Below are 57671 nucleotides of genomic sequence, written 5' to 3'. Positions count from 1 at the left end.
TTCCTAAAAATAAACAACGGCGAATCTGTTCACCCCAGTTTACAAATAAGTTCATATATACCATAAATAATGCAAATCCAATGAGCATGCATCTAACAATTATCTTAGGGATACCCTCAAAATGGCGGGTATTCGCTTCTCTATCATATTTTTTCATAACAGCTTCCAGGTCGGCACCTTTGACTTCCTCGTGGAACGCAGCTATTTCTTCCAAAGATATTTTCTCTTTCTTCTTAAACACTTTTTTACCTCCTCTTTTATTTCAGCATGCTTAAGCAACCGATATAAGGCTCTTTGGCACTGCTCAATCATTAGCCGTTGCCATAATAATAATCAGTTCTTTGCAATTTGCTTTTTTGTTCCTCTTTCATAGATAAAAGAAACTGTTCTATCTTTGCCACAGAGCCGACGTAGACTGATTTCCTCCCCATTTATCAGTAAAATGTGGTCATACACAGGGCTAACGTTATAGGAAAGATCGGCGATGGGCTTATCAATCCCAGAAATAATCATAGAGCCATCTTTTCCATATGTTAATGACTGCCCTTCTTCCAACTCTGTTTGTACCCCTGCACCGAAATTATAGTATACCGTTTCAAATACAACAATTCCGCCATTCTCAATACGATACCGATCCTCTACCGGCGACTTATTCACAGAATGTTTGAATCGCACAGAAAATTCCCCGCCTTCTTCCATGGGGTAACTTGCGAGAATTTTGCCTGTTTTCCCGTTCCGCAATATCAGGCAATCTTCTGTATGGTTCACATGAAAAATAGCAGTTGCAATAATAACAGCTATTATTGCAACCACTATACCAACAATCTGCTTGAAACTGAATTTGCAGCCCTTTAACAATTAGTTTTTAACACCAATTTCTTTAAAGTATTTCTCAGCACCGGGATGGAAAGGAACGGAAATGCCCTGTACTGCTAAAGCTGGATCCAATTCTGCAAATTTAGCATTGCTGCTTGCCAGTGCATCTTTATTTTCAAAGAGCGCTTTTGTCAGTTCATAAATGGTATCTTCAGATGTATCATTTGAAGCAATCAAGGTTGCACGAACACTTAATGTCTGAACATCGTCTTTTACACCATTATAAGTTCCACCTGGAATAACTGTTTTTGTATAGAAAGGATATTGTTCAATTAATGCCGTAGCGTGCTCATCATCAATGGTTAATAAGTTGATGCTCTTAGAAATTGCCAAATCAACTACAGCTGTGGTAGGTGCACCTGCTGTAATGAATGCCGCATCAATTTTACCATCTTTAATAGAGTCAGCGGCATCACCAAAGCTGCCGTTTACTTTATTGATGTCCTTGTTAATGTCAAGGCCATAAGCTGCTAAAATCTGTGTTGCATTAAACTCAACACCGCTGCCTGCGTCACCAACGTTTACTGTTTTTCCCTTTAAATCAGCAATGCTGGTAATATTGGAACCTGCGATAATTTGGCAAGTCTCATCATAAATACCTGCAACTGCAGAAAATGTTTCGAATTTTCCTTCTGCTGCAAAAAGATCTGTACCATTGAAGGCATAGTACATTACATCATTCTGAACGATTGCAACATCAGAAACCTTATCGTCGATATCTAAAATATTGGCTTTGGATGCACCTGTGGAAACAACCTTCAGATTAACGTTTTCCATGGCATTATTCAATACAGTAGACATTGTTCCGCCAACTGCATAATAAGTGCCGGTAGTACCACCAGTGCCTAATGTCAATTCAACTGCACCGCCTGCGGGCTTGTCAGTACCGGTCTCCTCAGCAGGCTTATTATTGCCGCCGCCACAGCCTGTGAATGCCATCATTGCAGTTACAGCCAAAGCTGTTAAAGTTGCCAATCTTTTTTTCATTTACCCATCTCCTTATCCCTTTTTTCGCTTTATGCAATATTTTTCATTTATATACAATTTACATTTTATCATATATAGATATATACTTCAATGCAAAATTCATAGTTTTCCTTTATATTTCTGGCATTCAATTAATTTTTTTAATATTTTCTATAAAAAAACATAGTATTCCATTCATATAATTTATTAATTTTCATACAAAACTTAATTAATTATACTTAATTTCAATACTTACCCATGTGCTTCCTTTCTTCTAATTTATTATCTTTTTCTATCGTTTTAATGAATTTTTATAATTTTTTAATGAAAAGGTGTATATATAAGAACAATTCGTATATATACCTTCATTTTCCAGGTATGGACAATCTGATTCTATGTGTGTAAAATAGATATGTAACATCGCTTAAACAAAAGGAGAATTCCAATGTATACACACACAGTGCAATATGGAAGCATAAAAATAGAATTTGAGCTAATTCGTAAGGAAGTCAGATATATTAACCTTCGTGTAAACAAGCATGGAAAGGTTGTTGTTTCTGCTGCAAAAAATGTCCCCCTTGCAATTATAAAAGAATTTGTTGAATCAAAATCAGACTGGATCATCACCCATCTTGCAGAAATAGAAAAACTACGTCAAAGTATACCCCCTATCGGTTTTTATGAGGGAAAAACCCTTTATTATCTTGGTAAGGCCTATAGCTTGGAATTAGCAGAAGGTCCTGCAAAAATAGAGTTACTTGGGGAGACCATTTCTATGACTTCCCAGCACATCACAGAAAATGCTTTGTGGGAGGAGTATCTGCATTGGTTGAAGGAACAAGCAAAAGTTAAATTTGAGGAAATTATGTCTCGCATTTATCCTTTGGTAGAGCCCTATGGCATTTCTCGCCCTGTGATTCAAATTAGAAATATGAAGACACTTTGGGGAAGTTGCACCACAACGGGAAAAACCATTCGCCTGAATTTACAATTGATGAAAGCACCGGAAGAATGCATTGAACAGGTTATCCTCCATGAGCTGATACATTTCCTTTATCGCAATCATGGAAATGATTTTTATGCTATGTTAAGTACCTTAATGCCCGATTGGAAAGACAGAAAAAAAGCACTGGAGTCGAAATATAAAGATTATGTGTGAAATTTGTTTGAAAGGTTTTGTTGACAAACTCTTTCAATAGGCATATAATGAACGAGATGGTTTCAAATCCATATTTTGCCGCGGAGTGGAGCAGTCCGGTAGCTCGTCGGGCTCATAACCCGAAGGTCGTCAGTTCAAATCTGGCCTCCGCAATGATAACCCCCTAGAATGCAAGGTTCTAGGGGTGTTTTTTTGCATTGATTTTTTTATGTTTTCTTTAAAATATGTAAATTATTTCAAAATTCATTGACGCATCCTTGCTTGGCTGATAATCTAATATGAAAAGACTCTATAAATTAAGAATAAGATAGAACGTATAAGATAACAAGATAAGGGCTTTTGAGAAAGAAGTATGAACTTAGCTTCATCCTCATTCAGCTTACAAAACAGATAATTAGGAGGTTCGTCATTTGACATTTCTACATATACTTTGTGTCATTCTGTCCATTTTCGTTTTCCCCATATATGTTCACATGCTAAGACAAATAAAGGACGATAAACCGGTAGCAGGCCATATTTTTATCCTTACAGTTTTCTTGTTTTCCTTTGTATCAATTGTCCTTAGAAATATGGATTAGCTTCGCCCCTGATTCTCCAATCTCGACAAGATGGAAAGCTTGGCAAACAAAAGATGCAACAGCCTTCTATTTCCATAAAAAAATCCCCATAAATCAGCTTTCGCATTTTAGGGGATAGTCTTTTTATCTTTTATAAATTTCTAGATACAAATTCTTCAATAAATAACTCTTCACTTTTTTGCACTTCTTTGTTATATTGTTCCAGCTTTTTTTCTTTCAATTTCTCTAAAGTAGAGGTCTCTATCTTCACTTCAACTACCTCTGCCCTTTTTTCCTCTTCTCTTCTCTGTAAAACCTCAAGGTGCCTCTTTTCCTTTTGTATTTCCACCTCAAGCTTGTACAAAAACCCCGAATATTCCATGGCCTCAATAATAGAAATTCCCGCCATCTTTTTTTGATTAAACTCTAGATTTATACCCTGAAATTTACCCAAAAGTGAATCGATTTTTACAGTTTGCTCATTCACCATTGCAATGATATTGGCATGTTCTGCTTTCTTGTTTTCCAGCCGCTGGTTTTTAAAATTCATAACAGACTCAAGCTGAAAACTAAACTTTTTCATTTTAATCCTCCATATCAAAAAACAGCCTAGGTTTATTTTAAAATATCTTCCATTTGTTTTACCGTATCCTCTAGGGTAAATTTCTCATTTACTCCCTGTTTCAAAAATGCATTGATTTTATCAATCTTCGAAATAGCAAAATCCAGCTTATGGTTTGTTCCATGCTTATAAGCACCAATAGAAATTAAGTCACTGTTCTTCTCATAAATACTAAGAATATCTCTTAGTTTTGAAGCCAGTTCTAAATGACCCTGATCGGCTATGGCACTCATAAGTCTTGAAATGCTTGCATTCACATCAATAGCTGGGAAATGATTTCCGTTTGCCAATTTTCTTGACAGAACAATATGACCATCAATAATACCTCTTACCGTATCGGCGATGGGGTCATTAGTGTCATCCCCTTCCACCAGTACCGTATAAATTCCTGTGATGGAGCCTTCCTTGAAGTTGCCTGTTCGCTCCAGCAGCTTTGGCATTTCTGCATAGATGGAAGGAGTATATCCTCTGGCAATGGGTGGTTCTCCAATGGCCAAACCTATTTCTCTTTGTGCCATAGCAAAACGAGTAAGGGAGTCCATCATAAGCAATACATCTTTACCTTGATTTTTGAAGTATTCTGCAATTGCAGTGGCAACCATTGGGCACTTCATACGAAGCATAGCAGATTGGTCTGAGGTAGCAACAACCAAAACAGAGCGTTTCAGTCCCTCTTCTCCTAAGTCTCTTTCGATGAATTCTCGAACTTCTCTTCCACGCTCTCCCACTAATGCAATTACGTTTATATCTGTCTTTACATTTTTTGCAAGCATACCCAAAAGGGTACTTTTACCTACGCCACTTCCTGCAAAGATACCCATTCTTTGCCCCTTGCCGATGGTAAGCAGTCCGTCAATGGCCCGTACTCCAAACTCCATCTTTTCCTGAATAGGGGGTCTGGTCAACGGATTCGTTGCGATGCTGTCCACAGGGAAATACTGATTTGTTTTAATTTCACCTAAGTCATCCATGGGTCTTCCCAAGGCATCTATAATCCGCCCCTGCAAAAACTCCCCTACGGGTATTTTTAAACACTCATTTGTATTTTTAACAAAGGTTCCCGCAGAAACTCCTTTCATGCTTTCGTAGGGCATCAGCAAAATACGATCATCCCGAAAGCCAACGGTTTCAGCCATAATCTGTCTTTTCTCGCTTTCGTTATAAATCATACTGATTTCACCAATGCTGGCTTTTCTGCCGGAGGCCTCAATTGCCATACCCACAATATTTTCAATTTTCCCAATATGGCTTATGGTATTAGAGCGTTTTATGACATCCACCAATTCGTTAAACAATATCATTCCCTCCGAGCTTTCCGGCACTCTTCATAATCGCCCTGATATTCTCAATTTGGGTACTTGCACTGGCATCAATAATTTGATCCGGCAGTTCAATAATACAAGTACCTGGGGCAGAGTCTTCCATTACCACAATTTTAATATGCTCTGACAAATGGGATATGGCTTCTAGCAAGTCCGCGTTTGACTCAATAATTAATGCCGAATCATTTTTAGAAATATAAATCTTCGCCCATTCTTTCAGTTTCATTTTATTTGTTGCGGTTATAATCATCTTTTTAATAATCTCCCCGCTGGTTTTTAAACTAATTTGTATTACCTTTTCTGCAATGGAAATTGCCAACTCTTTCAGCTCATCAATATTTTGGGAAATCAGCTGATTTTTTTCCATTTCAAAGGTCTGAATCAGATCTCTTAGTTGAAGAAGAAAAACTGCCGCTTCCTCATCCATTTTTTCCTTATGCTCTTGATATGCCTTTTCATAGCCCTCTTGATAGCCCTCCTGAGAGGCTTGCTCAAAAACATCTTCTTTGATTCTTTCTGCCTCAATCTGAGCTTGTCCTATGATTTCCTCTGCCTGTTGGTTGGCCTCTTTGATGATTTTATTTTCTTTTTCCAGAAGCTGGGCCTCTCTCTTTTGAAGTTCTTTTAAAAGAAGTGCGTTTTCTTCTGATTTGTCGTTGTTCTCGCCTTCCCCATCTTGCATTCCTCCGACGTTCATTGTATGCTCTACGAGCTCTTTTTCAAAATTTGGTAATACAATCTCAGCTCCAGCTTTGTTTGAAGGCTTTACTTCTTGGGTATCATTTCCAAACTGGTCAAATTGAAAGGAGTTTATTGATTTCTCATTATGCAATAATATCATCCTTTCCGCCCTTAGAAATTACAATCTGGCCTGCATCTTCAAGTTTTCTGACCACAGCAACAATTCTCTGCTGTGCATCTTCAACATCCTTCACACGCACATTGGTTGTAATTTCAAGTTCAGATTTAATGGTTTCTGTCATACGAGCAGACATATTCGCAAACATAACATTTGCAACCTCGCCTTGAGCACCCTTAAGTGCATAAACAAGGTCTTTCTGATCAACCTCACGAATAACTCTTTGAATAGAGAGGTTGTCCATACCAACGATATCTTCGAATACGAACATTTTCTTGCGAATTTCCTCAACAAGTTCAACATCTTTCTTGCTCAGCTCATCAAAGATATATTTTTCATCGCCTCTGTCCACATAATTCATAACTTCTGCAATATAATCAATACCACCAATTTTGGTATAGTCTGTGGTCATTACGGATGATAGTTTTTTCTCAATTTCTTGTTCAACAATTTTCATGGCCTCAGGGGCCGCGCTGTCCATTTTTGCAATAGCCTCTACTACGCTGATTTTTCTTTGCTCAGGCAAGCCTGCAATGATATTTGCCGCTCTGCCCGAATCCATATAGGAAAGTACCAAAGCAATGGTTTGTGGTCTTTCATTGTTCAGTATTGAAAAAATGGATAAATCATCATATTTACTTAGGAAAGAGAAAACCTTGCTTTTCAAGGTCTTCTCCACCTTACCCAATAATGCATGGGCTACATCCTCACCAAAGGCTTTCTCTAAAACACTTCTGGCATAATCAATACCACCCTCTGTAACCACCTTGTGAAGCATGCAGTTTTTATAAAATTCATCCAAAATCCCTTCCGTGGTTTCTGCCGGCAAAAAGCCTAATTTCGCCACTTCAATGGTTAATCTTTGCACTTCATCCTCTGTTAAATATTTATAAACCTGCGCCGCTTTTTCTGCTCCAAGGGAGATAACAACCGCAGCAGCCTTTTGTTCCGGAGTTATTGCATTATCCTTCGCCACCTTATTCTCCCCCTTTTAACCAGTTTCTAATAAGTTGAGCCGAAATTTCCGGATTTTCTCCGGCAAGCTCCCGCACCTTATTTTTCAGTTCCAAACCTTTCTCATTGGACAGATTCAGTATTTTGTTTTCAGCATCTTCTTGTTGCTTCTGTTTCATTTGTTTCAAATATGCATCAGGAGAAATGCTAGGCGTTAAAGGTATATCTGCAGCGCCCATCAATTTCTTCTTCTTTCTTCTCTTGCTCATGATTACAAGAATCGTAACCAAAATGATTAAAAATACACCTGATGCTATTGCTCCAATAATAATCCAGTTATTCCGTCCCAAAGTATCAGGGGTTACCGGAGCTTCCTTGCTGCCAAAAAATGGTGCAGCAACAATGGCTATTTTATCATCCTGATTTGCTTTTTCGATACCTGCTGCATTACCAATCAGACCCTTTAACTCTCTTTGAGAGATGTTCCCCAAAGATTCACTGTTAATGGTTATGGAAACAGAAATATCTTTAATGCTTCCCGAGTCAATTTGTACCTGCTCTTTCAGCTGATTTACTAAATAATCAATGTTGTTTTCCTGTTTATAATAGGTTTCGGAGCCATCTGCCTTTGCTTGTGAATAAGTGGGTACTTCCGCATTGGAATCTGTTCCGGGAACCCCTCCTGCGGCTGTTCCATCCTTCACCATTTCAACTCCGGTGGATTCCTTACCTGGAATGCCTTTTTCGGCACCCTCTGTTGGTGTAGCATGATTTATAATTTCCTGTATCTTTTTATCCACATCAACGGTTGTTCTTACGGAAACCTTCACGTTATCCGAACCATAAATCGGTGCCAAAACGTTCAGTATTTTGGCACGAATGGAATCGTCCATATGCTTTTCAAATTCAAGCTTCAGCTTGTTTGCACCGCCGTCAATACTGTCTCCCGTTGGTGACACATCATTGCCGTTGCCGTCTAATACTACCACGTCTGCCAGTTCCATGGAAGGAATACTCTTCGCGACTAATCTTTGAATGCCCTTCACCTGTTCACTGGTGGGAGAACCGCCATCGTTCATAATTACAACAACCGATGCCTGTGCTTTTTTCACACTATTTTCATTCAAAACATACTTCTGATCCTCAGCTAAAGCAATGGTTACTTTGGCATCTTTCACCCCTTGGAACAGACGAATGGTAGCGCCCATTCTGTTTTGCAGCTCAAACAATAAATAGCTGTTTTTTTCAAAATCAGTGGTTGTCATACTGATATTATTTTTAAATATATCATATGTAAAACCACTTTTAGGATAGCCTTCGTATACAAGTTGTGCCTTTAGTTTTTCCTCTTGATCCTTTGGCACATAAATCACGCCATCATTACCATATTTGTAATCAACGCCCAAGCCTTGTAACTTCTCCATAATTTCGCTGGCTTCCTGCTGGTTTAACCCGCTAAAAAGAGTCTCATAAGGCTTATTATTCAGAAATAAAGCAATTCCCACAGAAAAAAGTATTACCAAAACTCCCCCGATCAGTATCCATTTTCTGATTTTGGGGTTTATTTTTCCCAAAAAATACTTGCCCTTTTCAAGCAATTCTTTCACTTTTTCATTCAAAACTGTACCCCTCTTACTATTCTATATTCTTCCCCTCAAGGCAACATCTTCCTTGCCCCTGTACCATAATATCAAAGATTAATTCTCATGAGTTCATTATAAGATTCCAACGCTTTATTTCTCAAGGTTACCAATAAATCCACAGAAATTTGTGCCTTGGTGGATGCAATTCCCAAAGTATGGGTATCCTCAGACTGCCCTGTGGCAAATAAATACTGTTCCCTTGCCAAATCCGTTTCGCTATCAACCACATTGGATACCGCTTCTGAAAATATACTTCTGAAATCAGATTGGGTGCTCTTTGTTTTATTATCAGTATTTAATTGGTCCAAAAATTGCATTGGTTCCAATCTATTAATCGGTGTTATAGACATAAATTAACCTCCACTTTTTACTTGCCAACCTCAAGTCCCTTAGACGCCATTGCTTTTATTGCATTGAAAGCTGTAACATTTGCATCATATACTCTTGATGCTTCCATGCCATCAAGGGTTTCCTTTAAAAGGTCTACATTAGGCATCATAACATACCCACTCTCATCTGCATCAGGATGGGTTGGGTCATAAACGGATTTCAGAGGACTTTCATCTTCTTTAATTTCACTCACAATAACTCCCCCCTGATTGGAAGCTACCCCACGGGAAGTTTTGCTGAAAATTTCTTGAAAGCTGCTTTTGCCCCTTGGTTCAAAAACCACCGTCCTTCTGCGGTAGGGCTCTCCACCTTCTGTTCTTGTTGTACTCACGTTGGAAATATTCTCAGAAATTACATCCAGCCTCGCTCGCTGAGCCGTTAAGCCTGATGCACTAATATTCATAGCATTTAAGAAAGCCACCTAAATTCCTCCTAATTCTTACTTCATCGCGCTGCGAAGTCTATTAAATTCACCGTTGATATCATTAATTGCCATCTGGAATTGGATATAAGAACTGGCAAGCTCCACTTGTTCAACGTCCATATTCACATTATTACCATCTAATCGGCTGGATTCTTCTGCCTTTGTATGCACACGATAGGAAGTCCCTTCAATAGCAGCCTTCTTCTTACTTGCACCTGCCTGATTATAAAAATCCAATTTACTTTTTAATTCGTCTTGAAACGTAACATATTGTGCTTTATAGCCGGGAGTAGAAACATTTGCAATGTTATTTAAAGTAACCTGCTGTTTCTGCCATAAATAATCAGCCATTTTTTGCGACATTAATACTGAATTATTAAACAATGTTGCACACCTCTCTTTGTGTCATTTTCTTACCGATTTAATAAACAAAAATATCTCTACTGTTTTACATAATCCTTTTCGAATGAGCCTGTTTCTTTGACCTTTGGACAATTCTCATTTTTTGAAAATAGTACTTTACAATCTTAAAACCAGTTACATTTCAATCTGTGCCAGAACAAAAATGCACTTTAGAGCACTGAATTTTATACATCAATATTTACAAAAGTAAAAATAATACAAAAGTACAAATTTATACCTTTTGAGAAAAGCATTATTTCTAGGTATTAGATTCGTACTTAAACTATAACATCTTAAATTTTCATATATTTTATTATAGAGAAGTCCTTCGTAAAAATCAACAATTATCACCCAATTTTTATATTAAATGACAAAATTTAATCTTCACACCAGCAAATTATACCAATAAAATGTATTTTATTACAAAGTTACAAAAAGGAATTTTGAGACAAAACTATTTATGCATTTTGTTCATGATTTGTGTTGTTTTTATAAGAAATTTAAAATTCTTCACATTACTTCTGTGACACATAATCTTCACCAACTAATCATTTATACATGAAATCTAAACTTTGCATTATAATCCATTGATTTTTTTTCCTCATAATGAATCTAATAATCTAAAATAAAAAAGAGCAAAAGCCACCAACACTTTTGCCCTTTTCATATTTTATTCCTTTAATACGCTACTCTTTTCCCAAGCACCTCTTACGCTTCCATGCCCTCTTTGATAAATGTAACTGCATTCTTGCCAGCCATACGACCGGAATTAACAGCAAAGCCCAGTGTATTACCAGGAAGAATAAACACATAATCAGGGTTGCAAATAGAATTTGCATCTGTACCACATGCATAAAGACCAGGAATAACCTTAGCCTGTGTATCAAGAACCTGTGTCATATCATTGATTTTAATGCCACCCAGAGAACCATATGCGCTTGGCATAAATTTCAATGCATAGTATTTGCCGCCGGTAAATGGTACAAGATATTTTGCCTGTTTATTAAAATCTGTGTCCATCCCTTTTTCACACATTGCATTGTATTCTTTGATGGTTTGTGCAAGACCCTCTGCATCGATTCCCGATTTTTCTGCAAGCTCTTCTAAGGATTCTGCTTCAAAAAACACATCGCTTCCGTTCTTTTGCGCTTCTTCCATCTCTTTCATGAAATAAGACATATCCATGGAGGATGTAACAACATTCACTAAGTCGAGACCTTCCTCGTTATATCTATCCAGCATTTTCTGGTCAATAATAGAAAATGCCACTCTGTCTTTCTGCCGTGCAATTGCGTTTACTGAGAAAACAGGATTTTCTACAACAGACTCATCATAAAAACGCTTGCCTCCAAGGTTTACAAAAAGATTGGGCTGACGGAAAGGAAGCTCAATCGGTGCATATCCCCCAGTATTTGGTGCAAAAAACACAAGCTCCATATCCATAAAGTCTTTTTGTGCGCCTGCATCCCAAGCCATTTGAATGCCATCGCCTGTCAAACCGGGAATACGATAGGAATATAAGTCCTCTCCCCATGTATAAGGTGTATATTTGTTGATAAATTCAGGACTGTCGCCAAATCCTCCTGTTGCAACAATTACAGCACCACTATAAATTTCCATCTCGCCATCTTTGTCTGATGCAACAACACCTATAATTTCGCCGTTGTCCTTAATCAGCTCTTTCACTGGTGTCTCTAATTTAATTTCAACACCTAACTCTTGTGCACGTTCTGTCATAAATTTAATCATTGTCGCTGCTGCACGCAAACCAATCTTTCCTGTCTGAGGCTTAATAATATGCCATGTTGCTTCAGATCCGGGGAAATATTTGGATGGCACCGCAATTTCTACACCCATATCCATCAACCAATCAATTGTAGATGCTGAAAGATCGATATATTTCTTTACAAGCTTTGCATCAGCTCTCCAGTGTGTATAGTCCATAAATTTTGCGAATGCCTTTTCTCTTGTGATGTCAACAAGCAATTCTTTTTGTGGCTTAGTTTCTACACCCAAAAGACCCATTGCCATGTTTGCGCAACCACCTGTTGTGTTTGCTTTCTCTAAAACAATAACCTTCGCTCCGCCCTCTGCCGCAGAAATTGCTGCTGCCAAGCCTGATGCGCCACCACCGATTACTACTACGTCTGTTTCTAACTCTCTCATTTTAAAATCCTCCTTAATATTTGTTGTATATTATTTTAAGAACTTCTTCTTCGACGTTGTTTACCACCAAGCAAACCACCCTCATTGATTTCCACTGTTGGTGTATTTACAATCAGTTTTTCGCAGACTCCCGCATCACAGCGTTTTCTCTTATAGTGCTTTGCAAAAATCTCAGCATTAGACTCTATTAATTCATAAAAGCGTTTTCCAACTTCCTTGCCATAACTACAGCATGAACCAAGGATCATATCCTCAACAATATCATTCACAATAAGGAAGTCGTCATCGTTTCCTTTACCGTTTGTCATACTCTGTGCCTGTATCATAATCTGATATGTTCCTTCTCGACAGATTACACACTCACCACAACTGCCTTTCATTGCTTCTTCGCTAAAAACAGAAAGTCGGTTCACCGGACAGCTGTTTGATTGACTTTGCTCAAATACATCTGATACCCATTGACAAATCTCTGTTTCACTTTTCTCTTTCCATCGAATTCTCTCTTGCATATCCACACCTCCTTTATTTCACTGCATAGCTTGCCCAAAGTCTTGGTTTTTCTATTTGCAATCTTAAATCACATTGTAGGCAACGGCTGGATTCCTGACAGGCATTTTGACTTTCACTGCAATCGTAAATGCGCTCCATATCAGCGAAGCCTTTGCTTACACCAATGAAGGGACTGGGATTGGAAGCTTCCGCAAGTTTTTCCTCTATGTTCCCATCTCCGCCTAAATCAATGTCTATCAAATGGGCGGCTTTTCTTGCCTCAGCAATTGCCTTTATCACCGAATGTGTTCCATAAGTGGCATCACCCACAGCATAAACATGCTCGGCATTTACCCTTACACCGTCAACGGTCATAATGGTGTTTCCACGACCCAAAGGCATATCAAATCCCTCTTGAATTTCCGGACGCTGTCCTGCTGCAAAAATCACAGTATCTGCCGCAACGATATGTTCCGAATCAGGTTGTATTTGTAATTGCAATCTTTTATTTTCATCAAAGGAAAAAGAATCAACAATCTGGCATTTTACCCCAGTTGCTTTATTCTCTTCTGTTGTAACAGCAAGGAATGTTCTAGAATTGAAGATTTGAACACCTCTCTGTTCCCCTTCCTCAATTTCATCTTTGCTGGCTGTCATTTTCTCTCGACTTTCCAAGCAAGCCAGACTTACTTCTTTTGCACCAAGATTCAGTGCAGTTAACGCACAATCAAACGCTACATTTCCGCCACCCAAGACAACGACCTTATCGCCAATTGGCAGGGGTGTGCCTAAAGCTGCTTTTTGTAGGAAGTCAATATTTGTATACACATTTTCCGCTTCAGCACCATCAATGGGCAAACGCACACCCATACCTGTACCGATTGCAAACAGAACAGCATCAAAACCTTGTGCCTTTAGTTCGTTAACGGAGTTTACTGTCACATTGGTTTTGATTTTTACACCAATACGTTCAATCTCCCCTACTTCCCTTGCCACAACCTCTCTTGGCAAACGATATTCAGGAATACCGTAAGCCAACATCCCTCCCGGGGTGGGTAGCTTTTCAAAAACGGTTACATCATGACCAGCTTTTCTCAAATAAAAAGCAGAAGTCAGTCCCGCTGGACCTGCGCCTACGATTGCAATACGTTTACCAGTATCTTGCTTTTGCAGAGATTTCTCTCTCCATAGGCCTTCGTCTTGGCTTGAAGCAAAACGTTTTAACTCACGAATAGATAACGCTTCGTTAACGCCACCCCTACGACATCCCTTTTCACAAAACGCCATGCAAATATGTCCTAAGGAATGTGGGAACGGTGCTTTTTCACGAATAACCGCTACTGCATCTTGATATTTTTCTTCTTTGATATAACGAACATATCTGGGAACATCAATATTCGCTGGACATTCTGCTTGACAAGGAACCATGCTCAAATCACGTTTCAAGTCTTTTCGGAATACACCTTCCTTGTCCTGCAATGCACCAGTTGGACAAACTTCTACGCAGGCACCGCAAAAACGACAATCCGCATCTTTTAACAAATCGTGCTTCTTAACATCAACCTGTACACGACCGGACTCTGTCTTCTCATAATCCAATGCACCAACACCACGAACGTCTTTGCACACACGTACACAACGCCCACAGGACACACAACGGTTTAAATCCCTTACAAACAACGGATTTTCTGTGTTCACAGGTACACTATGCAACGTAGGTTTCAATCTACCCACTGTAACACCTAGGTATTGATATAGTGATTGTAATTCACAGTTGCTATATTTGGGACAAGTTGTACAGTCCTCTATGTGATTTGAAAGCATTAGCTCCATGTTTAAGCGACGCATTTTATTTAACTTTTCTGTCTTGGATCGAATCACCATGCCGTTCTCAGCCTTTGTTGTACAAGAGGTATGCACACCGTCCTTACCATCAATTTCAACGATGCATAAACGACAAGCGCCAATATCCGGCAAAAGTGGATGGTGACAAAGGTGAGGTATATAAATGTCCGCTTCTTCCGCAGCCTGCATAAGTGTTTTCCCTTCGTCAACTGCCAAAGCAATTCCATCAATTGTTATATGAACTTTGTTCATTGTCTTTCCTCCTTTTTGTAATTGTGTTATTATAATAACGATAAGGCTTGCCCTTAGGGCAAGGTCAATAGGGAGGTTCTGGTTTTTTGAAAAAACATTATACAATTGGCGAAATGGCAAAAATCATGAATATTTCTGTTAAAGCATTGCGTAATTATGAGCGAATAGATTTGCTTAATCCATCCTATCAAGATCCAATCACAAATTATCGGTACTATACCTATAACCAATGCTTCACAATCGACATCATTCGTTATATGAATAAAATCTTGAATATTCCACTGGAGGATATTAAACAACTCTTACAGGCTTCGGGTGACTCTACTGAATTACGTAAAATTCTTGCATCACAACGTCTATATTTGCGTCAGCAAATCGCAAAGTATGAATATTCCATTCAACTAATTGACAATATGGTTGCAGACATGGTTTATCGTGACACCATGATTAGTTACGAAAAACAATATGAGCTATATATGATGCCACGTAATTTTTATTATCTTGAAATTAATGCGCCATTGGAAGAGATTGATAAGTATGTCAACCGCAGTCTCTCTCAGCTTATTCATACCAAAAATATTGACAACGATACCATTTGCTTAATGTTTTCTAAGTCAGATTTTGAAAAAACAGGAAAACTAATGCTAATGGGATTTGGTTTGTTTTCTGAGCAACGACTTAACGGACTTCAGATGAAGAAGTTTGAAGAAGGGAGATACCTAGTGCAACGATTTAAGTATTCTGAAGAAAATTGTGTCTGTGCATTAGAGGATCTTCTTGATTCGGCAAAACAACAAAATTTTTGCTTGGATGATTATGGATTGCTGGTGTCAAAAGCAGTTGACTTGACAGCGAAAAACAAATATGACTATGATATGGAGCTACAAATCTTTAGATTCATGAAGTGAATGTCTTAAAAACCTTAACAAATAATCAATTAAATTGGGGAAGAAATAAATCTTATATTACAAATGATTGGGCTGGAGGCTTATAAAAAAGCCGACAGCCCCATTTAGATATACTCAATATAGATTACTCCTTCATTAAATGCTATAAATGAGTATCTAAGCTCCACTACAAAAAACAAGGTGCTATTTCGCTTTTAAGAAATAGCACCTTGCATTTATTTTAGTTTCTATATCTGAAACCTTCTATTAAGATTTACACTTATCTCGGTTGGCGTGGGTAATTAATCGCCGCCTGTGCCGCCGCCAATCTTGCGATAGGCACACGGAAAGGAGAGCAGGATACATAATCCAAACCAATCAAATGGCAGAATTCAACGGAGGAAGGGTCACCACCGTGCTCACCACAGATTCCCAAATGGATGTCAGGGCGAACAGGCAATGCCTTTTCAACTGCCCATTTCATCAACATACCAACACCGGTTCTATCCAATCTTGCAGTAGGGTCACATTCATAAATATTTTTATCAATGTAATCCGCCAAGATTTTACCTGCATCGTCACGAGATAAACCATAGGTCATCTGTGTCAAGTCATTGGTACCAAAGGAGAAGAACTCAGCCTCTGTAGCAATTTCATCCGCTGTCAAAGCCGCTCTGGGGATTTCAATCATGGTACCAACCAGATAATCCAGCTCCTTGCCCTTTGCATCCATAACTGCTTTTGCAGTTTCAACAACAATATTCTTTACATATTTCAATTCCTTAATTTCGCCAATCAAAGGAATCATAATTTCAGGCTTAATTTTGATGCCCAATTCTACAGAAACCTCAATTGCAGCCTCAATGATTGCTCTTGTCTGCATCTCAGCGATTTCAGGGTAGCTTACTGCCAAACGGCAGCCTCTATGACCCATCATAGGGTTCAATTCGTGCAGACCTTTTGCCTTTACCTTCAACTCTTCCACAGTTTTACCTGTTTCTTTCGAAAGAATTGCAAATTCCTCTTCTGTGTTTGGCATGAACTCATGGAGAGGAGGATCCAGCAGACGGATTGTAACAGGTCTTTCCTGCATCGCCTTATAAATGCCCTTAAAATCCTCTTTCTGGAAAGGTTCAATTCCCTTTAATGCCGCTACTCTTTCTTCAACGGTGTCAGAAAGGATCATCTTTCTAAATTTCATGATTCTGTCGCCTTCAAAGAACATGTGCTCTGTTCTTGTTAAGCCAATGCCTTCTGCACCAAAATCAATGGCTGTTTGAGCATCATGGGGTGTATCTGCATTGGTTCTAACCTTAAGAGTTCTCTTCTCATCTGCCCAAGCCATGAAGGTTGAGAAATCACCGCTGATTTCAGGGTCAACTGTAGGAATATCCTCACCATAAATATTACCGGTGGAACCATCCAATGAAATATAGTCACCTTCCTTGAATGTTCTACCACCCAAAGAGAAGGTCTTTGCTTCTTCATTCATTTTAATTTCTTCACAGCCGGATACACAACATGTACCCATACCACGGGCTACTACTGCCGCATGGGAAGTCATACCACCACGTACTGTTAAGATACCCTGAGCTGCTGCCATACCTTCAATATCCTCAGGAGAGGTTTCCAAACGAACCAGAATTACTCTGTCGCCGCCTTCTGCCTGGTTCTTTGCATCTTCTGCGGTAAAGCAAACCTTACCTGCTGCTGCACCGGGGGAAGCAGGCAGACCTTTACCAAGGGGCTTTGCCGCTTTTAATGCCTTTTGATCAAAAGCCGGATGCAAAATCTGATCCAACTGCTTAGGATCAACCTTCATCAATGCTTCTTCTTTTGTAATAAGGCCTTCCTGTACCATATCAACAGCAATACGGAGTGCCGCATTGGCAGTTCTCTTGCCGTTTCTTGTTTGCAAGAAGTATAGCTTGCCCTCTTCCACGGTAAACTCCATATCCTGCATATCTTTATAGTGATTTTCTAATTTATTTGCAATTTCCATAAACTCCTTGTAAACTTCCGGCATATCCTCTGCCAGCTTTGCAATGGGGTTTGGTGTACGAACACCAGCAACAACGTCCTCGCCCTGAGCGTTTACCAAATATTCGCCAAGCATAGCTTTTTCCCCTGTTGCGGCATTTCTTGTAAAAGCAACACCTGTACCGGAGGTATCACCCATATTGCCGAATACCATCATCTGTACGTTTACCGCTGTGCCCCAGCTATAAGGAATATCGTTCATTCTTCTATATACAAAGGCACGGGGGTTATCCCAACTGCGGAATACTGCCATTGCTGCCTCAAGCAACTGCTCTTTTGGATTTTGAGGGAACTCCTTACCCTGATCATCCAAATAAATCTGCTTGAACATTGCAGTCACCTTTTTCAGATCTTCTGCTGTCAATTCTGTATCGTAACGCACGCCTGCTTCTTCTTTATATTCATCCAGCTTTCTTTCGAACTTAGATTTGGAAACGCCAATTACAACGTCTGCAAACATCATGATAAATCTTCTGTAAGAATCATAAGCAAATCTGGGATTGCCTGTTTTCTTAGCCAAGCTTTCAACGGAAACATCGTTTAAACCAAGGTTCAAAACCGTATCCATCATACCCGGCATAGATGCTCTCGCACCGGAACGTACGGAAACCAGAAGGGGGTTCTCAGGATCACCCAGCTTTTTGCCGGCAATCTCTTCAAGCTTGCTCAGTGCCACATCAATCTGGGCAATCATTTCTTCAGTCAGTTTCTTACCACCTTCGTTATAATCTGTGCAGGCTTCTGTTGAAATGGTAAAGCCTTGGGGAATCGGCAGACCTAACATTGTCATTTCTGCGAGGTTTGCACCTTTTCCACCTAAAAGGTTTTTCATGGATGCGTTGCCTTCGCTGAACATGTAAACATACTTCTTGCTCATACACATTACCTCCTGTTTTCCATCTGGATGTCAGACGTGGAATTTTATATCTGGAATTTTTTGAAAAACTGATCTTAACAGAATTATACCATTTCCCCTGAAAAATCACAACGCTATTCCGAGGAGGCAGCTACGCATTCTACGCTATTGCACCTAAATAAAACCAACCCCTTGTGATTATGCAATAATTTTTGAAGTTTTATTGCAATTTTTACTTCATGTTGCCAAAAAAAATATGCTGACCAAGGAAGCTGGTCAGCATATTGCATTATGGGACGTATTATGTCCCAATAAAATTTTTGCTCTTAGAACTTATCTCATAAGCACTTTAATGTACAAGTGATAAGTATACAGCACTTTTACTCATTGTGCAACAAAAAAGTTCAGTCATTTTTGTAGGATATCATTATCTATGATAAAAAATTATGGTTAAAAAAGTGAGTCAAATGGAAAAGAAAGTTGTACCTTTTATTGAATTAGCTGTGTTTTTATAAATAGTTATAAAATGGAAAGACAATCCCAATGGAGCAAAATTAGAAACCCCTCTCGTCTTTTCCACATAACTACTGGTTTCATAGTGCTTCTATCTCCATGAAAGCATACGGAATACAATAAAAGTTTTATTTCTCTTTTTTAATAGCAAATATCTATAATAACCACTTATCGCAATTGATTGCCATCTCCCGCAATGCTTCTACGAATTTTCCAACATGATAGCCATCACAAACCGCATGATGGCATTGGATAGCAAGAGGCATCATGATTTTGTCGTCTTTTTTTCTATATTTTCCGATGGTGAAAATTGGCAAAAGATAATTTCCATCTGAAAAAACATTAATATTAAACGCTGTAAAATCTAGCCAAGGAACACTGGAGATATTAAAAGTATTGGGCGGTATATGCTCCTGGGGAAACAGACTTCCATCACCATACCGTGCCGTATCTTGCAAAAATGCGCTGTAGAATGTACTATAACAGCTATCATACTTAGTCCATACGGCTGAAAACGTTTCCGTAATAGAATCAAAAACAGTATACATGGGGTCCATGACCTCCCAATATCCCAAGCGATGGTCGTCACTCATTGTCATTCGAAACTCTGGTAACTGATTCACCACCGATGAAAGCATATAGACTTGCGCAGCGTAGGATTTCATTCCACGCTCTTTTAGCCCAGTCAGCAAATTGGAAATATCAATGTCTACCGTTATGCTATAGGAGCATGGAATGTTATTTTTATAATGTTCATAGTGAGCTTTTCTTGACCATTGCTCCATTTGTATTTCAATAAAGTTCATTGTATTAGCCTCCTAAAAAATAATAGTAATAAATTTTAAGAGGCGTCATTGCTGGTATTTACCATGTTCACGCACCTTCTTTACCATTGTAATCATCAGAAATATATAAACGAATGAATGACCTCATTCAATTTAGATTATTGTTCCATATCTTTCTAAGAGGATACTCCGGAAAGGCTTTGCATCTTAAAACTCCATTTTTTCTTTCAAATAAGCACTCAACTGTGAAATGGGCATTCTAACCTGCTCCATAGTATCTCTGTCACGCACGGTAACACTCTGATCTTCTTCGGATTCAAAATCATAAGTGATGCAGAAGGGTGTACCAATTTCATCCTGTCTGCGGTAACGTTTACCGATAGAGCCAGATTCATCAAATTCACAGTTAAACTCTTTAGAAAGCATAGCAAATACTTCTGTAGCCTTTTCACTCAACTTTTTGGAAAGAGGGAAAACCGCCGCCTTAACCGGCGCAAGGGCAGGATGGAAACGCAATACTGTTCTTACGTCGCCTTCGCTAACCTCTTCTTCGTCATACGCCTCACATAAAAACGCCAAAGTAACACGGTCAGCACCTAAAGAAGGCTCAATGCAGAAAGGAATATATTTCTCGTTCTTATCCTGATCATAATAGGTCATATCCTGACCACTAACCTCTTGATGGCATCTTAAATCAAAATTGGTTCTATCGGCAATACCCCAAAGCTCACCCCAGCCAAAGGGAAATTTAAACTCAATGTCTGTGGTTGCGTTGCTATAATGGCTTAGTTCCTCTTGCTCATGGTCACGCAGTCTGATGCTTTCTGCATCCATATTAAGCTTTAATAACCAATCCCTGCAAAAGCTTCTCCAATATTCAAACCACTGTAAGTCTGATCCGGGTTCGCAGAAAAACTCTAATTCCATCTGTTCAAATTCTCTGGTACGGAAAGTAAAGTTACCTGGTGTAATTTCGTTACGGAAAGACTTACCAATCTGTCCAATACCAAAAGGCAGCTTCTTTCTGCTGGTACGCTGAACATTTTTAAAGTTTACGAAAATACCCTGGGCTGTTTCAGGACGAAGATAAACTACGTTTTTCGCATCCTCAGTCACACCCTGAAAGGTTTTAAACATCAAGTTAAACTGACGAATATCTGTAAAGTTATGACTGCCACAGGAAGGGCAGGCAACCTGATGCTCATCGATAAATTGCTTCATTTCATCATTGCTCCAGCCATCAACTGCCGCCTCGGGCATATTGTGCTGTGCAATATAATCCTCAATTAATTTATCTGCACGGAAACGCTCTTTGCATTCCTTACAATCCATCAACGGGTCACTAAAACCACCAACGTGACCGGATGCCACCCAAGTCTGAGGGTTCATCAAGATTGCGCAATCCACACCAACATTATAAGGGCTTTCTTGAATAAATTTCTTCCACCAAGCTTTTTTTACGTTGTTTTTCAACTCAACACCAATAGGGCCGTAGTCCCATGTGTTCGCTAAACCGCCGTAAATTTCAGATCCGGGGTAAACGAAACCTCTATTTTTTGCCAATGCAACTACTTTTTCCATACTTTTCTCTGTCATAAAGCATTCCTCCTTCAAAAAAGTTAATAAGTTTTTTACCGAGGAAAGGCAATAAAAAAACTCCCCTCCCTCGCTGTAAAAGCAAGGGACGAAAGTATATCTTCCGCGGTTCCACCCTTATTGATCTACGCAAAGCGTAAATCCACTCTTGTGAAGTCCTGCTCCAAAGTGCCCTTCACCGTACTCTGCTGTCTTCTTTTCACCCACCGAAGACTCTCTGAAAACATACTACGGATACTCCTCTTTTTCATTGCAGTTATTCAATTTAGCCATTATGCTAACACTTTCACGTATTTCTGTCAATACCTATTTTCATAAACTATAATTCTTTGCTAAATTCCCGGCTTTTTAGCCGTACCCCCATATGTACCTCCAAATAGCGCCGTAAAATAACGTCCAATTGGTTCGTTGCCTCCTCAGAAAGGGTAAACGCAAAAATTTGCTTCCCTTCCCTTTCTGTAATGAAAGCGATGGCCTTTTGCACAGCCCCTAGAAGAGGGATCTCTCCACCGAAGCAATGATCTTTACAAAGGAACTCCCCTGCTGTCGCATTAAAGAAAAGAGGAGCATCGTCCTTACTGCAGACCATACAACCTTCATTGGACAATACCCCGGATAGCTGGGCATATTTCACCTCAAAAATACGGGAAATAAGTCTTGGCGGCACTTGACTTTTCTCCAGCATAGTCAAGGAATAAAGTAAGAGTTTTAAGGTTTCGTCCTGCTCCATTCCCACAGGGCAAGTTCGCTCCACCAGCTCCGTCAAATAAACGGCTTCCGCAAGACGATCCATATCCATTCGTATACCATAAAAGCTTTCAATCAAGTCCGCTTGAGTTAAAGAATAAAAGCCTTTTCCCTCATAAGCCATAAAATCGCAATAGGCAAACAGCTGTGTACCAGAAAGAAGCTTACTTTTGGTGTTTTTTGCACCACGAGCATTGAGCATAACCCGACCGATGCCCTTGGCCAAAACCAAAATCCGTTTACCGCTCTCACCCACTTGATTCTCCTGAATTACAACACCTCTAAAATGAACAACGCCCACTTTTTTCCCTCTTTTTCTAATAAGACCTCAGGATGCTGTCCCAGACCCTGCAAGCTTTTAAAACCTCTGGAGGTTGCCGGTGCAAGCTGTTTAAGCACCTTTCCTTCGCAAAAGTGGCTTCGCCCCCTGCCCTAACTTGGGACTGTGCAGTTCTGAAAAGGCTTGATCTAAACTTCTATAACACAAAATTACATTTCTTGCTATAATGTTAATTCCCCCCAAGCAGGGGGGATGACGAAAGTTTTGCTCTCGCTTTTTTCAAAAAGCAAGTGGGTGTGGGTGATACCCACGGTCTTAAGGTCTTATATACTTAATAAAAATTTTTATTTTTTGAACTATCGGCAATCCTCCGTCGGGGATTTGGTCTATCTCCCAAATCGGATTTGTAACGCAAATAATCTTCAACCTGACCTGTTTGTAAAAACTTTTGCCAGTATGCCTTTTTATTCTGCTCGTCCATAAAACCGTCCCCTTTCTTTCATTATGTTATGGAGCAATAACGAAAGCATACAGGTAAATTAATACCAATGTCGCCTAAAACAGAAAGGGTTCTTGATTTTATCATACATTGCGTCTATCATATCCAAAATTTTTCAGCAAAAAGTCACTGTCTCGCCAATCCTTTTTCACCTTTACCCATAGCTCTAAATAAATTGGTGAACCCAACAACCTCTCCATATCTCTTCTGGCCAAAGAGCCAATTTTTTTCAACATAGCTCCTTGCTTGCCAATAATAATCCCTTTATGGGAATCTTTTTCACAATAAATGGTTGCTTCTACATCAACCATATTTTGCCCTTCACGCTTTTTCATAGACATAATTTCCACTGCGATACCATGGGGTATTTCATCTTGAAGAAGATAAAGAGCCTTTTCACGGACAATTTCTGATGCAATTTGGCGCTCAGGCTGATCGGTAACCATATCCTCAGGAAAATACTGAGGACCCTCAGGCAAATATTTTTTAATTACATCCATCAACGCGTCTGTATTACTTCCCTTCATTGCGGAGATGGGAACAACCTCCGCAAAAGTATATAGCTTACGATACGCCTCAATCACCTGCAAAAGCTTCTCCCGTTCAATGGTATCAATTTTATTAATGACCAAAACCACCGGCGTCTTTACGTTTTCCAGTCGGTCGATTACATATTGATCCATTTCCACAACCTTTTCCGTGGGCTCGATGAGCATTAAAACCAAGTCCACTTCATTAAAGGTATTCTCCGCAGAACGCACCATAAATTCACCTAGCTTATGCTTGGGCTTATGAATGCCAGGTGTATCCAAAAATACACATTGGAAATCTTCCTTAGTCAATATACTGGTTATTTTATTTCGTGTTGTTTGAGGTTTATGGGAAGTAATGGCAATTTTTTCCCCGATAAGGCAATTCATCAATGTGGATTTTCCAACATTGGGTCTGCCAATCAAAGTAACAAAGCCGGAATGAAATTTTTTCATGCTTGTCCCTCCGCATTTTCTGCTGCAATGTAAGCTTTATAATCTGCTTCCTTCACATCCCAATCCTTCTGCATATCCAATAAAATCATATATTGCAGCCAACGGTCATTTTTGGTGTCAATATCTTCTTGGGTTAAGCCCTTAATCAATGTTAATGCCTGATAATATTTCATGCCTGCTTCTGCAGTCATATACTCGGATTGCATACCCAGCACAACACAAATTTTGTTGGGCAGTGCATATCTTCTGATTTCTTCCTGCACTCCCTCTGTGCTTTTACCCATTTGGCGCATAAACTCCAGTGCATTTTTATAATGAATCATATATTCGCTTTCCTTGATTTTAACACGCTGTGCCTTCCAATTTTCCTCAATATACGCCACCACTTCTTCCATGGTTTTTGCGTTTGGTTTTAATGCCACATGGGCAAATTTATCTTTTAATGTATCCATTTTGCTTCCTCCTATTTTCTAAATAAATCGATTGCTTAAAATTAACGGGTAATATCCCTCAAAATCCTCAAAATATCTAGGGCTTGAACACGCAGTCTCATGCCCTGCTAGCAAAATAACTCTTGCGCAACACAAGCGGACAAGTTTCCAGCTCCTTGAAAAAGTGCATTTCCCCACATACTAAATTGATAAAAGGTGTAATGATAGCTTATGCTTCTACTTTTTTCGTTTCTATTATATACGGATTACCCATTTTCCACAAGCAAACAAAAGAAGACGGCTTGCACCCTAAGGTGAATCACATCACTTACTTCTAACAATTCCTCAGCTCGTCCCATCTTTTTCGGATTGCCTTCATATCCTCCCAAGCTGGGCGTTTCTTCTCTTCATCCCGCAAAAGTGCTGAGGGATGATAGGTGGCAATAAACTCGTAGCCCATTTTAGGGATCCATATTCCCCTTTGGCGTGTAATGCGAAAAGCAGGGTCAATGATTGTTGTTGCCGCAATTCTACCTAGGCAAACAACAATTTTCGGCTCAATTAATTTAAGCTGATACCTCAAATAATTTAAACAAGCTTCTTTTTCGTCATCATAGGGGTCTCGGTTCCCCGGTGGGCGGCATTTCACAATATTGGTGATATACACATCCTCCAAGGAAAGCCCAACGCTTGACAGCATTTTATCCAAAAGCTGTCCCGCAGGGCCAACAAAGGGCTGACCTTGTAAATCCTCCTGTTGACCCGGGCCCTCCCCGATGAACATAATATCCGCCTTTGGGTTACCCTTGCCAATCACCACATGACTGCGCAGTTCCCACAGTCTGCATTTTTTGCAATTATAACAAGCACCCTCTAATGTCTCCCAGCTCTTTTGAGCCATAACTCTCCCCCGCTTACTTTATGTCCTCACCACGAAAACCCATAGGCAATAATTCCTTAAGGCTCATTACCTTCATTCCCTCATGGTCACTATCCAAAATTACTTCTCCATCAGGCAAAAATTCATATAGTACTTGTCTGCAAATGCCGCAAGGCGCCGCATAGTCTCCCGAGCTGGCGACTATAGCTATTTTCTGGAATTCCTTCACACCTTCAGAAATCGCTTTTGTTATGGCTGTTCTTTCTGCACAAATGGTAGCACCATAGGATGCATTCTCCACATTACATCCCAGAAAAACCTCGCCGTTTTTCGCCAATAATGCCGCTCCGACTTTAAATTTCGAATAAGGCGCATAAGCCTTTTCCATTGCTTCCTTTGCCAATAAAACCAGTTCCCGATTTTCCATAAAAATCATCTCCTTATTCTCTTGGTATTCCTGCCTGATTCAGTATTTCCCTCTGCTTTGCAAACATTTCCTTCTCTTCTTCTTCCTCCATATGGTCGTAACCCAATAGATGGAGCATACTATGGGCGGTCAAAAAAGCAATCTCTCTTTTTAAAGAATGACCGTATTCCTCTGCCTGTTCACGGGCACGCTCTAAGGATATAATAATATCCCCCAAAAGCACCTCTTCCTTTTCATTCATATCTGGTGTTTCTCCCTCTTCAAATGTCAAAAGAGGGAAACTCAGAACGTCAGTGGCACGGTCAATGTCCCGAAACTGCCTGTTAATCTGATGAATTTCTTCATTATCCACTATGGATACACTGACCTCGCAAGGCATTTGAAACCCTTCATAAGCCAAAGAATCTATAATTATTTTTTCTATAGTTTGAGAAAGCTCTAAGGAAAAAGCCTCCTCTGTTCGATTATCAATCAGTATTGTCACGATCTTTCTCCTCTTTTTCCAAATCCGCCTTGCGGGAAGCCGCTTCGATTTCTTCTTTTTTCGGGTAGCTGACCCTCTCATGATACATCCCATGGAACACCTTCAAAAAAGCTTTTTGTATTTTAGCCAATTCATGAATGGCTAAACCACTGCGGTTTAATTGTCCATCATCCAGCTTGTCCTTAATCAGACCATAAATAGCCCCTTCTACTTCCTCTAAGGTCTTTCCACTGCCCAACATAGCACGAACAGCCGCTTCCACCGTATCCGCAAGCATTACCACTGCAGATTCTCTGCTTGTAGGAATAGGCCCATCATAGCGATAATCTGCTTCGTTTACATTTTCTGACCCATAAACCTTTAAAGCCTTAAAATAAAAATATTTTACCACCGTGGTACCATGGTGTTCCTTCATAATATCTAAAATAACCTTAGGCAGACCAAATTCCATTCCCATCTCCACGCCTGCCTTTGTATGCTGGGTGATGATGCGGGCACTGGATTTTGGTTCAATATCATCATGGGGATTATGTCCCGTCTGATTTTCCGCAAAAAACATGGGATATTTCAGTTTTCCCACATCATGATAGTATGCCCCAGCTCTGGCTAAAGCCGTATTTCCACCAATTTCATAAACCGCCGTCTCCGCCAAGTTCGCCACAATCAGACTATGGTGATATGTACCCGGCGCTTCAATCATTAGCTTACGCAAAAGCTCATTGTTGGGATTGGTCAATTCCAAAAGTCGTAAGGGGGTGTTTGCTTCAAACACACTCTCCCAAAAGGGTAAACTGCCCACAGCAACCACAACAGATATCAACCCTACCAAAGCACCAAAACCGCAAGCTATGATAAGCTGTGTTGTATACCCATCTCTGAAAAAAAGACCAACGGCAAACATTGTTACCAGGTTCACCACTGCCATACCCACAGCAACGGGCACAACAAAAGTGCGCTTCTCTGTTTTTTGAATCAGCAATGCACCGAAGGAACCACTGATTAAAGCATAGGATAAAAATTCCACATCGCCACTCACAATCATGCAGGCGACGATAGAAAAAAAGCAATTCATCAAAAGAGCCATGCGCCGTCCGATTAAAATACTGACAAGCATAGCAAACAAAGATAATGGAATTAAAGAATAGTAGGGAAGTAACGCCATAGCCTTGCTTAGAAGAATCATAATCACATATACACAAAATAGCATTCTAATTTCATTCTTCTTTAAAATAACAGTACCCTTATGCCATAGGAAAAATAGCCCCACTGCGCCAAAAAGCAATGCAACAATGGCACTGCTGCCTAAAAAAGGAAGAAGCCTTCCACCATTTTGTGAATGTCCAATGAGCTTTAAAGCAACCAATCTGTCGTAAATGTCTTGGGTAATAATTTCACCTTCATCAACAATCTTCTGATTTTTACGAATGCGAACCTCATTTACCTCTTTGCGCTTTTCATCCTTAATTGCCTCCATTGCCTCTTCATCCAAAACCAAGTTTGGATCCAATGCAGTGGAGACAATGGCATATGCCATGCCCTTTAAATCTTCACTCCAGGGGGTTGCACCAACCCCTTCTCTTACCTGTTCCTTTGCCTGCTCCAGCTCATCCGCGGAAAGCCCACCACTATAAATTTGGTTTAGCACTCCAACGCAGTCCTCTGCAAATAAAATACGGTTTGATAAAGGCATTATCTGATAGGCAGACAATTGACGATTGCTTAACACCACAGGCAACTTTAGGGATGCATCCTTTACCTTATGATAAAAGTCATCCCCATCCTTCATGTCCAATATTACTTCGTTTAGCTCTTGAAAAACATCATTGACTTGTTTTGTGCTATTCGCCTCAACTGTAATGTCATTTTTGTAAATTGGGCCGACACTATTTGCCGCCGCAGTTTGCAGTTTTTTTGTCGTTACCTCATCCACCGTATCCCTGGGTGCAACGTAGCGCTTTGTCGCCACATCCCCAACCTGAACAATTTCTTCGTATTTCCCATAGGGACTCATGCCAATGCAAAGCACAGTCAATACAAAAGCAAGCCCCAGCAAAACCCACTGGGGATATCGCTTAATATCTACCTCTTTTGTCCTTTTTGCCATCCAGATCACTCCGCTTCTTGGTCTCTAATTTCTCATATGCCAGAATGATTTTTTGTACCAACGGATGCCGCACAACGTCTTTATTGGTCAATGTTATCATACCAATTCCATCAATACCCGTTAGAATTTTGGTTGCTTCCATCAGCCCCGAACGCTTCCCTTCGGTTAGATCTATCTGTGTCAAATCCCCTGTGATAACCGCTTTTGAGCCATATCCAATACGGGTTAAAAACATCTTCATTTGCTCCGGAGTAGTATTTTGAGCCTCATCCAAAACAATAAAAGCATTGTCCAACGTACGGCCACGCATATAAGCCAAGGGGGCAACCTCAATGAGGCCTCGCTCCATATTTTTCAAAAAATTTTCTGAACCCATGATTTCATAAAGAGCATCATAAAGGGGTCTTAAATAGGGGTCTACCTTCTGCTGTAAATCTCCGGGCAAAAAGCCTAGCTTCTCCCCTGCTTCAATGGCAGGACGGGTCAAAATAATCCTGTTAACTTCATTGTTTTTGAATGCGGTAATCGCCATGGCCATAGCAAGATATGTCTTGCCTGTTCCTGCAGGACCCACGCCAAACACAACAGTATTATTTTTAATCAAATCTACATATTTTTTCTGTCCCAAGGTTTTTGGTTTTAAAGGCCTTCCATTTGCAGTAATACAAACCAAATCGTTGTAAACCTTTTCCACCTCTTCCAAGTTCATTTCCTCAGCGGCAGAAATAAAATAATTCAAATTTTGTTCAGTAATCTCTTCCCCTTTTCTTGCCAAGGCCGCAATGGAATTCATTACACTCCAAGCTTTATGGACGCTGCCTTCTTCCCCGCTGATTTTAATATCATCTCCACGGTTTACGATTTTAACGTCCCACTCTTTCTCTATTTTTCTTATATTTGCATCAAACTGCCCAAAAACAGGCAGCATCACCCTATTGTCCATTTGTATCGTTCGTTCCGTCTGTGCCATCTACGGCATCCCGCCCTTTCTCTGCTTTTCGTTTTTCATCAATTCTCTCTGTCAGCTCCGCTTGCCCCGTTGCCCGAACGCAATCGGTATACTCATCGTACTGCGCACTTATTTTTTCTATTTTACCATATACACTGACGCTTTGCTCCGTCTTTTTTCTTAGTATATCCTCGAGCTCCGCCTTTGCTTCATCAACAGTGCGGCTTCTTTTTTCAAGGGTGTATAGATTATATTGCTCTTTTTTTAAAGAAATAGGTATTTTAAAATCACCTAATGCTAAATCTTTTTCAAAAAGCACATCCACATCAGCTTCGCTATCTCCCAAAGTTGGACGAATAAAATCTGCATCTTGACCAAAAAAGCTTAAAACATGGTTGGTTTTAATGGCTCCGGTGTAAACCTTCTCATCATAAGAAAGAGGAAGCTCTTCCGTCAATTGCTGCCAAATTTTGGCCATAACCACGCCTTCCGCAGCCACATATTCCGTATGCTGTGCCTCACCTTCCAGCCCAATTAAAACCTCAGAGGAGATTAAAACATCCCCTTTTTTAACCACATCGCCCTCTTTCACTTTAGGTGTTCCTCTTTCTGCTGTAATTTTCAGTATAACACCATCGGTGTTTGCAATGATATCGCAAGGTGTTTCCTTATCCACCACTTCTGCTTTCTGAATGGTTTCTGCCACCTTAATGGTCACATCTGTGCCCTTTATTCCCACACTGACCCAAGAAATATCCGGAAACTGAATTAAAATGTCTTTTGTGATTTTCTCAGTATTAATGCCTCTCTTCCACGCAGCAGGCTTCAAACCCAACTCCTGACAATAGGTCAAAATATCTTCCTTCGCCACTCTTTCATTTCCTTCCACTTTAATAACCCAAATAAAGGATGAAAGAAAATATAACCCAATGGCAAATAGCAGTATCCCTGCTGTCAAAACCTGTCGACCATGAAAGCGTCGGATTTTTGCAGGAAACCCGCCGTATCCTTGCACCTCAAGCCTGCAACCGGTTTTTTCCGCACACATGGAAAGAGTATCCATACTTCCCATAGGTGCTTTTAAACGCACCCCAGCGCCTTTGGTTTCCACATCCCATAAATATACTCCACGATAAGAAAGCATATTCATAAACCGCTCTGCGGCAAAACCGTTTACTTTTATGATAACATATCCACGGAAATAATACCATAATGCCAGAAACAAAATCCTCACCCCATCAGGTCAAAAATTCCAAAGCAACCACCTTCCCCGTAATCACCAATACATCTGTGGTTAGCTGCTTTAGGCCCAAATCCTCCCCACGGATACATAAAGTGCCCGCCTTTGTACCAATGCGGATGCTTTCCTCCCCGTAAGTTAAAATCCCTTTATGATTTTCAATCGTGATTTCCTCTCGACCCATTAAGGAAATCAACGGTAAATCCAGCATGATTTCCTTTGGCAAGTCTAAAGCCTCAGACACGCCCCTTCGTAAATCCATAACTTATCACCATCCGAAAAACCGTTTGTTTACATTATGCTTAAAAACCCAAAGAAATACCTTGTCTGCCAATGTTGCAAGGCTTTCGTTATATTCCTGGATATAGATAACGACTCCACAATTATAAAATTTTACTAAATTATTAACACAAAAAAATAAAAAAGCACGACCTCTTTGGGAAAGAAATCGTACTTTATAAATAACCCTTGCTTGCCTTTGACTAAGACGTTTTGAAGCATAAACCATTGTCTCTATAGCTTCCCTCCATCCCACGAATGATTCACAAAAGCTTTTGCTCTTGCTTTTTCAAAAAAAGTGAGATTGGGCAAAATCCATGTATTCAACCATTTTATATAATTAGCCTAACAGTGCTCTATCACTAACAAATTCACTGCCGCTTGCCGCAGAGAATTTCTGCAATAAATCCTCCACCGTCAGCTTTTTCTTTTCCTCACCTTTAATATCCAGAATAATACGTCCATCACTCATCATAATCAAACGATTGCCATGGGCAATGGCATCCTTCATGTTATGGGTAACCATTAAGGCAGTTAAACCATGCTCCGCAATAATACGGTCAGAAAGCTCTAAAACCTTTGCCGCTGTTTTGGGGTCCAAAGCCGCTGTATGCTCATCCAATAAAAGCAGCTTGGGTTTTTTCAGCGTTGCCATCAATAACGTAAGCGCCTGTCTTTGCCCGCCGGAAAGCAGACCAACCTTTGCTCTGAGGCGTGTTTCCAAGCCCAAATCCAAGGTTTTTAAAAGCTCCTTGTATTCGCCTCTCTCCTTTTGGGTAATCCCCCAACGCAAACCTCTGGATTGACCTCTGCGGTAAGCTAAAGCAAGGTTCTCTTCAATTTCCATATCTGCCGCTGTTCCCGTCATGGGGTCTTGAAATACACGACCTAAATACAACGCCCGCTTATGCTCGGGAAGCTTTGTCACATTCACACCATCAATAATAATTTCACCACTGTCAATTGGCCACACACCGGAAATCGCATTTAGCATAGTGGACTTCCCCGCACCATTGCCACCGATAATTGTCACAAAATCCCCTTGTTCCAGTGTAAGATTCAGACCATTTAAGGCTTTTTTCTCGCTGGGCGAATTGGGATTGAAGGTTTTATAAATTTCCTTTAATTCAAGCATTTGCCTTCCCTCCCTTTTTTCCGTTCTTCACAAAATGCTGTCCTTTTAGATATGGCACTGCCAAGAATGCCGCTACAATCAAAGCGCTCACTAATTTTAAATCCGTTGTTTCCAAACCAAGCTGTAGCACAATGGTGATAACAACAAAATATAGAATTGCGCCAAAAATAACTCCCACCAAACGGAATGCAAAGTTATGAAAAATCTTACCGAATAAGACACCACCAATAATTACCGCCGCCAAACCGATTACAATGGCACCACGGCCCATGTTAACGTCAGCATTGCCTTGATACTGGGCATATAATGCACCTGCAACGCCCACTAAGCCGTTGGAAATCATCAGCCCGATTACCTTCATTACTTTTGTATTAATACCCTGGGCTCTGGACATGTTTTCATTATTTCCAGTAGCACGAATGCCTCGCCCCAGCTCTGTTCCAAAAAACCAATATAAGATTATGATTACAACGGCACAACAAATAGCTGATACCATAACTGCCTTGGGAATATCCCGCAAGCTCAAAATCAGGTTATATTTATCTACACTGATTGCCTGATTTGACTTCCCCATAATGCGCATGTTCACAGAATATAGACCCAGTTGGGTTAAAATACCCGATAAAATAGCAGGAATGCCGAACGCCACATGGAAAACCCCTGTCACCAATCCTGCCAGCATACCGGCCACCGCCGCACAGATTAACGCTATATAAGGATTATATCCTCCAAGCATCATCATTACCGCCACAGCACCACCGGTACAAAGACTTCCATCCACAGTCAAATCTGCATAATCCAAAACTTTATATGTAATATAAACCCCTATGGCCAAAAGCCCCCAAATAAGCCCTTGTGCCACTGAACCGGGCAATGCCTTCATCAAAGCCATCACATTCATCTCAATTCCCCCATTCCTTTTTTTCTCTTTGGCATGCTTTAGTAGAAAAAAGGGAGCGGTCAGTAATCTGCCCCGCTCTGCCTTTTATAATTTCAAATATTCTATTACTGAATTGCCTCAAAACCTTCAGGCATTGTGATGTTCAAAGCTTTTGCAATTTCTGCATTATATTTTGGAACAATATTATCGGATACAAATCCGATAGGTGTTGTTGCAGGGTCTCCACCATTTACCAAAATATCATATGCCATTTGACCAGCCTTCTGACCCAACTCATAGAAGCTAATGCTCAATGTTGCCAAGCCGCCAGATTTACACATGCCTTCTTCTCCTGCAAAAACAGGAATTCCGGCAGGTACCGTCACGTTTTTAACGATTTCCATATTGCTAGCCATGGTATTGTCTGTAGGAATAAATACAGTATCACATTCGCCGACTGCATTTGTGATAACAGCCTGAATTTCATTGGAATCTGCCGCTGTATATTCTTTAAATGCAATACCCGCTTCTGTCAATGCCTTTTGTGCCAATTCCGATTGGAAAATAGAGTTTGGCTCCGCACTGCAATACACAATTGCAACCTTCTTTGCATCGGGGCAAACCTTTTGCAATAATTTGATCTGTTCATCAATGGGTGTCAGATCAGAAACACCTGTAACATTTCTACCAGGTGCATCATTGGAATCAACAACCCCAGCTGTTTTAAAGTCTGTAACAGAGGTACCCACAATGGGAATCTCTGATGTAGCCGCTGCTGCAGCCTGAACTGCGCCTGTTGCATTTGCCATAATCAAATCAACATCATCAGAAACAAACTTTGTTGCAATGGTAGTACAGTTTGTGCTCTCTCCCTGGGCATTTTGCACATCAAAGGTTACGGAGTCCCCTAACAGCTCTTTCAGCTTATCCTGAAAGCCTTGGGTAGCCGCATCCAGCGCAGGGTGCTCCACCAACTGCATAATTCCCACTTTATAGGTTTTTCCTTCTGCACTTTCTTCTGCAGGCTTTTCAGCTTTATTTCCGCCACTACAGCCTGTCATAGAGATTACCATTGCGGCCATTGCAGTCGCAGCAACCAAACGCATTTTATTCTTTTTCATTATACCACTCCCCCAGAAAATGAACCGCTTGCTTTAATACACATATGCGGTTATGCATTAATTAATTAAAGCAATTATAACACGCTTAGGTTCAAAGTCAAGTAAAAACGTATTATTTTTCGTACAAAAAACTGGTTATTTCTAAAACATTTTTGACAAAAAGAAAAAGACCTGTCGGTATAAACCAACAGGTCTTTCAAATTATGCCTTGATTATTGATTGCCCTGGAGCATTTTCTTTACAAAACTGCCAACGATTTTGTTATCGGCCCGCCCAATTATCTTCGGTGTAATCACCGACATAACCTTACCCATTTCTTTAATGGAGGAGGCACCGGTTTCTTTTATGGCTTCTTCAACGATCGTCTGGATTTCGGTTTCGCTCAATTGCTCTGGAAGGTAACCCAACAAAATGTCAATCTCTTGATTGAGTTTTTCAAGTAGATCTGTTCTTCCGCTCTTCTCGAATTCGGGAAGGGAATCTCTTCTACTTTTCAGCTGCTTAGTGATTACTTCAATCACGCCGTCATCATCCAACTCGACTTTATTGTCCTTTTCGATCTGAAGGATGCCCGAACGGATCAGCTGAACTGTATCCTTTCGCACAGAATCCTTTTCTTTCATCGCAGTTTTTAAATCTGCAAAAAGTTGCTCTTTTAATGACATATCATCATCCCTCTTCGCCGTATAGAATTATTTGAATTTACGTTTTCTTGCGGCTTCGGATTTCTTTTTGCGCTTAACGCTGGGCTTGTCATAATGCTCTCTTTTGCGAACTTCGCCCATGATGCCATCTCTGGCACACGTTCTCTTAAAACGACGCAGTGCGCTGTCTAAGGATTCATTTTCTTTAACTTTTACCTCCGACATGAATTTCCCTCCCTCCAGATGCGAGATTCGGTTGTTGCCTATGATAAATGGGCGCCAGATTCGCCTTTCTACCATACATTTTAGAATTATACACAAAAAAGCAACACCCGTCAATATAAAGACCTTTATTTTTCTAAGAAAATATACAAGCCCTCTATATCTTCTGCAACGGTTTTAGGGAAACCTACTATATATTGATATCCGAAGCTATTTTTTTACTTTATTTGCTGTTTTTTCCTTTTCCGCCTCCAAAGGTGCTAAAATAACAATTCCCAAAGGAGGTATCTGAATTGAGACACTTTGGCTGTAATGATTCCATGGTACATCCTCAGAAAGAATTTCCCCATCATTTACTACACCACTGCCTCCAAACGCAAGCTTGTCACTGTTGAAAACTTCTTGAACCTTGCCCTTATTCGGTACACCCAAACGGAACTGGTTATGCAGATTGGGGGTGAAATTGCAAATGCAATAAACCTCTTTGTCCTCACTGCGACGTATGAAAGATACAACAGAAGCATCTTTGTCATCACAATCAATCCATTTAAACCCATGGGGGTCAAAATCCTCTTTCCAAAAAACCTCATTCTCTAAATAAAACTGATTCAGCTCACGTACATAGGTCTGCATATGCTGATGGTCTGCAAATTGCAATAAATGCCAATCCAAGCTTTTTGCTTCGCACCATTCATGATACTGACCGAATTCCCCGCCCATAAATAGTAGCTTCTTCCCGGGATGCCCGTACATAAAACCATAGGCAAGACGGAGATTTGCAAACCTCTGCCAATCATCCCCTGGCATTTTTCCAACCATGGAGCTTTTCTCATGAACAACCTCATCATGGGAAAGTACCAGCATGAAATTTTCAGAATAATGGTAAGCCATGCCAAAGGTCAGTCGATTATGATGATTTTTACGAAATAATGGGTCATTTTTAATATAAAACAGAAAATCATTCATCCAGCCCATATTCCACTTTAGTGTAAAGCCCAAACCGCCCTCTCTAGGATCCTTAGTAACGCCGGGCCATGAAGTAGACTCCTCTGCAATCATAAGTGCGCTGGGCTCTTTTTCCTTAATGATGGAATTCATGTGCTTAATAAATTCAATGGCCTCCAAATTTTCAGTCCCGCCATATTGATTTGGCGTCCATTCCCCCGCTTCCTTGCCAAAATCAAGGTAAAGCATAGAAGCCACAGCATCCACCCTTAATCCATCAATATGATATTCCTTCAGCCAAAACAAGGCATTGCTGATTAGAAAGTTACTGACCTCTTTTCTGCCATAGTTGAACATATAGGTTCCCCATTGCCTATGCTCTCCTCGACGGGGGTCTGCATGTTCATACAGTGCCGTTCCATCAAAACGTCCCAAACCAAAGGAATCCTTGGGGAAATGGGCAGGTACCCAGTCTAACAGCACCCCTATTCCGTTGCTATGGCAAGCATCCACAAAATACTTAAATTCATCTGGGGTTCCAAAGCGGCTGGTGGGCGCGAAATATCCTGTAACCTGATAGCCCCAGCTTCCATCAAAGGGATGCTCCTGCACAGGTAAAAGCTCAATATGAGTGTAGCCCATGTCCTTCACATAGCTGATTAGTTTATCTGCAAGTTCCGTATAGCTAAGAAACCGGTCGCCTTCCTCCGGTACTCTCATCCATGAGCCCAAATGCACCTCATACACATTCATGGGAATGGCATAAAGGTTTTTCTTGCTTCTGGCAGTCAGCCACCGTTTATCACGCCATTTATATTTTTTGGGGTTAAAAAGGATAGATGCTGTTTCGGGTCGAACCTGAGCGTATCTGCCATAGGGGTCAGCCTTATCCACAGGGGTTCCATCGCATTGTATAACATGAAACTTATACTGGTCATTTTCCATCAGCCCGGGTATAAAAAGCTCCCAAACCCCTGAAACCCCCAAACGACGCATGGGGTGGCGACGACTATCCCATTGATTAAAATTGCCAATGACACTTACACTTTTTGCACTGGGCGCCCAAACCGTGAAGGCGGCGCCCCTTGTCCCACCGTGGGTGATGAGCCGCCCCCCCATTTTATCATAAATTTCATAATGACTTCCCGCTCCAAATAAGTACCTGTCATATTCAGAAATGGTGGGCAAAAAGGAATAGGGGTCATAGCTTTGCCATGTAATGCCGCTGTTATTGGTATACTCCAGCATATAGCGAAACCATTCCTTGCGATCCCAAAGCAACACCTCGAAGAATCCATCCTCATGAATTTTTGTCATTGGGTACTGTTTCTTCTTATTTTTCATATCAATAACGGTAATTTTCTGTGCATCAGGTAAAAAGGCTCTTACGCCAACGGCAGTCTCCCCGTCAAGTTCAATTACGTGCATCCCCAGCACTCTATGAGGGTCGTAATGTTCGCCATTCACGATTTGAAATATATCATATAGCTCAGTTATTTCCATAAAATCAGCCCCCTTCTTTCTGTGCACCGTCATTTTATCCACCCAATTAGTCCACTTTATTATATACCACTTGTCCATTTGTTTCCATACAAAAATGCAGGCGTTTTCGACACCCCCAATAGAAATCTGACAAAAAAGAACCGTCTTGTCATTGTGAATAAATGGGGATATACTAAAAAAGAAAAAAAGTAATGCAAAAACTTGTACGCTTAAGGAGGAATCACATGAAATTAATGTTTTTAGGCGCCGCCCATGAAGTAACCGGCAGTTGCCATTATATCGAAGCCTGCGGCAAAAGCATTCTTTTGGATTGCGGTATGGAGCAGGGACGAGATACTTATGAAAATCAAGAAATTCCCGTGCCCGCCTCTGCAATTGATTACGTTTTTCTTTCCCATGCTCATATTGACCATTCGGGGCTTTTGCCCCTTCTCTACAAAAACGGGTTTCGCGGTGAAATTCATGCAACGGAGGCAACCACAGACCTTTGCCGTATTATGCTATTAGATAGCGCCCATATTCAGGAATTTGAGGCCCAATGGCGAAACCGAAAGGCAAAAAGGGCAGGAACTGCACCCTTTGAACCCCTCTACACCACAGAGGAAGCCTCTGCCGTTGCCTCTTTGTTTCATGCCTGGGATTATGAAATAGATGTTCCTGTAACCGAAGGAATTACAATCCGTTTTACCGATGTGGGTCACCTTTTGGGTTCCTCAAGCATTGAAATTTGGCTTACAGAAGGGGAAATTACTAAAAAAATAGTCTTCTCAGGTGATATCGGTAATCTGAATCAGCCTATTATTCACGACCCTCGCTATACCACGGAAGCTGACTATGTCATTATGGAAAGCACTTATGGCGACCGACTGCATAATCCTCCACCTGACTATGTTTTGGAATTGGCAAGGCATATTCAAGAAACCTTTGACCGTGGCGGAAACTTAGTGATTCCCGCATTTGCCGTTGGTCGAACCCAAGAAATGCTTTATTTTATTCGAGAAATTAAAGAGAGGGGTCTGATTAAAAACCATGAGAATTTTAAGGTCTATGTAGACAGTCCCCTTGCCATAGAAGCAACGAAAATTTTCACAGAGAACAGAATGGACTGTTATGATACCAAGGCCATGGAGCTGGTGAAAAGCGGAATCAACCCTCTGGAATTTAACGGACTGGTTACCGCAGTAACCCCTGAAGATTCTCAGGCGATTAACTTCGATAAAGCCCCCAAGGTAATCATTTCCGCTTCGGGTATGTGTGAAGCCGGACGCATTCGTCATCATTTAAAGCATAACTTATGGCGAAAAGAAAGCACCATCCTGTTCGTAGGCTATCAAGCCATGGGAACCCTAGGCAGAATCATCGTAGAAGGTGCAACGGAGGTTCGCCTGTTCGGCGAAACCATTACGGTGAATGCCCATATTGAACAGTTGGCTGGGGTCAGTGGTCATGCTGACAAAAAGGGCTTGCTCAACTGGATTAACCATTTTGAGCCCAAACCCGAAAGAGTATTTGTTGTTCACGGAGATGACCTTGTTGCGGACGAATTTGCCCGCTGTTTAAAAGAAGACTATCAACTTCAGTCCGCTGCACCCTATAGTGGCGCCTGCTACGACTTGGCAACGGGAATACTACTGTCAGAGGGTGTTAAAATCCCTGTAAAACCAAAGGAATATCCTCAGCAGAAAGGGGTATCCTCCGGTGGAAAACGTGCAATGTATTTGGCAAATCGGCTTGACTTGGCAAACCAACGCCTAACCCGCATTATCAATCAAAACAAAGGCGGCGCAAATAAAGATATGGAACAACTGTTAAAGCAACTGGAAGATTTTGCAGATAAGCTGGAGCAGTAACCCTGCTATCCCATAATTTAAGGCATCCTTAATTCAAATAAGGGTGCCTTTCCTCTTAGGAAAAACCAGCTTTTTATAAGGAAAGCACTTGGAAAACAGAGTTTTTACCCCGGAAGGCTTTACTCATCCCAGCAAGCTGGAATATTTAAAAACCTTTTATCCATAAGGTATGCCTCATTTCTCCTCCGCCACCTTGCTGAAGCCTTGGGTGAGAGGCCCATGTCAAAGGGGAATCCCCTTTTTGAACACCAAAAAAGGCCATCCTTGCAAATAGTAGGAAGATGCCCTTTCTTTGGTTGTGATTATTTGATATTACGACTCGTCTTTCTTCAGGTATTTCAACATACACTTAATAGCCAAAACTGCCAGTGTAACCCCCAGCCCTAAGCGAAAAACAGCTAAAACAACCATATACACCGAAAAAATTACGCTCGACGCTGCAAAAGAGTTTATGGCCTCCATCGCTGAACCTCCTTATCCCATGCTAGACATCCTTATTTTTCCAGTATAACATCTTTAAGTAACCGAGGCAAATATTGCTTACTAAAACCAAATTATGTTTAAATCAAATTCCCTTAACGCGGTTAATTGATTTTAAGTACCCAAAACTTTATGAATCCATCTCAACATATTTTAAAATGAAATCATAGCTTCTTGCAGTTCCAAGTGCCCGTTTGTTTTAGCAAGAAAAACCATATATTCAATTTCACTTTCCTATTGACTTTAATATTATTAATGTTATAATAAATTAAATTAAAGTTATAGTGAAAGGAGACATACATTTGGAACTTGATAAAATTCCCCAATGGGTACTTGCCTTAAGTCAGGAGGACGCAGCCTTTCTTAAGAATTTTGTGCTAAAATCCGGATCTCTAAAAGAAATTGCAAAGCTGTATGAGGTTTCTTACCCGACAGTCCGATTGAGGCTAGACAAACTTATTCAAAAAATAGAAATGAGCGATCAACAGGAGGAAGAACCCTTTCAAACTTTTATTAAGGGATTGGCCGTTGATTCTCGAATTGATTTAGAAACTGCAAAAATAATTATCGAAAAATATAAAAAAGAAAAGGAGAAATGAAAATGTTTTTTACGAATGGTTTTTTTATTGCGGGTGTCCTGATGTTTGCGGAATATCTTCTCTGTACGAAATTAAAAAGCCCATTGTGGGGCGGTATCCTTCCAATACTCATATTCATCGGCTCAACTTATGTTTTTGCAAGCGGTATAATACCTCTTGAACCAAGGAATCTTCTCCCTTTTTTGATTCTAAATATTTTATTTTTTGGGGATTGGGCTACTGGAAGAGATAAATATAAAAAAATACAACAAGCAGAGTTAGAAAAAATGAGAGCAAAAGACATCAATTAGATTTGCCATCGTTCTATTTTTATTCAAAACCCCTTATTTGTGTTGTTTTATCTTTAGGAAGTTTTCAAAGTATTCCCATAAGAAGAAACTGGAAAAAATTCCTCCAACAAAAGGACAATTACAGCTATCCATAGTTTTGGGGATTAACCAAGATACTATGACTTTTTGTAAGCAACCTGATATTGGAGGAATATAAAATAAATTCAGATTCTAATTTCCTGCAACTACTATTCCTTTGATCAAAACCGAAGGGGAACCCTTTCCACCTGCTGAAAAATATAAATCCTCTCCCACTGCCAGAATATCTTTTAAAAGAGTATAAAAATTTCCTGCTACAGTAATCTGCTCCACGGGCCTTATGATATTTCCTTTTTCAACCAGAAACCCTTCTGCTGAAAGAGAAAAATCTCCTGAAACCCCATTTGTTCCCGCATGAAGTCCCATAAAATCAGTGATAAAAAGGCCATTTTCCATTTGCAAGAAAAGTTGCTCCAACGTCTTTTCTCCCTTTTGGATATAAAAATTGGTGCACGCCGTTTTCACAGGAGCTGTCAAACCCGCCTTAAAGCCGTTACCGGTGGAGGCAACACCATCTTTTTTTGCTGATTTGCGATTATAAAGCAACGTTTTCAAGTATCCTTTTTCTATCAGGGCTTTATTTTTTCCTGCAACGCCTTCACTGTCAAAAGGCACAGAGGCATATCCGCCCTCTAACAAAGCATCATCCCGTAAGGTAACACAAGAAGATGCAATCTGCTCACCCACTCTATCCTTAAGTAAGGAAAAGCCCTTTTGCACGTTTTCCCCAAAGAAAATACCGCTAAATGAGGAAAGAAGAGAGGTCATTGCTTTTCCGTCCAAAACCACCTGATAGGTGCCGCTGTTAACGGAGCTGGCTCCTAAAAGCTCAGCCCCCCGCTTTGCCGCCCTTCTGCCTGTTTCCTCAGGGTTAAACTCTGCCCAATCGGTGCCCTTCCAAAAGGCAGAGCCTTTCTTGGTTTCATCTTTCGCCCTAGCAATGGCACTGACGTAGCTGGAGGCAAAGTTTTTCGTATAGGAAATATCCAATCCAAGGCTGTTAACAATAGAAACTTCTCTTTTTCCAATACCCAATACACAATAATCAAGGGAAGCAATAGATTCAGCACCGTTTAACGCCGCTTCCTCCATGCGTTTTGCAAGCTGTATCCGTTTTTCCACGCAAACCCGCTCCAATTCTGGGTAGTATCCGCTAAATTCAAGATAAGCCTCTCCTGCAAATAAATCCTCATGCTCATCTTCACTCATAAGCATAGCGTTTTCTCTGGCTGAGTCTATCAAAAAAGGAATACAGTCTTCCTCTAAGCGTTCCGAAAAAGCATAGCCTGTACGTCCACAGTAGGTTCCACGAAACGCGATTCCTGCTTCACTACTGTTCTCGTAGTTTGAGACTTCTCCCTCCATCAATAGCACTTCAAAGCTTTCTCCGCCTAAATAAAATACCTCACAATCGGTAAAGCCGCATTTGAGGGCTTCTACGATCATTTGTTTTTGCAAAGCCTGTCTATCCAACACCCTTACCCCCTTCCGCCAACAGTCATCTCTTTTACCCGTATCATAGGCTGTCCTACATCCGTGGGGATAGAGCCGCTGATACTGCCGCACATCCCTTGGGCACGGGCAAGATTATTCCCTACCATGTCAATCTTCATCAAAACCTCCATGCCCTTGCCGATTAAGGTTGCTCCCCTTACAGGCTCGGCAATTTTACCATCACGAATCAGGTAGCCCTCCAAAACGGCAAAATTAAAAGCGCCAGTGGCCGGATCCACGCTGCCACCACCCATTTGCTTTGCATACAGGCCATATTCCGTATTGGCGATGATTTCAGCGGTGGTGCTTTTGCCATTGTCAATAAACGTATTGGTCATACGGCTGGTAGGAGCATAGCGATAGCTTTCCCGCCTTGAAGAACCTGTCGGCTTAGCACCCATACGCCTACCATTTAATTTATCCACCAAATAAGAACGTAGAATTCCATTTTCAATCAAAACATTTCGTTGCGTGGGCGTCCCTTCGTCATCCATAGCGGCTGATCCCCAGCCGTTGGGAATGGTACCATCATCAATGGCAGTCACAACAGAGGAAGCAATTTGCTGTCCCATCTTACCGGCAAAAACAGAAGCATTTCTTGCCACTGCCGTGGCCTCCAAGCTATGTCCACAGGCCTCATGAAAAATAACACCGCCAAAACCATTATCAATTACCACCGGCATTCTTCCTGCAGGGCAAGGCTTTGCACCTAGCATGGTTACGGCAATTCTCGCTGCCTCTCTTGCCTTCTCTTCCACGTCAATCATATCATAAAGCTCAAACCCTACAGAACCACCAGGCCCCAAATGTCCACTTTGTTTCTCTGTTGCTGAGGATGCAATGGCTTCTACAGTAAAACGACTACGCACCCGCTGTTCTTCTGCCCAAAGTCCGTCTGTATTTGCAATAAACACATCCTTTACAATATCCAAACAGCCTGTCCTTGTTTGATGAATCAAAGGGCTATAGTTTTTTGCCGCTTCCGCCGCCAAATAAAGTTTCTCTGCTTTCCTATTTTTCTCCACAGTATCAGGCATAATCTGAATGGGGTTTCTGCAAGCCAAATCCATTCTCTGCCACCCCTGTAATGGGTAAACCCGATCTCCCCTTGCCGCAGCAGCCGCTTCTCTGGCAATGCGAATCAAATTTTTTTCCGAGGTATCATTCGTAAATCCGTAAATCGCTTTATTTTGGAAAAACAACCGTATTCCGGCGCCATAATCCAGACCGCTTTGCACAGACTCCACCTTACCGTTTACCACGCTTATGGAATTTCGTTTGGTCTGCTCCATATATATTTCTGCAAAATCGGCCCCTGAACCCAATGCCGCCGACAGCGTATTTTCCACCACATTTTTATTTAGCATAAGCCACCTTCCTTTCTCTCTTTTTCCTCTGTTTCTTCTAAGTATAGACTTACTGCTTCCAAATAATGCAATAAACCATTGCCTGTTTTCTGAATGCGGTATTTTTCTGCAAATGCCTCAACAGGAATGGATTTTCGTCCACCTTTTTCTGCCTCCTCCCAAAACTTTTTCAAAATTTCAAAAGGCAGTAAAAAGTATGCCTCTAATGCAGTAAAATTCACCAGAAGAAAAGCCAATCCCCGTTGGGCACGAAAATCCGCCATAAATTCTATCTGGTGCTGATGTATATTTTGCAATGGTAAATGCTTATGAGACGTTTCCTTTGCATCAAAACAAACAGGTACCCCTTGGGCAACCCCAATATAATCAACCGTACTTTGCTTTTCAAAATAAGCTAAAGTAATGGTCTTATTTTCTTGATTGATTTTTACCGGCGTAATGGGCGTAGGCACCTTTTGAAAAAGTGCCAGCCCTCTTTGCCGATACTTTTCGTTGGTAAAATTAATGTTTTCTTCTAATGAACTTCCCCTGAGTCCCCTTGAATTCCAGTGCGACATTTCTCCTCCTAAATATGTATATCTTTCTCTAAAAGCAGTTTTAACCCTACCCTTTCGTTCTTTCATTATAACATATCTTTGGCAAAAAGAAAAAGTCAAAACCCCTCGCAAAAACCCTTCATATTTGGCAAATTCAAACTTTTGTTTATGGGTTATTTGTTTCTATTAATTCAAATAAATTCAAACAGAGTCCTCGGGCATATTTTAAATATTACTCCACCAAGTCTCCTGCTGTAACAAAGGTAATCCCCTCTTTTTCCAATTCAGGAATTAACTCTTCAATGGCTCGCTCAGTTACATCCCCACCCTCAGGACCTACATGGCCAATTGCCAAGGCTTTTCCCTCTTTTAAGGCAATATCCGCCGCCTTACGCAGGTTTTTCTTTACCGTTTCCACATCATTAGTACCATCTAAAAAAACACTTCTTTTAAAGAATGGAACCCCTTTTTCCGCTGCCAAGTCTTTTGCCACACTATTGCAGGTGGTTACACTATCAATAAAAAATCCGTTTTTCTCCTTAACAATATCCAAAACATCTCCCAACCTTTTGGAATCTTCTGTAATTGCAGAACCCATATGGTTATTCATACCAACCGCTTCTGGTAAAATAGCGTAGGCCTCTTCCACTACAGCTTTAATTTCATCGTCGTTCATGTCCAAAAAAACACCCTTATTTCCAACCCATTCTCGTTTCCCCATTGTAGATTCCATGGGCATATGTATAATCACTTCTTTGCCTGCCGCAACTGCTTTTTTTGCATTTTCTGCCGAATATTCCGAAAAAGGCATCACTGCCGCTGTGAAGGGAATGGGCAAGGCAAGCATTTTATCCGTACCGTTTCCGTTGTATCCAAAATCATCAATCACAATGGCAAGCTTCCCACTTGGCGTCATATTGGCCGCCCTGACTGCCTGTCTTTCTGCAGTCATTCTTCCGCCCATAAAACAAAAGGCAAATAATAATAAATAACATAACCCGCTTTTCCAGCTTTTTTTCATTTTCCTCAGCCTTTCTATGCCGTTTGTTATTTATAAATACACAGGAAATTTGTCCAATATGCCCCATTTTGACAAACGGAAGCAGGGAAAAGCCCTCCATGGGCCTCCTTTTACGCTTCACCCGTTATAATGCCCACCTTTTTTTGATAGTTCAAAGGTTCTCTTCCAACTATGAAACTCATAAAAAACCAATGCCATCGCCAGTAAAAATGCCATGGTATCCGCAATAGGTGCAGCGTTTAGTGCACCATCCATGCCATATTCTCGTGAAAGCAGCAAAGCCATGGGAATCAAAAACAGCACTTGTCTTGCTAATGCCACCAAAAGGGCTTTCATAGGCTTGCCTATAGCTTGAAAGAAGGATGCTGTAATCTGGGGTGGACCATATAAGAAAAAGGCAAGCATATAAGCACGAAAACAATGCTTTGAAAATTCCAGAAATAGCGGTTCATCTTGCACAAAAATTTGAGCAATGTACGCACCCCCCCATCGAAAAATCCCAAACCAAACAAAAGAAATAACAAGAGAAGCAAAAAAACCAATTCGATAAGTTTTATGCACACGGTCAAACTGCTTTGCACCAAAATTAAACCCATGAATAGGCTGTGTCCCTGCCGAAAGCCCTACAAACATTGCATGGGCAATCTGATAGAGCTTTGTCATAACACCATAGGCAGACAGAGCAATTTCACTGCCATAAACACTAAGCGCACCATATTTGCGCATTAAATTATACATCACAATCTGGGTTGCAGCTGTGGCAGTCTGCATACAGAAGCTGGGAAAACCCAGTTTAAAAATATCTAAGGCATATTTTCTATCTAATGCCATTTTTTCTTTGCGAAAGGAGATATGTTCCATTCTAGGAATATACGCCAGGGCAAGGCTTCCCGAAACAAATTGACCAATAATGGTTGCCAAAGCCGCCCCCTTAACCCCCATTTGAAAGCCCAAAATAAAAATGGGGTCTAAAACCAAATTAATTGCGGCCCCTAGCATCATGGTGCGCATCATGTAGCGTGGATTCCCGTCAGCTCGAATCACAGCAGTAAGAGCCATAGTTAGTACGGAAAATGGCACACCCCATAAAAGAATTTTCGTATAATCCGCTGATATATCCAGAACGGTCATAGAGGCACCAAAAAACAACAGCAATGGTTTTAGAAAAATCGTACCCATAACAAAAACTCCAACTCCCGCTAATAAAAGCAAGAGCAGACCGTTGGCAAAATATTTTTCCACTTTTTCTTCTTCCTTGCGTCCTAAAGCCAGGCTGATATTTGCGGCACATCCATCACCAATCATCAAAGCCAATGCGGCAGTCAGAATAAACAAAGGAAACGCAACGTTTGTTGCCGCAACTCCATCAATCCCCACAGCATGCCCAATAAAAATTTGATCCACAATATTATATAGGCTGTTAACAATTAAAGTCAGTGCAGTAGGGACGGAGAATTGAACCAAAAGCTTCCCGATTCTTTCCGTACCCAGTTTGTTTTCCTGTGCCATACAAACGCCCCCTTAAATACAGCTTACTAAGCTTGAAATCAAATTCACTAGGATCTTATTCCTTGCAAATGATTTTTAAAAATTCCCTCTGAGTTGAATTTTCTGCAATTTTTATAAAAAAATAAAGCATCCTGCCCAATTGGGGTAGAATGCTTTTTTCATGAATTTTTCGCAGAAAAAGGCAGCCCACCACCGTGAGTGTTCCATAACCTTCTTCTCTCATCCAGACTGACTGTCGGCTTCGCATTGCAACGAATCCTGCCTTGGCCTTCACCTTAGCTCGCGGGCTTTTACCGCCGGTATGGTATCTCCCATTTCCGAAGAATTGTTTTATTTCATAGTATACGATACATCCTAAAAAATAATGGCATTTCCTTCTGTCAGTTAATCATTTTATATAAGAGTCTATTCTCTTCCTTCTATATTGATGGTATCATAGGAAAATTAGCAAGTCAACGAAATCATCCCTTTATCTCAGCGCCACAGAACATGCAAAAACGTTGCCCTGTTTTTACACCACCGCCGCAATTGGGGCAAAATTGGGGCCATTCCGTTGTTTTTTCAGAATTTTCATCTGTAACAGCTTCTGTTTCGTCCTGAGTTGTCTTCTCCGAAGATTGTTCTGCCTTTTCATCCTGCAATGCTTTGGCTTTTGCCCGCTCATCTAAAATTGCTTCCCGTTCCTTTCTCACTTTATCAATATCCACCATCAACTGACGAATTCGATCTTGACTGGTAACAACTTTATCACATATCAGCATTGCCTCCTGGTCTAACTTCTCCCCAACAGCAAATTTTGCCCAATAATGCTCTCCTAATTCCCTTTGATAGCACTGTATGTTTCCCTTCTCAATGGAAATTTCACCATTTAAACGATTAATCTCTAGGCTGTCTCCTGCTTTTTCTGTCAAGTTTCTGGCAGCCTCACCCAGTTTATCCAATAAGTCCATAATTCTGGCTCCTTCCCCAATATTCAACACAGTATATCTTTATTTTTATTATAGGTATTATGTGTGAAAAATCAATTCTCCCTGCATCTTTTTTCGGATTTTTTCACATAATGAGCTTAGGAGGTGAAAGCATGAAAATTTTTCAGGATATATCAACCCTTAAGCCTGAACTGGCTAATGAAATTGCCCATAACGACTCAGATATGAAACGCTTTTATACCCTTACCACCGAAGAGCGTCAAGATATTCTTGGTCGTATCAACGAGCACAACTCTCTTCATGAGCTTGAAAAAGCAAATGGTGAAAGAAAATAATGCTTTTTAAGGAATAGAATCTATTTCCTTATTGCCTTCCTTGGGGTGCCGATTATGTCGGCACCTTTTCAAAGAAAAGATACGTACTCTATATAGTATACTCAAACACTGCTTTTTTTCTAATCTTCCCCTTCTCTGGGCAAAGAAATGTATTTAAAATACGAAAAAATATCATAATTTTCCATTTTCTTTAGCCTTTCATATTTTATTTCTTTCAAAAACATTAATATATCTTTACAGAAAATTTACATATCAACAAAAAAATACACACGGCTCAGTTGCTTTATAAAAAAAAACTGTTTTCTTTCATGACTTTTTTCCAAAGGTTCATACATTTCATGTCCCTTTTTCGCTTATTTTCCTACCACCACTATGCATCATAACAAAATATTATACAATTCGGCTTTATCCTATTTACATCATCAGAGTCCCACCGTATAATTAAAATACCTTTTTAAGCATCGAGTTTTCAGTAATAAGAGGGAGCCATTAATCATGGAATTGTTAAAACGCAGAATTATCAACGACGGAACAGAAATAGGCACGGAGATCGTTAAGGTGGATTCTTTTTTGAATCACCAGTTGGATATTGGCTTATTTATGGCATTGGGCAAAGAAATTTATCGCCGCTTCGGGAATATGGGAATCAACAAAATTCTCACCATTGAAGCCTCCGGTATTGGCATTGCCGCCATAGCAGCCATTTATTTCGATCTAGTGCCTGTTGTTTTTGCAAAAAAAGCACAACCCAGCACAATGAATGAGGACTTCTACGGTGCTCCCGTAAAATCCTTTACAAAGGGCACTGTTTCCATTGCCAAGGTTTCTAAGCAATACTTGAGCAAGGATGACAAGGTTCTTATCATTGATGATTTTCTTGCCCATGGCGAAGCGGCGGCAGGTCTCGCAAACCTTGTTGAGCAAGCAGGTGGAACTGTATGCGGCATCGCAGCCATTGTGGAGAAGGAATTTCAAGGTGGGAGTAAAAAGCTAAGGGATTTGGGTTATTACGTTGACTCCTTGGCTGTCATTACAAACATTGAGGACGGAAAAATCTATTTTAAAGATTAATACGTCCTTCTTTATGTGATTCAAAAATAAAGCTTTTCTATTTTCTGGTTATTTCGCCTTCATAAAAAGGGGAGGGCGTTTAACATACCTGTCACTATTTTAAAATGATGTTAAAAGAAAAGGAGAGGAACCATGAAAAAGTTAACAAAATTTTTGGCGTTGACGTTGGCAGTAGCAATGTCCATGACAGCTTTGGTTGGCTGTGGCGGTAATACCAAACCCGCAGAGAACGCAGAGGCTCCAGCAGCAGAGGCAACAAAGGTAGGCTTTATCTACATCGGCTCCCAAAATGACGGCGGCTATTCCCAAGCACAGCATAACGGTACAAAGGCTGTTCAGGAATATTTTGGCGATAAGGTAGAAACCATTATTGCTGAAAACGTATCCGAGGAGAAGCAAACTGTTAAAACCACAGCAATGAATATGATTGACCAAGGTGCTACCATTATTATTGGTACAAGCTTCGGCTTCATGGATGCATTGGATGAATTGGCTACAGAATATCCTGATGTAACCTTCTTGCATTTCTCCGGCAACAAAATGAACGACAAAAACTTTGGCAACTACTTTGGTGCCATGGAAGAACCCAGATACCTGACCGGTATGATTGCAGGTATGATGACAAAAACAAATAAGCTGGGCTATGTTGCAGCTTTCCCTTATACAGAAGTACACATTGGTATTGATGCCTTCGCATTGGGCGCACAGAGTGTAAACCCCAACGCAGAGGTTAAGGTTGTTTACACCAATAGCTGGGGCGATCCCGCTGGCGAAAAAGCAGCCGCTGAATCCTTGTTGGCTCAGGATTGCGATATTATCACACAGCATGCTGACTCCGCAGGCCCTCAGCTTGCAGCAGAAGCAGCTGGCAAGCTTGCAATCGGCTACAACTTGGATAACTCCGAAATCGTTCCCGGTGCTTTCTTAACAGCTCCCGTTTGGCACCACGATAAATATCTGGTACCTACCATTGAAAAAATCATTGCTGGCACTTATGTTCCCGAATCTTACTATGGCACAATGAAAGACGGCTATGTTGGCCTTGCACCTATGACAGATTTGGTACCCCCTGAAGTTCAGGCTAAGGTAAACGAAGTTGCAGCGAAAATGGAAGCTGGCGAATACCCAGTATTCGTTGGACCTATCTATGATACAAAGGGAAATGTACTGGTTAAAGAAGGCGAAACTCTTGACAGAGCTGGCATCTGGACAGTAATGCAGAGCTTAGTAAAAGGCGTTTCCGCTGTAAACTAAGAATCAGTGCTTCCTTAAGAAAATACTAGGAGAAAAAAATATGGAACCCGTAAAAGCAATCGAAATGAAAGGCATTTCCAAGGCTTTTGGGTCCGTTAAGGCGAACGAAAACGTGAATCTCACTGTATATAACGGTGAGATTCATGCGCTATTAGGAGAAAACGGTGCCGGAAAAAGTACTCTTATGAGTATGCTTTCCGGTATCTATACTCCCGATAGCGGCTCCATTTCTATTCTGGGCAAAGAAGTGGATTTTTCCTCCCCCAAGGACTCCATCGCTTTGGGCATTGGTATGATTCATCAGCACTTTAAGCTGGTGGAGGTTATGACGGCAAAGGAAAATATGGTCATGGGAAGCAAGGGCATCGCCTTGCGTGGCAAGCAACTCACCAAAGAGATGCAAACCATTTGCGACCAATATGGACTGGATATCAAGCCGGATAAAAAGGTTTACGAAATGTCTGTAGGTGAAAAACAGACGCTGGAAATCATAAAGGTGTTGTACCGTGGTGCAAAAATCCTCATCTTGGACGAGCCAACCGCAGTTCTAACCCCTCAGGAGATCAAGCGTCTTTTTGCCATTTTAAGAAACATGAAGGAACAAGGCTGTGCCGTGGTTATCATTACCCATAAGCTGAACGAAGTTATGGAAATTTCCGACCGCATCACTGTTTTACGTCGTGGTCAGTCTATCGAAACCGTAGAAACCAAGGATGTGGAAGTAAATCGTCTGATTGAAATGATGGTTGGTAAAAAGGTAGATTTGGAGCTGGAAAAACCTCATTGTACCCAAGAGAATCCATTGCTTAAGGTAGATGGTCTTTATGTTTCCACCAAAGAAAATAAGCACGCTTTAGAAGATATTAATTTCGACCTGTTTGCAGGTGAAATTTTAGGCATTGCCGGTGTAGCCGGTAGTGGTCAAAAGGAAATTTGTGAGACTATCGCAGGGCTTCTTCCTGCGGAAAAGGGACGTATTTTCTTCGAAAACGCCAACATTCTGGGGAAAAGTCCCAGAGATATTATCCGCTTAGGCATCCGCATGGGCTTTATTCCCGAGGATCGTTTGGGCATGGGCTTGGTAGGCTCTATGGATATGGTGCATAACATGATTTTAAGAGATTATCCCAATCAGCCCGGCTTTTTTCTGCATCGAAAAGAAAGCACGAAAAAAGCAGAACGATTGGTAGAACAACTGGAAATTTTGACTCCAGGCGTACACCACCCGATTAAAAAACTTTCCGGCGGAAATATCCAAAAGGTTCTTTTGGGTAGAGAAATCGACTCCAATCCAAAGGTTTTAATTACCGCTTATCCTGCCAGAGGGTTGGATATTGGTGCATCTTATAAAATTTATGATTTATTAAATGAGCAAAAGAAAAAGGGTGTCGGCGTGCTGTTCATCGGCGAAGACTTAGACGTTTTGATGGCCCTTTGTGATAGAATTATGGTATTTTGTGGTGGTAAAATGACAGGTATCGTTAACCCCGAAGAAATTACGAAAGAAGACATCGGCCTTTTAATGGCAGGCGGCGCATTGGAAAAGGAGGTAAAATCATGATTCCCTTGAAAATCACAAAACGAGATGATTTGCCCCGTAATAAAGCCATATTGATTCGCACCCTGTCGGTGGCACTTTCCATTGTATTTGCAGGCTTTATTATTGCCCTTTTGGGCTATAACCCCATTACAATCTTCACCTCTATGGTCAAAGGTGCCTTGGGTACCCCCATCCGTATTCAGCAAACTACCCTTAAGGCAATTCCTTTGGTGATAACCTCCCTAGGTATTTTGGTTGCCTTTAAAATGAAGTTTTGGAATATCGGTGGCGAGGGTCAGATTATGATAGGTGCTTTTGCGGCTTCTGCCGTTGCACTGAATTTTGACCTTCCAAGACCATTGATGCTTTTATCCATGGGTGTTGCGGCAATGGTAATGGGCGGCTTTTGGGCTTTCATTCCTGCATTCTTTAAGGCTAAAATGGGTACCAATGAAACCATTTTCACTTTAATGTTGAACTATTTGGCAATCAAATTTGTCACCTACTTGCAATATGGCCCTTGGAAGGATCCCGCTTCTCAAGGCTTTCCCAAAATTGCAACCTTCTCTAATGATGCCATCCTTCCATCCGTTGGCGGAGTGCATATGGGATGGATCATTGCCTTAATCTTGGTGGTTCTGGTTTATATCTTTTTGAACCACACTAAGAAAGGCTATGAAATTTCTGTCGTTGGAGAAAGCATTGAAACTGCCCGCTATGCCGGCATGAATATCTCCTCCGTTATCATTATCTCTATGCTGCTTTCCGGTGGTCTTTGCGGTTTAACAGGTATGATTCAGGCCTCAGCGGTAGAGAAAACTCTATCAGCTTCCCTTTCCGCCAACTACGGCTTTACAGCAATCATTACCACTTGGCTGGCAGGCTTAAATGCCATTGCCACACTGTTTGTTTGTATCGCCTTTGCCATATTGGTGCAGGGAGGAAATTATATTCAAATTTCCATGCAAGTTCCTGCCTCTGTTGCAGATATGATTCAGGCAATTATTCTGTTCTTCGTATTAGGCAGTGAATTTTTCCTGCAATACAAGGTGCAGTTCCATAAATATATAAAAGTAAAAAAGGAGGCGAAATAAGATGTTAGTTGGTTTTCTTTCCGCTGCAATCATAGCGGGTACCCCTCTTCTTTTCGCCACCTTAGGCGAAATTTTTTCCGAAAAGGCAGGCCATCTGAACCTTGGTGTAGAAGGTATGATGTATATGGGTGCTATCGTAGGATTTATTGTTGGCTTGAATACCCATAATCCTATCCTGGCTATGATGGGTGCAGTTTTATCAGGAGGAGTCGGTGCTTTGCTCTACGCCTTTTTAACCGTTTCCCTTCGGGTGAATCAAACGGTTTGCGGCTTGACACTGACCATTTTCGGCGAAGGCTTTGCCAGCTTCCTAGGACAAAGAGTAATGGGCTCCATCGTTCCCGGGGATATCAAAAGCTTTTTTGCCCCAAGACCAATTCCTGGTTTGTCCTCTATTCCTTATATTGGAGAAATTTTGTTCAAACAAGATATTTTTGTTTACTTTGGTTACATTACCATTATCATCGCAACCTACTATCTATTTCGCACTAAAAAAGGCCTTAACCTTCGAGCAGTGGGAGAAAGTGCGGCAGCTGCGGATGCCTCAGGCATTAATGTAACCCTGTATAAATACGTTCACATCCTTTTAGGCGGCGCGTTGTGCGGCTTAGGAGGTGCTTATATGTCTTTGGTGACGGTTCCCGTTTGGCAGGAGCATATTATTTCTGGACGTGGTTGGATTGCCGTTGCATTGGTAATCTTTGCTTCTTGGAATCCAATTAAGGCAATGTTTGGCGCATTCTTATTTGGCGGTTTGTCCATTTTGGGCTTCCGTTTACAGAGTATGGGAATACAGATTTCCCAATACCTGATTGACATGCTTCCTTATGCGGCAACCATTATCATTGTAATTATCAGTACAAGAAAAAACAAAAAAGAAGATTTACCTCCTGCTGATTTAACCAATCCTTATTTCAGAGAGGAACGTTAATCATCAAAAAAATACGCCTGCTTACCTTGATGCTCCATCCTGGAAAGCAGGTTTTTTTACACCCTCCGTCCCATAATGAACGTCTGTTTCGTCCACCTTACACAAAAGGACTTCTTATTTTCATATCATTCCACCCTTCCTTTTAAACACTGCACAATACAAATAATCTTGCACAAAAAAACCTCTACAATTCTACTTAAAATCCCTGTTTTTACTGTTGAGAAAGGGAATCTGCTTTGTTATGATAAGCGGGTGCGACTTTCTAAGATAATTTTAATAATACAGTTTTTTTGTGATTCGAGAGGGGATATTTTCATGCTGGGCAGTTTTGGGGACAGCTTAAAACAAGAGTTCAAAGGATATAACGCATCCAAATTAACACAGGATTTGATGGCGGGTCTTACCGTTGCGGCAGTTGCCTTGCCGTTGGCTCTGGCCTTCGGTGTCAGCAGTGGTGCTGACGCTGCGGCTGGCTTAATAACAGCTATTATTGCAGGACTGGTTATGAGCGGCTTATCCGGGGGATATTATCAAATTTCAGGGCCTACAGGTGCCATGGCTGCAATCCTTATGTCTTTGGTGGCTACTTATGGGCTAAATGGGGTATACATTGCAACGCTCATTGCAGGTATTTTATTGCTACTTTCCGGTCTTCTTCGCCTGGGTAAGTTAACGGCTTTTATCCCCGCCCCTGTTATTACAGGCTTCACCTCGGGTATTGCTGTTATTATTGCCTTAGGACAAATCGACAATTTTTTTGGCACCCATTCTCAGGGTACTTCAGCAATTTCCAAGCTGTTCAGCTATGCCTATTTAGGCTTTTCACCAAATTTAACCGCCGTATTATTGGGCGCCTTTGTAGTGCTGTTTATGGTTTTCTTTCCAAAAAAATGGAGTGCAGTTATTCCTGCATCTCTTTTGAGCATTATACTTACCACTGCAGTCTCTTTGTTCCTAGAACTAGATGTTGCCGTTGTTGGAGAAATTCCTAAAACCCTAATTCCTGAAAGCCGCTTAACCTTATCGGCTTTAAACATAAAAACCTTAGGCGAATTAGTAACCCCTGCCTTTAGTATTGCAATTTTAGGTATGATAGAAAGCCTTTTATGCGGTGCCAGTGCTGGCAGAATGACAGGGGTGCGCTTAAACAGTAATCAAGAGCTGATTGCCCAAGGTGTGGGAAATATTCTTTTGCCATTTTTCGGTGGAATCCCTGCTACAGCAGCTATAGCTCGTACCAGCGTTGCTGTGAAATCAGGGGCGCAAACCCGCTTAGTTGGTGTTTTTCATGCCGTGGGGCTTTTGATTTCCATGTTCCTTCTGGCACCTGTTATGTCCCAAATTCCCCTTGCCGCCTTAGCCGGAGTGTTAATGGTTACGGCTTGGCGTATGAATGAATGGGAATCGATACACTATATCTTCTCTCACAAATTCAAAGGGGCAATGCTGGAGTTTGTGGCAACCATGGCGGCAACTATTGTGTTCGACCTAACCATTGCAATTTTAATTGGTGTAGTCATTGGCTTGGTATTCCTTGTAACGCGACTTTCTTTTATAGAAATTAATTACGAAGATGTTGATATGAGCCGCATGAACGTTACAGACCCCGTTCTATGTGAACGCTATAGCAACGCAAAAGTAGTTTATATTACAGGCCCTATGATTTTTGCCAATACACAGGCTATCTCAGATATTGCAGAAAAGGTAAAGGGAGCAGATACCGTACTGTTCTCCATGCGTGGTGTCTCCAATATTGATATATCCTGCGCCCAAGTATTGCGAGAGCTGATTGAGAGCTTACGCAATCAGGGAGTTGATGTTGCCCTTTGCGGCCTCCCTACCCACACCATGAAGATGATGCAGAGAACGGATTTAAAAGAAGTCATCGGAGAGGAAAATTTCTATTGGAGCGTGGAGCGAGTTCTTCTGACAAACCGTGCAAAAGGAAAAATGGCCGCTTAAGATACGCACCTGTTAAGCAAGCTAAAAACCATAAACCTATATCCAAACCATTAATAGCAAAAAGCCTGTTGATTAGATAAGCAACAGGCTTTTTACTTTATTACTTATCAAATTTAAATTGACATTTAAGATAGTAAATTATTACTAAGGGAAAATAAATTTTTTGCAACTATTTTAGGTTTCTTGACACTCTTCAAGGAGATTAGCCTTTCATAATAATCACACTACCTAGTCTATTTAAATAACAATCCTTTCCGATCTCGTTGCAAAGTCTTTGCAAAAATATTAATGCACAGCTCCTCCAATGCCGCAATGGTAGCAAGTCCACATAGTAAGGATGCAGGCATGGTTATCCCCCAATACCCATACATCAGTGGGAAACAAAACAACGCTCCTCCTGTTGCCTTATTCAGATAAGTATGTAAAAATGCCAACCCACGATACCGAAAAATTCCTATCCCAAAGGTAATCCCCTTGATGATAAAAATTGCACCAACCCAAAACAGTACCCACTGGGGCAAAGCTATTTTAGGAAGCAAAGTAAATAGTGCGATGAAAACAAAAACGCAATCGGCAATACTATCCATCGTTGCCCCAAAGCGAGAGGTCAAGTCTAGCCTTCGTGCCAAAAAACCATCTAGGATGTCACTTAATCCACAAAAAAGATAAAGAAGAAAAAATGAACCTGATAACGGTTCTGTTATTAGCAGCAAAAATGAAGCAAAAATTCTTGAAGCCGTGATACTGTTTGGTAAAAACCTCATTTTTCCACCTCGTCACAATTAGAATAGCTTTAGCCTAGCATAAATTTTCTATTATCACAAGAAGATATGAGTTTCTAAAATAGCTATAGACAGCTATTAGAGAACTCTTTCATCTTGAGTACAATCACTGCATGGGATAGCCAATACCTTCAAAGCTCTGTACAAAGGTTTTTTTATTGTAATCTCCAAAATGTGCTCAGCGCATACAAACACTACGTTCTCCTCTGGGTATTTGGTTTTCTGCTTGATAATTTACGTTTCATTCAGTGGTTACAAAAAAATCGTAAGTACCCCAAAAAAGGAAGTACTTACGAAATGAATGCTTATTGATTCTGAGGGATCTTCGGAATCCCTGCAAAGCCTTGCTCCAAGTCCTTATCAGAGGGAATATAGTCGTTCATAATGCCGTCATTGAATTTTTCATAAGCTAACATATCAAAATATCCTGTGCCGGTTAAACCAAAGAGTATGGTTTTTTCCTCGCCGGTTTCTTTACAATGCAACGCCTCATCCATTGCCACACGAATTGCATGGGCACTCTCCGGTGCAGGCAAGATGCCCTCCACTCTGGCAAATAGCTCTGCCGCTTCAAACACCGCCGTTTGCTCCACAGAACGAGCTTCCATGAGGCCTTGATGGAATAATTCCGACACAACAGGGCTCATTCCATGATAACGCAAGCCCCCTGCATGGTTTGCAGAAGGGATAAACCCACTGCCTAAGGTGTACATCTTTGCTAAGGGTGTTACCATACCTGTATCACAGAAATCATATACATATTTTCCTCTTGTTAAACTGGGGCACGATGCAGGCTCTACAGCGATAAAACGATAATCCCGCTCTCCTCTAAGCATTTCACCCATGAAAGGAGAAATCAATCCCCCTAGGTTAGACCCACCCCCTGCACAGCCAATGATAATATCCGCAACAACACCATATTTATCCATAGCAGCCTTTGCCTCAAGCCCAATCACAGACTGATGCAATAAAACCTGATTTAATACACTTCCCAAAACATAGCGATAGCCTTCCCTTGTCACTGCAGACTCAACTGCCTCAGAAATGGCACAACCTAAACTGCCTGTGGTATCCGGATGCTCTGCCAAAATCTTTTTGCCTACTTCCGTAGTCATGGAAGGTGAAGGTGTTACCTTTGCACCATATGTGCGCATTACCTCTCTGCGAAAAGGCTTTTGCTCATAAGATAC

Annotated in this window: 55 protein-coding genes, 1 tRNA gene and 1 other annotated feature (2 of these 57 cut by a window edge); of the genes, 13 read left to right on the top strand and 43 right to left on the bottom strand. The window is 40.9% G+C overall.

Annotation, left to right across the window (positions count from 1 at the left end; genetic code table 11):
* The 3 genes from NE558_RS04770 to NE558_RS04760 form a co-directional block, all read right to left on the bottom strand.
* Window positions 1–241, bottom strand: partial view of a TRAP transporter permease gene (locus NE558_RS04770; RefSeq protein ID WP_256148767.1) — the 5' end (the start) only. 1715 nt of this gene lie to the left of the window's left edge; 241 of the gene's 1956 nt are visible here — the first part of the coding sequence; it begins with the start codon at window positions 239–241; its stop codon lies beyond the left edge, outside the window.
* A gap of 92 nt (window positions 242–333) precedes the next feature.
* A complete protein-coding gene (locus NE558_RS04765) occupies window positions 334–813 on the bottom strand; it encodes a DUF1850 domain-containing protein (protein ID WP_256148766.1) in 480 nt (159 codons plus the stop codon).
* A gap of 45 nt (window positions 814–858) precedes the next feature.
* The gene (locus NE558_RS04760) at window positions 859–1863 is read right to left on the bottom strand and encodes a TAXI family TRAP transporter solute-binding subunit (protein ID WP_256148765.1); all 1005 of its coding nucleotides are present in this window, start codon (window positions 1861–1863) and stop codon (window positions 859–861) included.
* A 424-nt stretch (window positions 1864–2287) separates the two neighbouring features.
* Here NE558_RS04760 and NE558_RS04755 point away from each other — a divergent pair, with 424 nt between their 5' ends.
* Both NE558_RS04755 and NE558_RS04750 read left to right on the top strand, forming a co-directional pair.
* On the top strand, window positions 2288–3001 hold the full coding sequence (locus NE558_RS04755) for a M48 family metallopeptidase (RefSeq protein ID WP_256148764.1): 714 nt from the start codon (window positions 2288–2290) through the stop codon (window positions 2999–3001).
* A gap of 79 nt (window positions 3002–3080) precedes the next feature.
* A tRNA-Met gene (locus tag NE558_RS04750) sits at window positions 3081–3154 on the top strand.
* Between the two features lie 555 nt (window positions 3155–3709).
* Here the strand turns inward: NE558_RS04750 and fliJ are convergent.
* From fliJ to NE558_RS04695, 11 genes are all read right to left on the bottom strand, one after another.
* On the bottom strand, window positions 3710–4141 hold the full coding sequence (gene fliJ, locus NE558_RS04745; protein ID WP_256148763.1) for a flagellar export protein FliJ: 432 nt from the start codon (window positions 4139–4141) through the stop codon (window positions 3710–3712).
* A 32-nt stretch (window positions 4142–4173) separates the two neighbouring features.
* A complete protein-coding gene (gene fliI, locus NE558_RS04740) occupies window positions 4174–5475 on the bottom strand; it encodes a flagellar protein export ATPase FliI (protein ID WP_305144980.1) in 1302 nt (433 codons plus the stop codon).
* The gene (locus tag NE558_RS04735; RefSeq protein WP_256148762.1) at window positions 5468–6343 is read right to left on the bottom strand and encodes a FliH/SctL family protein; all 876 of its coding nucleotides are present in this window, start codon (window positions 6341–6343) and stop codon (window positions 5468–5470) included. Before NE558_RS04735 ends, fliI begins: the two co-directional genes overlap by 8 nt.
* On the bottom strand, window positions 6327–7337 hold the full coding sequence (fliG, locus tag NE558_RS04730; RefSeq protein WP_256148761.1) for a flagellar motor switch protein FliG: 1011 nt from the start codon (window positions 7335–7337) through the stop codon (window positions 6327–6329). The genes NE558_RS04735 and fliG overlap by 17 nt, the downstream gene beginning before the upstream one ends.
* 1 nt (window position 7338) lies before the next feature.
* Window positions 7339–8934, bottom strand: a complete 1596-nt coding sequence (fliF, locus tag NE558_RS04725) for a flagellar basal-body MS-ring/collar protein FliF (protein ID WP_256148760.1) — start codon at window positions 8932–8934, stop codon at window positions 7339–7341.
* Window positions 8935–9005: 71 nt separating this feature from the next.
* On the bottom strand, window positions 9006–9308 hold the full coding sequence (locus NE558_RS04720; protein ID WP_256148759.1) for a flagellar hook-basal body complex protein FliE: 303 nt from the start codon (window positions 9306–9308) through the stop codon (window positions 9006–9008).
* Between the two features lie 17 nt (window positions 9309–9325).
* Window positions 9326–9769: a flagellar basal body rod protein FlgC gene (flgC, locus tag NE558_RS04715; protein ID WP_256148757.1), complete on the bottom strand. Its 444-nt coding sequence runs from the start codon at window positions 9767–9769 to the stop codon at window positions 9326–9328.
* 18 nt (window positions 9770–9787) lie between these two features.
* Window positions 9788–10156, bottom strand: coding sequence for a flagellar basal body rod protein FlgB (gene flgB, locus NE558_RS04710; RefSeq protein WP_256148756.1), 369 nt, complete (start codon window positions 10154–10156; stop codon window positions 9788–9790).
* A gap of 726 nt (window positions 10157–10882) precedes the next feature.
* The gene (locus NE558_RS04705) at window positions 10883–12340 is read right to left on the bottom strand and encodes an FAD-dependent oxidoreductase (protein ID WP_256148755.1); all 1458 of its coding nucleotides are present in this window, start codon (window positions 12338–12340) and stop codon (window positions 10883–10885) included.
* Window positions 12341–12375: 35 nt separating this feature from the next.
* A complete protein-coding gene (locus tag NE558_RS04700; RefSeq protein WP_256148754.1) occupies window positions 12376–12849 on the bottom strand; it encodes an NADH-ubiquinone oxidoreductase-F iron-sulfur binding region domain-containing protein in 474 nt (157 codons plus the stop codon).
* 13 nt (window positions 12850–12862) lie between these two features.
* Complete coding sequence (locus NE558_RS04695) at window positions 12863–14926, bottom strand: FAD-dependent oxidoreductase (RefSeq protein ID WP_256148753.1); 2064 nt, start codon at window positions 14924–14926, stop codon at window positions 12863–12865.
* Window positions 14927–15012: 86 nt separating this feature from the next.
* Here NE558_RS04695 and NE558_RS04690 point away from each other — a divergent pair, with 86 nt between their 5' ends.
* Window positions 15013–15834 (top strand): MerR family transcriptional regulator, encoded by an 822-nt coding sequence (locus NE558_RS04690; protein ID WP_256148752.1) that lies wholly within the window; start codon window positions 15013–15015, stop codon window positions 15832–15834.
* A 259-nt stretch (window positions 15835–16093) separates the two neighbouring features.
* Here the strand turns inward: NE558_RS04690 and ppdK are convergent, their stop codons facing one another.
* The 20 genes from ppdK to glgB form a co-directional block, all read right to left on the bottom strand.
* On the bottom strand, window positions 16094–18730 hold the full coding sequence (ppdK, locus tag NE558_RS04685) for a pyruvate, phosphate dikinase (protein ID WP_256148751.1): 2637 nt from the start codon (window positions 18728–18730) through the stop codon (window positions 16094–16096).
* A gap of 647 nt (window positions 18731–19377) precedes the next feature.
* Window positions 19378–20028 (bottom strand): type A chloramphenicol O-acetyltransferase, encoded by a 651-nt coding sequence (gene catA, locus NE558_RS04680; RefSeq protein WP_256148750.1) that lies wholly within the window; start codon window positions 20026–20028, stop codon window positions 19378–19380.
* Window positions 20029–20214: 186 nt separating this feature from the next.
* Window positions 20215–21603, bottom strand: coding sequence for a glycine--tRNA ligase (locus NE558_RS04675; RefSeq protein WP_256148749.1), 1389 nt, complete (start codon window positions 21601–21603; stop codon window positions 20215–20217).
* An 81-nt stretch (window positions 21604–21684) separates the two neighbouring features.
* Window positions 21685–21863: a binding site (T-box leader), on the bottom strand.
* 59 nt (window positions 21864–21922) lie between these two features.
* Window positions 21923–22651, bottom strand: coding sequence for a DNA repair protein RecO (gene recO, locus NE558_RS04670; RefSeq protein ID WP_256148748.1), 729 nt, complete (start codon window positions 22649–22651; stop codon window positions 21923–21925).
* A 310-nt stretch (window positions 22652–22961) separates the two neighbouring features.
* Complete coding sequence (locus NE558_RS04665; protein WP_256148747.1) at window positions 22962–23111, bottom strand: hypothetical protein; 150 nt, start codon at window positions 23109–23111, stop codon at window positions 22962–22964.
* Window positions 23112–23212: 101 nt separating this feature from the next.
* Complete coding sequence (gene era / locus NE558_RS04660; RefSeq protein WP_066046983.1) at window positions 23213–24115, bottom strand: GTPase Era; 903 nt, start codon at window positions 24113–24115, stop codon at window positions 23213–23215.
* Window positions 24112–24567, bottom strand: coding sequence for a hypothetical protein (locus NE558_RS04655; protein ID WP_256148746.1), 456 nt, complete (start codon window positions 24565–24567; stop codon window positions 24112–24114). The genes era and NE558_RS04655 overlap by 4 nt, the downstream gene beginning before the upstream one ends.
* Window positions 24568–24880: 313 nt before the next feature.
* Window positions 24881–25447: a uracil-DNA glycosylase gene (locus tag NE558_RS04650; protein WP_256148745.1), complete on the bottom strand. Its 567-nt coding sequence runs from the start codon at window positions 25445–25447 to the stop codon at window positions 24881–24883.
* Window positions 25448–25460: 13 nt separating this feature from the next.
* The gene (gene cdd, locus NE558_RS04645) at window positions 25461–25862 is read right to left on the bottom strand and encodes a cytidine deaminase (protein ID WP_420314581.1); all 402 of its coding nucleotides are present in this window, start codon (window positions 25860–25862) and stop codon (window positions 25461–25463) included.
* Window positions 25863–25866: 4 nt separating this feature from the next.
* Window positions 25867–26337 (bottom strand): rRNA maturation RNase YbeY, encoded by a 471-nt coding sequence (ybeY, locus tag NE558_RS04640; RefSeq protein WP_256148742.1) that lies wholly within the window; start codon window positions 26335–26337, stop codon window positions 25867–25869.
* A complete protein-coding gene (locus tag NE558_RS04635) occupies window positions 26321–28441 on the bottom strand; it encodes an HD family phosphohydrolase (protein ID WP_256148741.1) in 2121 nt (706 codons plus the stop codon). The genes ybeY and NE558_RS04635 overlap by 17 nt, the downstream gene beginning before the upstream one ends.
* On the bottom strand, window positions 28410–29411 hold the full coding sequence (locus tag NE558_RS04630; RefSeq protein ID WP_256148740.1) for a PhoH family protein: 1002 nt from the start codon (window positions 29409–29411) through the stop codon (window positions 28410–28412). The genes NE558_RS04635 and NE558_RS04630 overlap by 32 nt, the downstream gene beginning before the upstream one ends.
* On the bottom strand, window positions 29374–30615 hold the full coding sequence (locus NE558_RS04625) for a sporulation protein YqfD (protein ID WP_256148739.1): 1242 nt from the start codon (window positions 30613–30615) through the stop codon (window positions 29374–29376). The genes NE558_RS04630 and NE558_RS04625 overlap by 38 nt, the downstream gene beginning before the upstream one ends.
* 13 nt (window positions 30616–30628) lie before the next feature.
* Window positions 30629–30892, bottom strand: coding sequence for a sporulation protein YqfC (gene yqfC / locus NE558_RS04620; RefSeq protein WP_066046967.1), 264 nt, complete (start codon window positions 30890–30892; stop codon window positions 30629–30631).
* Between the two features lie 357 nt (window positions 30893–31249).
* Window positions 31250–32044, bottom strand: coding sequence for an ABC transporter ATP-binding protein (locus NE558_RS04615; protein ID WP_256148738.1), 795 nt, complete (start codon window positions 32042–32044; stop codon window positions 31250–31252).
* Window positions 32037–32945 carry an ABC transporter permease gene (locus NE558_RS04610; RefSeq protein WP_256148737.1) on the bottom strand — a complete coding sequence of 303 codons (909 nt, stop codon included), beginning with the start codon at window positions 32943–32945 and terminating at the stop codon, window positions 32037–32039. Before NE558_RS04610 ends, NE558_RS04615 begins: the two co-directional genes overlap by 8 nt.
* A 104-nt stretch (window positions 32946–33049) precedes the next feature.
* On the bottom strand, window positions 33050–34045 hold the full coding sequence (locus tag NE558_RS04605) for an ABC transporter substrate-binding protein (protein WP_256148736.1): 996 nt from the start codon (window positions 34043–34045) through the stop codon (window positions 33050–33052).
* Window positions 34046–34257: 212 nt separating this feature from the next.
* Entirely contained in the window at window positions 34258–34710 is a 453-nt protein-coding gene (locus NE558_RS04600) for a GatB/YqeY domain-containing protein (RefSeq protein ID WP_066046959.1), read from the bottom strand.
* 27 nt (window positions 34711–34737) lie between these two features.
* Window positions 34738–34914, bottom strand: a complete 177-nt coding sequence (gene rpsU / locus NE558_RS04595; RefSeq protein WP_022255363.1) for a 30S ribosomal protein S21 — start codon at window positions 34912–34914, stop codon at window positions 34738–34740.
* Window positions 34915–35121: 207 nt separating this feature from the next.
* A complete protein-coding gene (gene glgB, locus NE558_RS04590) occupies window positions 35122–37359 on the bottom strand; it encodes a 1,4-alpha-glucan branching protein GlgB (RefSeq protein ID WP_256148734.1) in 2238 nt (745 codons plus the stop codon).
* Window positions 37360–37583: 224 nt separating this feature from the next.
* Here glgB and NE558_RS04585 point away from each other — a divergent pair, with 224 nt between their 5' ends.
* Window positions 37584–39209, top strand: a complete 1626-nt coding sequence (locus NE558_RS04585; protein ID WP_256148733.1) for an MBL fold metallo-hydrolase RNA specificity domain-containing protein — start codon at window positions 37584–37586, stop codon at window positions 39207–39209.
* A 312-nt stretch (window positions 39210–39521) separates the two neighbouring features.
* Here the strand turns inward: NE558_RS04585 and NE558_RS04580 are convergent, their stop codons facing one another.
* Window positions 39522–39671, bottom strand: a complete 150-nt coding sequence (locus NE558_RS04580) for a hypothetical protein (protein WP_256148732.1) — start codon at window positions 39669–39671, stop codon at window positions 39522–39524.
* A 320-nt stretch (window positions 39672–39991) separates the two neighbouring features.
* Here NE558_RS04580 and NE558_RS04575 point away from each other — a divergent pair, with 320 nt between their 5' ends.
* Both NE558_RS04575 and NE558_RS04570 read left to right on the top strand, forming a co-directional pair.
* Window positions 39992–40288 (top strand): DUF2089 family protein, encoded by a 297-nt coding sequence (locus NE558_RS04575; RefSeq protein ID WP_256148731.1) that lies wholly within the window; start codon window positions 39992–39994, stop codon window positions 40286–40288.
* 2 nt (window positions 40289–40290) lie between these two features.
* Window positions 40291–40578, top strand: coding sequence for a hypothetical protein (locus tag NE558_RS04570; protein WP_256148730.1), 288 nt, complete (start codon window positions 40291–40293; stop codon window positions 40576–40578).
* Between the two features lie 210 nt (window positions 40579–40788).
* On the opposite strand, the gene NE558_RS04565 is transcribed toward NE558_RS04570, so the two are convergent.
* The 6 genes from NE558_RS04565 to NE558_RS04540 all read right to left on the bottom strand — a co-directional run bounded on the left by NE558_RS04565 (window position 40789) and on the right by NE558_RS04540 (window position 47533).
* On the bottom strand, window positions 40789–42132 hold the full coding sequence (locus NE558_RS04565) for a TldD/PmbA family protein (RefSeq protein WP_256148729.1): 1344 nt from the start codon (window positions 42130–42132) through the stop codon (window positions 40789–40791).
* A 2-nt stretch (window positions 42133–42134) separates the two neighbouring features.
* The gene (locus NE558_RS04560; RefSeq protein WP_256148728.1) at window positions 42135–43517 is read right to left on the bottom strand and encodes a TldD/PmbA family protein; all 1383 of its coding nucleotides are present in this window, start codon (window positions 43515–43517) and stop codon (window positions 42135–42137) included.
* Window positions 43511–44074, bottom strand: a complete 564-nt coding sequence (locus NE558_RS04555) for a Holliday junction resolvase RecU (RefSeq protein ID WP_256148727.1) — start codon at window positions 44072–44074, stop codon at window positions 43511–43513. Before NE558_RS04555 ends, NE558_RS04560 begins: the two co-directional genes overlap by 7 nt.
* Before the next feature lie 211 nt (window positions 44075–44285).
* Entirely contained in the window at window positions 44286–45074 is a 789-nt protein-coding gene (locus NE558_RS04550; RefSeq protein ID WP_256148726.1) for a divergent polysaccharide deacetylase family protein, read from the bottom strand.
* Between the two features lie 117 nt (window positions 45075–45191).
* Complete coding sequence (locus NE558_RS04545) at window positions 45192–46583, bottom strand: MATE family efflux transporter (RefSeq protein WP_256148725.1); 1392 nt, start codon at window positions 46581–46583, stop codon at window positions 45192–45194.
* Window positions 46584–47044: 461 nt separating this feature from the next.
* Complete coding sequence (locus NE558_RS04540) at window positions 47045–47533, bottom strand: zinc ribbon domain-containing protein (protein ID WP_256148724.1); 489 nt, start codon at window positions 47531–47533, stop codon at window positions 47045–47047.
* Between the two features lie 131 nt (window positions 47534–47664).
* Between NE558_RS04540 and NE558_RS04535 the strand changes: the two genes are divergently transcribed.
* The 7 genes from NE558_RS04535 (at window position 47665) to NE558_RS04505 (ending at window position 55699) form a co-directional block, all read left to right on the top strand.
* Window positions 47665–47847, top strand: a complete 183-nt coding sequence (locus tag NE558_RS04535; protein ID WP_256148722.1) for a hypothetical protein — start codon at window positions 47665–47667, stop codon at window positions 47845–47847.
* A gap of 495 nt (window positions 47848–48342) precedes the next feature.
* Window positions 48343–48918: a xanthine phosphoribosyltransferase gene (locus tag NE558_RS04530; protein ID WP_066046940.1), complete on the top strand. Its 576-nt coding sequence runs from the start codon at window positions 48343–48345 to the stop codon at window positions 48916–48918.
* 132 nt (window positions 48919–49050) lie between these two features.
* On the top strand, window positions 49051–50172 hold the full coding sequence (locus NE558_RS04525; protein ID WP_256148721.1) for a BMP family ABC transporter substrate-binding protein: 1122 nt from the start codon (window positions 49051–49053) through the stop codon (window positions 50170–50172).
* 40 nt (window positions 50173–50212) lie between these two features.
* Window positions 50213–51733: an ABC transporter ATP-binding protein gene (locus NE558_RS04520; RefSeq protein WP_256148720.1), complete on the top strand. Its 1521-nt coding sequence runs from the start codon at window positions 50213–50215 to the stop codon at window positions 51731–51733.
* Window positions 51730–52806, top strand: a complete 1077-nt coding sequence (locus NE558_RS04515; protein WP_256148719.1) for an ABC transporter permease — start codon at window positions 51730–51732, stop codon at window positions 52804–52806. The genes NE558_RS04520 and NE558_RS04515 overlap by 4 nt, the downstream gene beginning before the upstream one ends.
* Window position 52807: 1 nt before the next feature.
* A complete protein-coding gene (locus tag NE558_RS04510) occupies window positions 52808–53737 on the top strand; it encodes an ABC transporter permease (protein WP_256148718.1) in 930 nt (309 codons plus the stop codon).
* 315 nt (window positions 53738–54052) lie between these two features.
* Complete coding sequence (locus NE558_RS04505) at window positions 54053–55699, top strand: SulP family inorganic anion transporter (protein WP_256148717.1); 1647 nt, start codon at window positions 54053–54055, stop codon at window positions 55697–55699.
* Between the two features lie 233 nt (window positions 55700–55932).
* On the opposite strand, the gene NE558_RS04500 is transcribed toward NE558_RS04505, so the two are convergent.
* The gene (locus NE558_RS04500; protein WP_256148716.1) at window positions 55933–56463 is read right to left on the bottom strand and encodes a CDP-alcohol phosphatidyltransferase family protein; all 531 of its coding nucleotides are present in this window, start codon (window positions 56461–56463) and stop codon (window positions 55933–55935) included.
* A gap of 323 nt (window positions 56464–56786) precedes the next feature.
* A protein-coding gene (locus NE558_RS04495) for a TrpB-like pyridoxal phosphate-dependent enzyme (protein ID WP_256148715.1) crosses the window boundary here: on the bottom strand, window positions 56787–57671 show its 3' portion. The gene runs 498 nt beyond the window's last position; only the last 885 of its 1383 coding nucleotides appear in the window; its start codon lies off the right edge, out of view — the gene reads right to left on this strand; its stop codon occupies window positions 56787–56789.

The organism is Anaerotignum propionicum (assembly GCF_024461735.1).
Classification (GTDB): domain Bacteria; phylum Bacillota; class Clostridia; order Lachnospirales; family Anaerotignaceae; genus Chakrabartyella.
Note: the sequence above shows the minus strand (reverse complement) of the source record. Positions and strands in the feature narration are given on the sequence as shown.

Excerpts from the sequence above, each read along its gene's own strand:
- NE558_RS04760 (WP_256148765.1), bottom strand. The coding sequence starts at position 1,863 with ATGAAAAAAAGATTGGCAACTTTAACAGCTTTGGCTGTAACTGCAATG.
- NE558_RS04755 (WP_256148764.1), top strand. The coding sequence starts at position 2,288 with ATGTATACACACACAGTGCAATATGGAAGCATAAAAATAGAATTTGAG.
- fliJ (WP_256148763.1), bottom strand. The coding sequence starts at position 4,141 with ATGAAAAAGTTTAGTTTTCAGCTTGAGTCTGTTATGAATTTTAAAAAC.
- NE558_RS04735 (WP_256148762.1), bottom strand. The coding sequence starts at position 6,343 with ATGATATTATTGCATAATGAGAAATCAATAAACTCCTTTCAATTTGAC.
- NE558_RS04720 (WP_256148759.1), bottom strand. The coding sequence starts at position 9,308 with ATGTCTATAACACCGATTAATAGATTGGAACCAATGCAATTTTTGGAC.
- NE558_RS04705 (WP_256148755.1), bottom strand. The coding sequence starts at position 12,340 with ATGAGAGAGTTAGAAACAGACGTAGTAGTAATCGGTGGTGGCGCATCA.
- NE558_RS04700 (WP_256148754.1), bottom strand. The coding sequence starts at position 12,849 with ATGCAAGAGAGAATTCGATGGAAAGAGAAAAGTGAAACAGAGATTTGT.
- NE558_RS04695 (WP_256148753.1), bottom strand. The coding sequence starts at position 14,926 with ATGAACAAAGTTCATATAACAATTGATGGAATTGCTTTGGCAGTTGAC.
- ppdK (WP_256148751.1), bottom strand. The coding sequence starts at position 18,730 with ATGAGCAAGAAGTATGTTTACATGTTCAGCGAAGGCAACGCATCCATG.
- catA (WP_256148750.1), bottom strand. The coding sequence starts at position 20,028 with ATGAACTTTATTGAAATACAAATGGAGCAATGGTCAAGAAAAGCTCAC.
- NE558_RS04675 (WP_256148749.1), bottom strand. The coding sequence starts at position 21,603 with ATGACAGAGAAAAGTATGGAAAAAGTAGTTGCATTGGCAAAAAATAGA.
- NE558_RS04665 (WP_256148747.1), bottom strand. The coding sequence starts at position 23,111 with ATGGACGAGCAGAATAAAAAGGCATACTGGCAAAAGTTTTTACAAACA.
- era (WP_066046983.1), bottom strand. The coding sequence starts at position 24,115 with ATGAAAAAATTTCATTCCGGCTTTGTTACTTTGATTGGCAGACCCAAT.
- NE558_RS04655 (WP_256148746.1), bottom strand. The coding sequence starts at position 24,567 with ATGGATACATTAAAAGATAAATTTGCCCATGTGGCATTAAAACCAAAC.
- NE558_RS04650 (WP_256148745.1), bottom strand. The coding sequence starts at position 25,447 with ATGGCTCAAAAGAGCTGGGAGACATTAGAGGGTGCTTGTTATAATTGC.
- cdd (WP_420314581.1), bottom strand. The coding sequence starts at position 25,862 with ATGATTTTTATGGAAAATCGGGAACTGGTTTTATTGGCAAAGGAAGCA.
- NE558_RS04635 (WP_256148741.1), bottom strand. The coding sequence starts at position 28,441 with ATGGCAAAAAGGACAAAAGAGGTAGATATTAAGCGATATCCCCAGTGG.
- NE558_RS04630 (WP_256148740.1), bottom strand. The coding sequence starts at position 29,411 with ATGGCACAGACGGAACGAACGATACAAATGGACAATAGGGTGATGCTG.
- yqfC (WP_066046967.1), bottom strand. The coding sequence starts at position 30,892 with ATGGATTTACGAAGGGGCGTGTCTGAGGCTTTAGACTTGCCAAAGGAA.
- NE558_RS04615 (WP_256148738.1), bottom strand. The coding sequence starts at position 32,044 with ATGCTTGAATTAAAGGAAATTTATAAAACCTTCAATCCCAATTCGCCC.
- NE558_RS04610 (WP_256148737.1), bottom strand. The coding sequence starts at position 32,945 with ATGAATGTGATGGCTTTGATGAAGGCATTGCCCGGTTCAGTGGCACAA.
- NE558_RS04605 (WP_256148736.1), bottom strand. The coding sequence starts at position 34,045 with ATGAAAAAGAATAAAATGCGTTTGGTTGCTGCGACTGCAATGGCCGCA.
- NE558_RS04600 (WP_066046959.1), bottom strand. The coding sequence starts at position 34,710 with ATGTCATTAAAAGAGCAACTTTTTGCAGATTTAAAAACTGCGATGAAA.
- rpsU (WP_022255363.1), bottom strand. The coding sequence starts at position 34,914 with ATGTCGGAGGTAAAAGTTAAAGAAAATGAATCCTTAGACAGCGCACTG.
- glgB (WP_256148734.1), bottom strand. The coding sequence starts at position 37,359 with ATGGAAATAACTGAGCTATATGATATATTTCAAATCGTGAATGGCGAA.
- NE558_RS04585 (WP_256148733.1), top strand. The coding sequence starts at position 37,584 with ATGAAATTAATGTTTTTAGGCGCCGCCCATGAAGTAACCGGCAGTTGC.
- NE558_RS04580 (WP_256148732.1), bottom strand. The coding sequence starts at position 39,671 with ATGGAGGCCATAAACTCTTTTGCAGCGTCGAGCGTAATTTTTTCGGTG.
- NE558_RS04570 (WP_256148730.1), top strand. The coding sequence starts at position 40,291 with ATGTTTTTTACGAATGGTTTTTTTATTGCGGGTGTCCTGATGTTTGCG.
- NE558_RS04560 (WP_256148728.1), bottom strand. The coding sequence starts at position 43,517 with ATGCTAAATAAAAATGTGGTGGAAAATACGCTGTCGGCGGCATTGGGT.
- NE558_RS04555 (WP_256148727.1), bottom strand. The coding sequence starts at position 44,074 with ATGTCGCACTGGAATTCAAGGGGACTCAGGGGAAGTTCATTAGAAGAA.
- NE558_RS04550 (WP_256148726.1), bottom strand. The coding sequence starts at position 45,074 with ATGAAAAAAAGCTGGAAAAGCGGGTTATGTTATTTATTATTATTTGCC.
- NE558_RS04545 (WP_256148725.1), bottom strand. The coding sequence starts at position 46,583 with ATGGCACAGGAAAACAAACTGGGTACGGAAAGAATCGGGAAGCTTTTG.
- NE558_RS04540 (WP_256148724.1), bottom strand. The coding sequence starts at position 47,533 with ATGGACTTATTGGATAAACTGGGTGAGGCTGCCAGAAACTTGACAGAA.
- NE558_RS04535 (WP_256148722.1), top strand. The coding sequence starts at position 47,665 with ATGAAAATTTTTCAGGATATATCAACCCTTAAGCCTGAACTGGCTAAT.
- NE558_RS04530 (WP_066046940.1), top strand. The coding sequence starts at position 48,343 with ATGGAATTGTTAAAACGCAGAATTATCAACGACGGAACAGAAATAGGC.
- NE558_RS04525 (WP_256148721.1), top strand. The coding sequence starts at position 49,051 with ATGAAAAAGTTAACAAAATTTTTGGCGTTGACGTTGGCAGTAGCAATG.
- NE558_RS04520 (WP_256148720.1), top strand. The coding sequence starts at position 50,213 with ATGGAACCCGTAAAAGCAATCGAAATGAAAGGCATTTCCAAGGCTTTT.
- NE558_RS04515 (WP_256148719.1), top strand. The coding sequence starts at position 51,730 with ATGATTCCCTTGAAAATCACAAAACGAGATGATTTGCCCCGTAATAAA.
- NE558_RS04510 (WP_256148718.1), top strand. The coding sequence starts at position 52,808 with ATGTTAGTTGGTTTTCTTTCCGCTGCAATCATAGCGGGTACCCCTCTT.
- NE558_RS04505 (WP_256148717.1), top strand. The coding sequence starts at position 54,053 with ATGCTGGGCAGTTTTGGGGACAGCTTAAAACAAGAGTTCAAAGGATAT.
- NE558_RS04500 (WP_256148716.1), bottom strand. The coding sequence starts at position 56,463 with ATGAGGTTTTTACCAAACAGTATCACGGCTTCAAGAATTTTTGCTTCA.